We start from the raw sequence: 57,671 nt of genomic DNA on the forward strand, positions 1-57,671 counted from the left end.
AGGCGGGCAACGCCGCTTCCACAGGCATGGCCACGTTGCAACAAATGTGGGAGCGGGCTTGCCCCGCGAAGCGCCGCGCGGGCGGCGCTCGATCTCACAGGCAACAAAAATGCCACGACGAAAACCATCGGTGTAACACCAGAAACCGAGTTGTGCGAAGTTGTAACAACCCATCCCGCCTTACTGAACACTCGTTTAGTATCTCCCTCATCAAGCCCTCTCAAAATCATCACAACAACACCGAGGCCCCCCATGACCACCCCGTCATCGTCACTGTTGAGCAAGGTCGAAGCCGGCGTTGCCTGGATCACCCTCAACCGCCCCGAGCAGCGCAACGCGCTGGACATTCCCACCCTCAGGCAGTTGCACGCCTTACTCGACAACCACAACGGCGACCCGGCCGTACGCGTGGTGGTGCTGACCGGCAGTGGCCGCAGCTTTTGCGCCGGTGCCGACCTGGCCGAGTGGGCCGCCGCCGAAGCCGCAGGCACCCTGGAAACCTACGGCTGGACCGAAACCGCCCACGCCCTGATGCTGCGCCTGCACAGCCTGGACAAACCGACCATCGCCGCCATCAACGGCACCGCCGTGGGCGGTGGCATGGACCTCAGCTTGTGCTGCGACCTGCGCATCGCCGCCGCCTCGGCGCGCTTCAAGGCTGGTTACACCAGCATGGGCTACAGCCCCGATGCCGGCGCCAGCTGGCACTTGCCGCGGCTGATCGGCAGCGAACAGGCCAAGCGCCTGTTGTTCCTCGATGAACTGTGGGGCGCCGAACGCGCCCTGGCAGCCGGGCTGGTCAGCGAAGTGTGCCCTGACGAACAACTGCCGGCTGTAACCGCCGAGCTGGCCGGGCGCCTCGCCAACGGCCCGACCTTCGCCTACGCGCAAACCAAGCGGTTGATCCGCGACGGCGCCCGGCGCGAGCTGGCCGAACAGCTGGAGGCCGAACGCCACGCCGGCCTGCTGTGCGGCCGCAGCCAGGATGGCGCCGAGGCGCTGCAAGCCTCGGTTGAGCGCCGCGCCCCCCGTTTCACCGGCCAGTAACCCGATACCGACCCTGACCAGGACCTTCGCAGATGAATTTCCAACTGACCCAAGAACAAGAAATGTTGGTGGAAGCGGTACGCAGCTTTGTTGCCAGGGAGCTGCTGCCCCATGAAGAAGCGGTGGACCGCGCTGATGCCGTGTCGCCCGAGCTTGCCGCGCAGATCCGCGGCAAGGCCATCGCCGCCGGGTTCTACGCCTTCAACATGCCCGAGGAAGTCGGCGGTGGTGGCCTGGACTACCTGTCCCAGGCGCTGATCGAACGCGAGCTGTCCAAGGTGTCCTGGGCGCTGCACGTGTTCGTTGCCCGGCCTTCGAAAATTCTCATGGCCTGCAAGGATGAGCAGATCAACGACTACCTGCTGCCCTGCGTGCAGGGTGAGAAAACCGACTGCTTCGCCCTGACCGAGCCGGGCGCCGGCTCTGATGCCAATGCCATCAAGACACGCGCCGTGCGCCAGGGCGACGACTTTGTCATCAACGGCAGCAAGCACTTCATCAGCCATGCCGGGCATGCCGACTTCGCCATCGTCTTCGCCGTCACCGACACCTACGAGCACAACGGGCGCAAGCGCAACGCCGTCACAGCCTTCCTGGTGGACCGTGGCACGCCGGGCATGACCATCCGCCGTGGCCCCAAGTGCGTGAGCAACCGCGGCTACCACACCTACGAACTGTTCTTCGACGACTGCCGGGTGCCGGCCTGCAAGGTGCTGGGTGAAGTCGACAAAGGTTGGGAGGTGGCCAACGCCTGGCTCACCGCCGGCCGGGTGATGGTCGCCGCCAACTGCGTGGGCCAGGCCCAGCGCGCCCTCGACCTGTCGCTGCAATGGGCCGCTGACCGCAAGCAGTTTGGCCAGGCAATCGGCAGCTACCAGGGTGTGTCGTTCAAGCTGGCCGACATGGCCACGCAGATTCGTGCCGCTGAAATGCTCACCCTGCACACCGCCTGGAAGATGGACCAGGGCAGCATGACCGATGGCGAGGCCGGCATGGCCAAGCTGTTTGCCAGCGAAACGCTGGGCAAGGTCGCCGACGAAGCCGTACAGATTTTTGGCGGCATGGGCCTGATGGACGAAGGCCCGGTGGAGCGCATCTGGCGTAACGCGCGCATTGAGCGCATCTGGGAAGGCACCTCGGAAATCCAGCGGCACATCATCGCCCGCGAACTGCTGCGCCCGCTGCTGCGTTAAGCGCCAGGAGAACACCCATGTCGCATTCGATTCGTGACAACCTCAAGCGCCTGCTGGCGCCCCGGCACCTGGCCTTCGTTGGCGGGCGCAGCATGGCGCGGGCGCTCAGGCGCTGCGCCGAAGGGGGCTTTGGCGGCGAGCTGTGGCTGGTCAACCCGCAGCATGAAAGCCTCGAAGGCATCCCCTGTGTGGCGCAGGTAGCGGACTTGCCTTATGCACCGGACGCGGTGTTCATCGCCACCAACCGTGAGCTGACCTTGCAGTGTGTGGCCGAGTTGGCCGCACGTGGTGCCGGTGGTGCCATCTGCTATGCCTCCGGCTTTGCCGAAAGCGGTGAGGAGGGCCGACAGTTGCAGCAGCGCCTGCTTGAAGCTGCTGGCGACATGGCCTTGCTCGGCCCCAACTGCTACGGCCTGCTCGATTACCTGCATGGCGCCGCCCTGTGGCCAGTGGCCCATGGCGGTAAACAGGTGGAGAAGGGCGTGGCAATCCTCACCCAGAGCGGCAACTTCGCCTACAACCTGTCCATGAGCGACCGCTCGCTGCCGGTGGCCTACATGGCCTCTGTCGGCAACCAGGCGCAACTGGGCGTGGCCGAACTGATGGACGTTCTGCTCGACGATCCTCGGGTCACGGCCATCGGCCTGCACCTGGAAGGCCTGAAGAACGTGCCGGGCTTTGCCCGCGCCGCCTACAAGGCGCTGCAGCAGGGCACGCCGATCATTGCCCTGAAGACAGGCGTGTCGCAGATCGGTGCGGAACTGGCGCTTAGCCACACCAGCTCGTTGTCCGGTTCCGATGCCTTGTACGACAGCCTGTTCCAGCGCCTGGGGGTGATCCGCGTCAGTGGTCCGGTGAGCTTTGTCGAAACGCTCAAGGCCGCCGCTTGCGGGCGCTTGCCGGCCGACGGCGAGCTGATTGCATTGGCCTGTTCAGGGGGGGATGCCGGCCTGATTGCCGACTATGCCGAGCGCAACCAGTTGAACCTGCCCAAGCTGGAACAGGCGCAGGTGGCGCAATTGGCCGACGTGCTGCCGGCCTATGCCAACCTGGTCAACCCGCTGGATTTCACCACCGCCATCTGGGGCGATGAAGCCGCGCTGCAACGCATGCTCGACAGCACGCTCAGCGGCGCTGCCGACGCGGCCATGCTGGTGCTCGACTACCCGGCGCAATTTACTGGCGAACGCAAGGAGTGCGACCTGCTGCTGGCGCTGTACTGCGATGCGCTGGAGCGCCACGGCAAAATCGGCTTCGTGACCTCGGCCTTCCCGGAACTGTTACCCGCCAGCGCACGTGAGCGCCTGCATTCACGCGGCATTGCTGCTTTGCAGGGCGTCGAGGACGGCCTGGCGGCCTGGGGCCGAATCGTCGCCTACCAACGTAACCGGCAAAGGTTGTTGGGGCAGGGCGAGGCCGCAAGGGTACCGCTGTGCCCGCAGGCCCTTGGCGGCGAGAGCCGGCTGCTGGACGAATGGCAATCCAAGCAGGCCCTGCGCGCGTTTGGCCTGCCGGTCCCGGCAGGGGTGCTGAGCACGCCCGAGCGCGCCGTGGCAGACGCCGCTCGCGTGGGTTACCCGCTGGTGCTCAAGGCCGTCAGCGCACAGCTGCCGCACAAGACCGAAGCGGGCGCGGTGGCGCTGAACCTGGGCGATGCCGCCGCCCTGGAAGTTGCACTGGTGCAGATGCGCCAGCGCATCGCGGCCTACGCCCCGCAAGTAGCGTTCGAACAGGTGCTGCTCGAACCCATGGCTGAGCCGCCGCTGGCTGAACTGATCGTCGGCATCAAGCGTGAACAGGACTTCGCCCTGGCCCTGGTGATTGGCGCCGGTGGCGTGCTGGTGGAACTGCTCAAGGACAGCGTCAGCCTGTTGCTGCCCACCACCGACAGCGCCATTCGTGCTGCATTGCTGAACCTGCGCAGTGCCAGCCTGCTGCAGGGCTTCCGCGGCCGCCCGGCCGCCGACCTCGACGCCTTGGTCGCAGCCATCCGCGCAGTGGCCGACTATGCCTGTGAAAACGCCGCGCAACTGCTGGAGCTGGATGTGAACCCATTGATGGTCGGTGCCCACGGCACCACTGCGGTCGATGCGCTGATCCGCCTCGGCCAGGCGCAAGGAGAACGACATGAATGACCTGACCCTGACTGCCGGCCAGGCGCTGGTGCGCCTGTTGGCCAACTATGGCGTAGAGACGGTGTTCGGTATCCCCGGGGTGCACACCCTGGAGCTGTACCGCGGCCTGCCGGGCAGTGGTATTCGCCATGTGCTGACCCGGCACGAGCAGGGCGCCGGCTTCATGGCCGATGGCTATGCCCGGGTCAGCGGCAAGCCCGGGGTGTGCTTCGTCATCACCGGCCCCGGGGTGACCAACGCCGCCACCGCCATCGGCCAGGCCTATGCCGACTCGGTGCCGATGCTGGTGATTTCCAGCGTCAACCACACCGCCAGCCTGGGCAAGGGCTGGGGTTGCCTGCACGAAACCCAGGACCAACGCGCCATGACTGCGCCGATCACGGCGTTTTCTGCGGTGGCCCTGCGCGGCGAAGACCTGCCCCAGCTGGTTGCCCGCGCCTGGGCCGTGTTCGACAGCGAACGGCCGCGCCCGGTGCATATCTCGGTACCACTGGACGTGCTGGCCGCGCCGGTGAGCCGCGACTGGAGCGATGACGTGGTGCGCCGCCCCGGGCGTGGCCAGCCGTGCCGCGAAACCCTCGACCAGGCGGCCCTCAAGCTGGCAGCAGCCAAGCGACCGATGATCATTGCCGGAGGTGGGGCGCTGCATGCGGCCGAGCAACTGGCCCGCTTGAGCACCCGGCTGGCGGCACCGCTGTTCACCAGCGTGGCTGGCAAGGGCCTGCTGCCGCCGGACGCGCCACTGAATGCCGGTTCAAGCCTGTGCGTGGAACCTGGCTGGCAGCTGATCAGCCAGGCCGATGTGGTGCTGGCCGTGGGCACCGAAATGGCCGACACCGACTTCTGGCGCGAGCGCCTGCCGATCACTGGCGAGCTGTTGCGCGTGGACATCGACCCGCGCAAGTTCAACGACTTCTACCCTTGTGCCATTGCCCTGCACGGCGATGCCCGGCAAACCGTGGCCGGCTTGCTCGATCACTTGCCGGAGCTCGACCGCGACCCGGCCCAGGCCAGTGAAGCGGTGGCCAAGCTGCGTCAGGCCATCCGCAATGGGCACGCGCCCTTGCAGGCCACGCACCAGGCCATTCTTGACCGCATTGCCGCCGTGCTGCCCGACGATGCGTTCATCAGCAGCGACATGACCCAGCTGGCCTACACCGGCAACTATGCCTTCGCCAGCCGGGCGCCGCGCAGCTGGCTGCACCCCACCGGCTACGGCACCCTCGGCTACGGCTTGCCGGCCGGCATTGGCGGCATGCTCGCCACCGACCACCGCCCCGGCCTGGTACTGGTGGGCGACGGAGGTTTCCTTTATACCGCTCAGGAACTCGCCACGGCCGTAGAAGAGCTGGACCGGCCTTTGGTGGTGCTGCTGTGGAACAACGACGCCCTCGGCCAGATCCGTGACGACATGCTCGACCTGGACATCGAGCCGGTCGGCGTGCTGCCGCGCAACCCGGACTTCATCGGCCTGGCCCGTGCCTTTGGTTGCGCAGTGCGCCAGCCGCGTGATCTGGACGCCTTGCAGGCCGACCTGGCCAACGGTTTTGCCACACCCGGCGTGACCTTTATCGAACTCAAACACACCTGCGTCTGTTAAAGCGCGCACAACGACAAGAACAAGAGAAACCAACATGCCATTTCGCCGTACACTTCTGGCCGCATCCCTGGCCCTGCTGATCACCGGTCAAGCCCCGCTGTATGCCGCGCCGCCACTGTCGATGGACAACGGCACCAACGCCCTGACCGCGCAAAACAGCAACGCCTGGGTCGAAGTCAGCGCCAGCGCGCTGCAACACAACATCCGTACCTTGCAGGCCGAACTGGCCGGCAAGTCCAGGCTGTGCGCGGTGCTCAAGGCCGATGCCTATGGCCACGGCATTGGCCTGGTAATGCCGTCGATCATCGCCCAGGGCGTGCCTTGCGTGGCGGTGGCCAGCAACGAGGAGGCTAGAGTGGTTCGTGCCAGCGGCTTTACCGGGCAACTGGTGCGGGTACGCCTAGCCAGCCTGAGCGAGCTGGAAGATGCCTTGCAGTACGACATGGAAGAGCTGGTCGGCAGCGCCGACTTCGCCCGCCAGGTTGATGCCATTGCCGCACGCCATGGCAAGACCTTGCGGATCCATATGGCGCTCAACTCCAGCGGCATGAGCCGCAACGGGGTTGAAATGGCCACCTGGTCCGGCCGTGGCGAAGCGTTGCAGATCACTGACCTGAAGCACCTCAAGCTGGTCGCGCTGATGACTCACTTCGCCGTGGAAGACAAGGACGATGTACGCAAGGGCCTGGCGGCATTCAACGAACAGACCGACTGGCTGATCAAGCACGCCAAGCTCGACCGCAGCAAGCTCACCCTGCATGCCGCCAACTCGTTCGCCACCCTGGAGGTGCCGGAGGCACGCCTGGACATGGTGCGCACCGGTGGCGCGCTGTTTGGTGACACTGTGCCGGAGCGCACCGAGTACAAACGTGCCATGCAGTTCAAATCGCACGTGGCGGCGGTGCACAGCTACCCGGCCGGCAACACCGTCGGCTATGACCGCACCTTCACCCTGGCCCGTGATTCGCGCCTGGCCAATATCACGGTCGGCTATTCCGACGGCTATCGCCGGGTGTTCACCAACAAGGGCCATGTGTTGATCAACGGCCACCGCGTGCCGGTGGTGGGCAAGGTGTCGATGAACACGCTGATGGTGGATGTCACCGACTTCCCTGACGTGAAGGGTGGCAACGAAGTGGTGCTGTTCGGCATGCAGGCCGGGGCCGAAATCACCCAGGCCGAGATGGAAGACATCAACGGCGCGTTGCTCGCCGACTTGTACACCGTGTGGGGCAGTTCCAACCCGAAGATCCTCGTCGACTGAAACCGCCATTGAAGGGAGATTGCCATGCGCTACGCCAAGCTCACCCAACGCATCGCCGGCGACGGGGCTGCGGCCTGGGACATCCACTACCGCGCCCTGGCGCTGCAGGCCGAGGGCAAGGACATCCTGTTGCTGTCGGTAGGTGACCCGGATTTCGACACGCCTGCGCCGATCGTCGAGGCGGCCATCGACAGCCTGCGCGCGGGCCACACCCATTACGCCGATGTGCGCGGCAAGCTGGCCCTGCGCCAGGCCATTGCCAACCGCCACCGCCAGCGCAGTGGTCAGGCCGTCACCGCCGACCAGGTGACGGTGCTGGCTGGCGCCCAGTGTGCGCTGTACTGCGTCGCCCAGTGTGTGCTGGACCCCGGTGACGAGGTGCTCGTTGCCGAGCCCATGTACGTGACCTATGAGGCGGTGTTCGGTGCCTGTGGTGCCAAGGTGGTGCCGGTGCCGGTCAAGCCGGGAAACGGCTTCCGTGTGTGCCCGCGTGATGTAGCGGCGCGCATTACCCCGCGTACCCGCGCCCTGGCCTTGAACAGCCCGCACAACCCCTCTGGGGCGAGCCTGCCTCGCGCCACCTGGGAGGCCTTGGCCGAACTGTGCATTGCCCATGACCTGTGGCTGATCTCGGATGAGGTGTACAGCGAGTTGCTGTACGAAGGCGAACATGTAAGCCCCGCCAGCCTGCCGGGCATGGCCGAGCGCACGGCCACCCTCAACAGCCTGTCGAAGTCGCACGCCATGACCGGCTGGCGGATGGGCTGGGTGGTCGGCTCGGCGGAGTTGGCAACCCACCTGGAAAACCTTGCCCTGTGCATGCTGTACGGCTCGCCGGACTTCATCCAGGACGCTGCCGTGGTGGCGCTGGAGCAGCAGTTGCCTGAACTGGATGCCATGCGCGAGGCCTACCGCCAGCGCCGTGACCTGGTGTGCGAGCAGCTGGCCGGCTGCCCGGGCCTCAAGGCGCTGAAACCCGATGGTGGCATGTTCGTGATGGTCGATATCCGCGAAACCGGCCTTAGCGCCCAGGCCTTCGCCGACCGCCTGCTGGAAAGCCAGGGCGTCTCGGTACTCGCCGGCGAAGCCTTTGGCCCCAGCGCCGCCGGGCATATCCGCCTGGGCCTGGTGCTGGGCCACGATGCGCTGGTCGATGCCTGCCAGCGCATCGCCTGCTGTGCCGGCGAATTGATGCAAGGCTAGGCCACAGCGGCTCAACAACCTGTTTAGTGCAAGGAGAACACGAGTGAATGTACTGATCGTCCACGCTCACCCCGAGCCACAATCGTTTACCGCCGCGCTGCGCGACCAGGCTGTGGAAACCTTCCGCGCCCAGGGCCACCAGGTGCAGGTGAGCGACCTGTACGCCATGGGCTGGAACCCGGTGGCCAGTGCTGAAGACTTCACCCAGCGTGAAAACCCGCAGTACCTGGTGTATGCGCTGGAGCAACGCCAAGGGGTAAAGCGCGGTGCCATTGCCGGGGACATCCAGCAGGAGCTGGACAAGCTGCTGTGGGCTGACCTGCTGGTGCTTAACTTCCCGATCTTCTGGTTCTCGGCACCGGCCATGCTCAAGGGCTGGATCGACCGGGTGCTGGTGTCGGGGGTGTGCTATGGCGGCAAGCGCTTCTACGACCAGGGCGGCCTGGCGGGCAAGCGGGCGTTGGTGACCGTGACCCTGGGCGGGCGCGAGCACATGTTTGGCGAGGGGGCGATTCATGGGCCGCTGGAGGATATGTTGCGGCCGATCTTGCGTGGCACCCTGGCCTATGTCGGCTTTGACGTACTGGCGCCGTTCGTGGCCTGGCATGTGCCATATATCAGCGATGAGGCGCGGCAGGGCTTCCTGCAGCAGTACCGGCAGCGGCTGGAGCAGCTCAGCGATGACCAGCCATTGGTGTTTCCAAAGCTGGCGCAGTTCGATGAGGCGCTTTACCCACTCCCCTGAGCCGAACAACTGATGCTGGGCGCTCCGCGTACCCTGTGGGAGCGGGCGTGCCCGCGAAGAATCCAACGCGGTGCATGGCACCGGCTGCGCCGGTGTTCGCGGGCATGCCCGCTCCCACAGGGTCCTCGCTGAATCAGTAAGTTATGCGCAGTTCTATGGGACCGCGTGGTCCTTGAAAACATGCAGACAGTGTCTGAAAACGACCACCCACACATTCGGGGTATGTCCGCCCTCGGCAAATCCCCCGATAGTGAACCCATCGGCTCGAACCGGAGCATTCACACGATGGAGTTGCCATGCGCAAGGTACTGAAGGTGATGGGTGGCCTGCTGCTGGCGTCGGGCGTAAGCCTGGCCCAGGCGGCAGAGGTGGACAGCGGTAATACGCTGCGGTTGTACAACTGGACCGACTACATCGGCGAAACCACCTTGGCCGACTTCGAGAAGGCCACCGGCATCAAGGTCATCTACGACACCTTCGATGGCTACGAAACGGTGCAGACCAAACTGCTCACTGGCCGCTCCGGCTACGACCTGGTCATGCTCAACGCATCCTTGGTGCCGCCGCTGATCAGCGCCGGGGTGTTCCAGGCGCTGGACAAGCAGCAACTGCCCAGCTGGCACAACCTCGACCAGCAAGTCGTCGACAACCTGCAAGGCTACGACCCAGGCCTGAAGTACTCGGCGCCCTACACCTGGGGTAGCTCGGGGGTCACCTACAACGTCGACAAGATCACCGCACGCATGCCCGACGCCCCCATCGGTTCGTTGGCCATGCTGTTCGACCCCAAGATCGTCTCGCGCTTTGCCGATTGCGGCGTCACCCTGATGGACGCCCCCACCGAGGTCATCCCGCTGGCCCTGCAGTACCTGGGCAAAGACCCGCGCAGCGCCTCCGCAGCCGACCTCAAGGCCGCCGAAAAACTGCTGCTGGGCATCCGCCCCTACATTCGCAAGTTCGACTCGGTCAACTACCTCACCAGCCTGCCCAACGGCGATGTCTGCCTGGCCCTGACCTGGTCCGGCGACTACGCCACCGCCCAGGCCCGTGCAGTGGAGGCGAAGAAGGACATCGAGCTGTCGTTCTTCATCCCCCAGGAAGGTTCGCTGATCTGGTTCGACAACCTGTACATCCCCAGGGATGCTCCGCACGCGGCCAACGCCCATCGCTTCATCGAGTTCCTGCTGCAGCCGCCGACCATGGCCAAGGTCACCGACTACATCCACTACGCCAACAGCAACGCCGCCGCCACCGCCCTGGTGAGTGACGACATCCGCCAGGACCCGGCCATCTACCCCGACGCAAAAACCCGTGAGCGCCTGTTCGCGCAGAAAACCCAGAGCCCGAAAGACATGCGCGCCATTACCCGGGTCTGGAGCACGGTCAAGACCGGTTTCTAAACACTGCCCAACGATTCCCGCCAAGGAGCTGCCCATGGCTACCCCAAGCAAAGCATTCGCCACTGCCCACGACCCACTGGTGGAAGCCGACAAGGCCCACTACATGCACGGTTACCATGTGTTCGACGAGCACCGCGAGCAAGGTGCGCTGAACATTGTCGCCGGCGAAGGCGCTTATATCCGTGACACCCACGGCAACCGCTTTCTCGATGCCGTCGGCGGCATGTGGTGCACCAACATCGGCCTGGGCCGCGAGGAGATGGCCCTGGCCATTGCCGACCAGGTAAGGCAGCTGGCGTATTCCAACCCGTTCTCCGACATGGCCAACGACGTGGCCATCGAGCTGTGCCAGAAGCTTGCGCAGCTGGCTCCGGGCGACCTGGACCATGTGTTCCTCACCACCGGCGGCTCGACCGCTGTCGACACCGCCTACCGGCTGATCCAGTACTATCAGAACTGCCGCGGCAAGCCGCACAAGAAACACATCATCGCCCGCTACAACGCCTATCACGGCTCCACCACGCTGACCATGTCGATTGGCAACAAGGCCGCCGACCGGGTGCCGGAGTTCGACTACCACCACGACCTGATCCACCACGTCTCCAACCCCAACCCGTACCGCGCCCCGCATGACATGGACGAGGCCGAGTTCCTCGACTTTCTGGTGGCCGAGTTCGAGGACAAGATCCTGTCGCTGGGCGCCGACAACGTGGCGGCGTTCTTCGCCGAGCCGATCATGGGTTCGGGCGGGGTGATCATTCCGCCCAAGGGCTACTTCCAGCGCATGTGGCAGCTGTGCCAGACCTACGACATCCTGTTCGTCGCCGATGAAGTGGTGACCTCGTTCGGGCGCCTTGGCACGTTCTTCGCCAGCGAGGAACTGTTTGGCGTTACCCCCGACATCATCACCACCGCCAAGGGCCTGACCTCGGCCTACCTGCCGCTGGGGGCGTGCATCTTCTCCGAGCGTATCTGGCAGGTGATTGCCGAGCCGGGCAAGGGCCGCTGCTTTACCCATGGTTTTACCTACAGCGGCCACCCGGTGTGCTGCACGGCGGCGCTGAAGAACATCGAAATCATCGAGCGCGAGCGCTTGCTGGATCACGTAAAGGACGTTGGCGGCTACCTGGAGCAGCGCCTGCAAAGCCTGCGCGAGCTGCCGCTGGTGGGGGATGTGCGCTGCATGAAGCTGATGGCCTGTGTCGAGTTTGTGGCCGACAAGGCCAGCAAGGCACTGTTCCCGGACGAGGTGAACATTGGCGAACGCATCCACAGCAAGGCCCAGGCAAAAGGGCTGCTGGTGCGCCCGATCATGCACCTGAACGTAATGTCGCCGCCGTTGATCGTTACCCATGCGCAGGTGGACGAGATCGTCGAGACCCTGCGCCAGTGCATCATCGAAACCGCGCGGGAACTGACCGCGCTTGGCCTGTACCAGGGCCGATGAACCTGGCGCAAAGGGCTGTGCGAGGGCATGCCCGGCAGGCTAGACTGCCGGGCATGACCCAGGCCACTTCCGATACTCCGCTTACCCTCACCATGGGCGCGCTGCAGCAATGGCATGCAGCGTTGCAGCGTGCACTGGCCAATAGCGAAACCCCCGAAGCGCTGGCGTATGTTGCCGCTGCCATCGGCCAGCTGGTGCAGGTGGAATCGATGATGATCAGCCTGGAGTGCCAGGGGCGGGCGCCGCAGCTGCTATACCAGCAAGGCATTCCCGAACTGCACCGGGCCGCCGTGCTGGAACGCTACTTCAGCGCAGGCTACCTGCTCGACCCGTTCTGCCTGGCTGTGCAAGGCGGCCTGGCCGAGGGCTTTTACCACCTTCAGGAAATCGCCCCCGACAACTTCTTCGACAGTGACTACTACAAGGCTTACTACCTGGCTACCGGTTGCAGCGAAGACAGCTACTACATCGTCGACCTCAGTGCGGGCCGCAAGTTGTCGTTGAGCCTGTTCCAGGGTTGCAGTGGCACTTCGCTGAACGCCGGGCAGGTCGACCTGCTGCGGGCGCTGGAGCCGATGGTGCGTGAACTGCTGGGGCGCTATGCCCGGCACAACCTGGAGCCCGGCACTGCAACGGCCGAGCGCGGCGGCCTGCAAGCGGCGTTCGACAGCTTTGGCTGCCAGGTGCTGACCGACCGTGAGCGCGAGGTGGCACACATGATCCTGCGCGGGCACTCGGTGAAGTCCACTGCGCTGGAGCTGGGTATCTCGCCGGAGACGGTGCGCATGCACCGCAAGAACCTGTACCTGAAGCTGGAGATCAACTCGCAGTCGGAGTTGTTTGCGCGGTTTATCGACTGGTTGCGGGGTGATCAGCTGAAAATCTAGAAGTTATCGCGGTCCCTGTGGGAGCGGGCGTGCCCGCGAACACGGGCGTAGCCCGTGCCATCCATCGCGGTGCCTGTTTCGCGGGCATGCCCGCTCCCACAGGGATCGCGTCAAGTCTGAAATTCCGGGTAGGTCACGAAGCGGCCAGGCGAGCCTCCAGTGCGGCGATGTGCGCCTGCAGCCGCTCGTGTTCCTGGCGCTCGGCACTGATGTCTTCGAACACGCTGATCAGGTGCTCCGGCTCACCATTGTCGTGGCGCTGCAGCGATGTGCGCGCGCGCACCCAGATGTACTGGCCATTCTTGTGGCGCACGCGCTTTTCCACTTCGTAACGTTCGGTTTCGCCGGCCAGCATGCGTTGCAGCAGCTGCATGTTCAACGGCAGGTCGTCGGGGTGGGTGATGTGCTGGAAGGTCGTGGCATAGAGCTCTTCGGCGCAGTAGCCCAGCATGTCGCACAGGCTGCTGTTGACCCGTTGCCAGGTGCCGTTCGGGTCGATGTAGGCGAGGGCGCCCCAGGCCAGCTCGAAAATCGCCCGAAAGCGCTCTTCGCTTTGCCTCAGCGCCTGCTGCGCCACCTGGCGTTCGGTGTTGTCCATGCTGATGCCGACCATTTTCACCGAGCGCCCGGCACTGTCGCGTACCACCGTGGCGCGGGACGAAATCCAGCACAACGTACCGTCAGGGCGGGTGAGGCGAAAATCACATTCGCAACTGGTGCCGCTTTGCACCGTCTCGGCATACATCGCCTGCATGCGCGCCACATCTTCGGCCGGCAGGTGCTTCCAGAAGTCTTCGTTGTGGTGAACCGGCCAGCCGTACACCTGCTCGACGTTGGGCGAATAGGTGACTTCGTCGCTGATCAGGTTCCATTCCCAGGTGACGATGCGTGCGCCTTCCTGGGCCAGCTTCATGCGCGTTTCGCTTTCCATGATCTCGGCGGTCAGGCGCCGGCGCAGGTCGGTCATCGGCAGCTCGACCACCTGCGGTTGCTGGATGTTCTGCAACGCCTCGTCGCCATAGCGCAGCCAGATCCAGTTGACCTTGAGAAAGTCGGCCAGCTTGCGCAGGTTGTCGTAGTCGATCTCGCCGCCACGGGTCCACTTGTGCACGGCGGTGCGCGAAATGCCCAGGGCCGTGCCCACGGCTTGCAGGGTCAGCTTGTGATGCTCGAGCAGTTCCTTGAGGCGGAAGGCAAAGCTGTTTTCCAACATCGGCAGGGTGTCCTGATCTGGGCCAAGAACCTGCCAGTATACGCAACTTGTCAACTTTGGGTTGACGTTAGGGGTGAGGGGCGCAATACCTGTGGGAGCGGGCTTGCCCGCGAAGCAGGCGCCGCGGTGGATGGCACGGGCTTCGCCCGTGTTCGCGGGCACGCCCGCTCCCACAGAAGCCCGTGCACACCTTCAATACTTACAGGTCCAGCACCAGCCGCGCGGTGCGGGCGCGGGAGACGCACAGCATGATGCTCTGTTGCGCCGCCTTTTCTTCATCGCTCAGGTACTGGTCGTAATGCTCGGCTTCGCCCTCAAGAATGGCCGTCTCGCACGTACCGCAAACCCCTTCGCGGCACAGGCACTCGACCTTGGCGGCCTTGGATTTCTCGATGGCCTGCAGGATGGTCATGCCTTCTTCCACCTGCAACTCCACACCTGACTGCGCCAGCACAACGGTAAAGGCACTGCCGGTGACCGGCGTGGCGGCAAACTGTTCCCAATGCACGCGGTGCTCGGCAATGCCGGCCTTGGCGGCGCAGGCGATGACCGCATCGATCAGCGGCTTGGGGCCGCACACGTACAGGTGTGCTTGCTCATCCAGCCCGGCGCACAAGGCGGCGAGGTCTAGCTTGCGGTCGAGGCTGTCGATGTAGAAACGGGTATTGGCGGAATGCGGGCCGTTGGCCAACTGGTCCTGGAACGCGCCGTGCTCCGGTGCGCGGAAGGCATAGTGCAGCTCGTAGTCGGTGCTGCCACCTTCCAGTTCATGTAGTTGCGCCAGGAACGGGGTAATGCCGATACCGCCGGCAATCAGCACATGGCGGCCGGCCGCAGGGTCCAGGGCAAACAGGTTGTTGGGCGAAGAAATGGTCAGGCGCGTGCCCACCTGCACCTGCTGGTGCATGAATGCCGAGCCGCCCTTGGATTGCTCTTCCAGGCGCACGCCAATCTGGTAGCTGCGGGTGTCGCGCGGGTCGCTCATCAGCGAGTAGGCGTTGCTGTACTGGCTGCCGTCGGCGCTTTGCATCTGCACGATGACGTGGCTGCCACCGGTGAAGGCAGGCATCGCCTCACCGTCTTCGCGGGCCAGGGTAAAGCGCTTGATCAGCGGCGTGGCGTGTTCCACGTCGGTTACGCGGACGCTGAACATTTCATAAGTGTTGGCCATGGTTCACCTCGACTGCCTGGGCGCGCGGCAGGCCCTGCCGCGCACCTTTACGTGCACATTAACGTGGAGCGGTTGCCATCAATCGTCGAGGTGGGCCACGGCGATCAGGTTATGGAAGTGGGCAATGCCGTGCTCGCTCATGCCGCTGCGCTCGCGGTCGGCCATGATGCGGCCCTGGCCACGGTAGCCACGGGATTTCAAGCCCTTCTGCACGCTTTCGACCAGGCGCAGGTCTTCTGGGCGGAACACTTCGCGGTACCAGTCGATCAGCTTCTGCTGCTCTTCGGTGATGTCCTTGTTGAGGAAGTAGATGTCGTAGTGCTGCAGGGTGGTTTCGGCATCGACCGGGAACTCGTAGATCACGGTCATGAAGTTGGCCCCTGGCGGCACGTTGAACATGGTGCACGGCCAGGCCCAGAAGCCGGCGAACGACGGGTCTTTCACGCTTTCATCGAACTTGAACGACTGCTCCGATGGCTTGGCCAGGCCGTATTGCAGGGTCCAGTTGCCGTGCATGCTGTGGCTGTACTGGCCAACGTCCACCGAGTCCGAGAAGCCTGGGTGGGCAGGTGCGCAGTGGTAGCACTCCAGGTAGTTGTCGACGATCGACTTCCAGTTGGCCGGGGTGTCGCTGACGAAGCGTGCCGCCAGGTGCAGGTCGTCGATTACCGCGCAGGCTTCACGCATGCGTGCCTGCATGCCAGGCAGCTGGTCTTCGACGGAGCCGGCGTCCATGTCCATGTTGATGAAGATGAAACCGGCGTATTCCTCGACGCGCAGCTGCACCAGGGTGGAGTTTTCCTTGTCGAAGTTGACCACGTTATCGCAGTTGCGGGCGTGGGCCAGCTCGCCGTCGAGCTTGAAGGTCCAGGCGTGGTACGGGCAGGTGATGACGTTCTTGGCCTTGCCGCTGCCGCTAAGCAGCTGGTGGCCACGGTGCGGGCAGACGTTGTAGAAGGCGCGCAGCACGCTGTCACGGCTGCGCACGACGATGATGCTTTCGCCAATCACTTCGCGGGTGATGTAGGCGTTGTTGTCTGCCACTTCGCTGCGGTGGCCCACGCAGATCCAGCTGCGGGCGAAGATGGCTTCTTTCTCATGTTCGAACACCGAGACCTGGGTGTAGAAGTTGGCGGGGATGGTGAAGGCCTCTTCGGCATTCGCGCAGAAATCGGCGGGCAGGCGTTTGAAGTCGTTCATGACAGGTCTCTCACAAGCTCGGTTTATAGTTGTTGGTTAACGCGTATCTACTGGTTAACAGGTCAGGCAAAAAAATTTGCAGCCTTTCAAAGGGGCCGCAGTGCGGCCCGTTTGACTTGATCAATGCACGGCAGCGGCGCTGCGAGGTGCATGCTCGGCGGGTTCTTCGCCGGCCATGCGTGCAGCCTCTTCCTCGATGATGTGGGCCGGTACCTGGCCGTAGTCAGCGATCATCCACTTGATGAAGCCGTAGATCTTCACCAGCAGGATCACCATGAACGGGATCGCGGTCAGCACCACGGCCGTTTTCATGGTCGACAGCGAGGCCTTGGCGAACAGCATGGCCAGCGGCACCAAGGTCAGCACCACGCACCAGAACAGGCGGTGGGTTGGCGTCGGGTCGTCGCCTTCACGCAGGTTGCGGGTGCTGGTGGCCGCCACCGCGTAGGCGGCGGCATCCATGTGCGAAGCGCAGAAGATGGCCATGATGAACAGGTACACACCCAGGAACACCTGGCCCCACGGCAATGCCAGCAGCAGGTGTGTCACGGCCGATTCGCCGCCTTGTTCGGCGAGCATTTTCGGCACATCCACCGCACCGGTGATGAACTGGTGCATGCTGTAGCTTTCCAGCGCACCAAAGAAGAACCAGCAACCGAAACTGCCACCCAGCAGCAGGGCCAGGACCACTTCCTTGATCTGCCGGCCACGTGAAACGCGGGTCACGAACATGGCCACGCCCGGTGCGTACGACACCCACCACAGCCAGTAGAACACCGTCCAGTTGCGGGTAAAGGCACCGTCGCCGGCCGGGTCGGTGAACAGGCTCATGTGCACGTAGTTCTGCATCATCAGGCCAATCGAGTTGGCAGTGTTGTTGATGGTGAACTGGGTAGGGCCGATCAGCAGCACCACGGCGGCAAACACCAGCGCGCCGATGCATACCATCTTGCTCAGGCGCTGCAGGCCGCCATCGATGGTTGTTAACCGTTGATTAACAAATATCTAATGGTTAACAGATTTTGCATACAATCCACGCCGCTCGCAAGAGGCAAGGGGCCGATTGTCAGACAGTTCTGACAATCGGCCCCTGTGCATCAGGCTTCGACCAGCGCAGTGATGGCCTTGCCCACCTGCTGGGTGGACTGCTGCCCGCCCATGTCGCGGGTCACCTCGCCGGCGGCGATGACCTGCTCGATCGCTTTGAGGATGTCGTCATGGGCGGCGCGGTAACGTGGGTCGGCGCCGTCGTTGCCGAGGAAGTCGAGCATCAGTGCACCCGACCAGATCATCGCGATCGGGTTGGCGATGTTCTTGCCGTAGATGTCTGGCGCCGATCCGTGTACGGGTTCGAACAGCGACGGGAACTTGCGCTCGGGGTTGAGGTTGGCCGATGGCGCAATGCCGATGGTGCCGGCGCAGGCCGGGCCGAGGTCGGACAGGATGTCGCCGAACAGGTTCGAGGCCACCACCACGTCGAAGCGGTCTGGCTGCAGCACGAAGCGGGCGCAGAGGATATCAATGTGCTGCTTGTCCCAGTTGATTTCCGGATAATTGGCAGCCATGGCTGCGGTGCGCTCGTCCCAGTACGGCATGCTCACGGCCATGCCGTTGGACTTGGTGGCCGAGGTGACGTGCTTGCGCTTGCGGGTCTGGGCCACTTCGAAGGCGTACTTCAGAATGCGGTCGACGCCACGGCGGGTGAACACCGATTCCTGCAGCACGAACTCGTTCTCCGTGCCTTCGAACATGCGCCCGCCCAGCGACGAGTACTCGCCCTCGGTGTTTTCGCGGATCACCACGAAGTCGATGTCGCCGGGTTCACGGCCGGCCAGCGGGCACGGTACGCCAGGGAACAGGCGCACCGGACGAATGTTCACGTACTGGTCGAAATCGCGGCGGAACTTGAGCAGCGAACCCCACAGCGAGATGTGGTCCGGCACCTTGTCTGGCCAGCCCACGGCACCAAAGTACAGGGCGTCAAAGTCCTTGAGCTGTTCGAACCAGTCGTCCGGCATCATCTTGCCGTGGGCCAGGTAGTAGTCGCAGCTGGCCCACTCGAAGAACTCGAAGCTGATGTCCAGGCCATGCTTGCGCGCAGCGGCCTCGACCACGCGGATGCCTTCTGGCAGCACTTCGTTGCCGATGCCGTCGCCTGGGATTGCCGCGATTCTGAACGTCTTGCTCATGGGGGTGCACTCGTTGTCTAGGGAACAGGTGCTAGCCATGCTATAAGGGCTTGGACTGGAGATAATCTGGCCAATCATGGATTCTTGGAACACGCTACGTGAATAATCTGCCCAGCCTCGACGACCTCAATATCTTCCTGCAAGTGGCCAAGCGCGCCAGCTTCGCGGCCGTGGCCGACGAGTTGGGCATGTCGGCGGCGTACATCAGCAAGCGCATTCGCATGCTTGAGCAAACCCTCGAGGTGCGCCTGCTGCACCGCACCACCCGGCGGGTGACGGTGAGCGAGGAGGGCGAGCGGGTGTATCAGTGGGCCTTGCAGATTTTCGATGCGGTGCAGCGCATGGGCGATGACATCAGCGCCCAGCACCGCGAACCTGCCGGCCAGCTGCGCATCGCCAGCAGCCTGGGCCTGGGCCGGCGCTTCGTGGCGCCGGCGTTGTCCGAGCTGGCCGAGCGCTACCCGCGGCTGGACATTCGCCTGGATGTGCACGACCGCCTGGTGGACCTGATTGCCGAGGGCGTGGACCTGGACATTCGCGTGGGCAACGCCATCGCCCCCAACCTGATCGCCAAGCCGCTGGCGCGCAACCGCCGTGTGTTGTGCGCGGCCCCGGCGTATCTGGCCCGACGCGGCACGCCCAAGGTGCTGGGCGACCTGGCCAGCCATGATTGCCTGGTGATCAAGGAGCGCGACCACCCGTTTGGTGTGTGGCAGTTGATGGGGCCTGACGGTGAAGAGAGCGTGCGCGTGACCGGTGGCCTGTCGACCAACCATGGCGAAGTGGCGCACCAGTGGTGCCTGGACGGGCGCGGGATTTTGTTGCGTTCGTGGTGGGATGTGCACGACAGCCTGCAAGACGGGCGCCTGGTGCAGGTGCTGGAGGCCTATCACCAGCCGGCGGATATCTGGGCGGTGTACACCTCGCCGCTGGCCAGCTCGGCCAAGGTGCGGGTGGCGGTGGACTTTTTCCGGCAGTACTTTGCTGAGCGTTACAGCTTGCCGGGGTAGGTCGGGCCTAAATCATGCGCGGTCTGCTTTTGATTTTGTGTGGGAGCGGCCTTGTGTCGCGAAAGGGCTGCGAAGCAGCCCCAGCAATATCGGCTGCAGGCTGAAATCCTGGGGCCGCTTCGCGACCCTTTCGCGACACAAGGCCGCTCCCACAAAAGTCAAAAGCTGACCGAGTAAAACTTCAGGCCACAGGTATCCGCGACACCGCCTTCACCTCGCGCAACGCCAGGCTCGACTGGATCGAGGCGATCCCGGGCTGCCTGCGCAACACCTCTTCGACAAACCGCCCATAACTCTCCAGGTCAGTCGCCAGCACCGTCAGCACATAGTCAGCCTCACCGGTCACCTTGTGGCAGGACAGCACCTGCGGCAGCTTCAGGATCACCTGCTCGAACTCATCCGGCGCCTCGGCCGAGTGGTTGCCAAAGCGCACCTGGGCAAACGCCATCACGTCGTACCCCAGCTTGCGGCGGTCGAGGTTGGCCTGGTAGTCCTTTATGATGCCCAGCTCTTCCAGCCGTTTACGCCTGCGCCAGCACGGCGTCACGGTCATCGACAGGCGCTCGCCCAGCGCAGCGCTCGACAGGGTGCCGTCCCCCTGCAAAAGGCGCAGCAGTTCGCGGTCGGTGTCGTCCAGTTCTTCGATAGCAAAAGCTTTGCTCATGGCTGGCCAATCCTGTGATTGTTTTGCTCAAGCTTCCGGTTTGACCGAGCATAAAGCAAAGCATTTTCACCGTTCTCTCGCGAAAATTGGTTATCCGGTAACCCCTTGAAAAAGGACATTCGCGTGCTGACAGTCTTTAGCAACAACCACCGCTTGCACCATGGCTCGGAACTCAAGGATGGCGCTATCACGCCATCGTTCGAAAACCCCCGGCGCGCCGACACCGTGCTGGCCCGTGTACGCAGCACCGGCCTGGGCGATGTCATCGCCGAGCAGGCGTTCGACCGCGCCTGCTACGTGGCGGCGCACAGTGAGCGCTACGTCACCTTCCTGGAAAACGCCTGGTCGCAATGGGCCGCCACCGGCAAGACCCACGACGCACTGCCACTGGTGTGGCCAGTGCGCGACCTGGCCATCGACCGGGAACCCGGCTTCATCGACGGCAAGCTGGGGTTCTACGCCATGGACGCCGGCGCGCCGATTACTGCTGGCACCTGGGAAGCCGTGCGCAGCAGCGCCAACGTTGCCCTCACCGGCATGCAGCGCATCATCGACGGTGCCAACAGTGCCTTCGCCCTGTGCCGCCCGCCGGGGCACCATGCCGCCCGCGAATACATGGGCGGCTATTGCTACCTGAACAACGCCGCCATCGCTGCCGAGCGCTGCCTGAGCCAGGGCGCCAGGCGCGTGGCCGTGCTGGATGTGGACTTCCACCACGGCAACGGCACGCAGAACATCTTCTACGACCGGCCCGATGTGTTCTTCGCCTCGCTGCATGGCGACCCTCACGTGTCCTACCCGTACTTTTCCGGCTATGCCCATGAGCAGGGCGCAGGCGCGGGCGAGGGTTTCAACGCCAACTACCCGATGGGCAAGGGCACACGCTGGGCCGAGTACCAGCTGGCCTTGCACGACGCGCTCAAGCGCATCGTCGCGCACAAGCCCGAGTTCCTGGTGGTGTCGCTTGGCGTGGACACCTTCGAAGATGACCCGATCAGCCACTTCAAGCTCACCAGCGAAGACTTCCTGCGCATGGGCGCCGAGATCGCCAGCGCCGGCATCCCCACCCTGTTCGTGATGGAAGGCGGCTACATGGTCGACGAGATCGGTATCAATGCGGTGAACACGCTGCAAGGCTTCGAAAGTGCGCGCTGACCCGCGCAACCCGCAGTGGCGAGGCCTGTAGCAGGCCTTGCCACCGCGCTGCAACACGTGACAGACCAACAATAACAAGAGGTCGCCATGCAAGACACGCCCGCAAGCCTTGAGCAAGGCAAACACGTAACGCCCGCCCGTGACGGGCACCTGCAACGCACGCTGGAAAACCGCCACATCCAGCTGATTTCCATTGGCGGCGCCATCGGCACGGGCCTGTTCATGGGCTCGGGCAAGGTGATTGCGCTGTCCGGCACCTCGATCCTTCTGGTGTACGCCATCCTCGGGTTCTTCGTGTTCGTCGTCATGCGCGCCATGGGCGAGCTGTTGTTGTCAGACCTGCGCTTCAAGTCGTTTGCCGACATCGTCGCCCATTACCTGGGCCCGCGTGCAGGCTTTGTGCTGAGCTGGTCGTACTGGCTGAGCTGGAGCGTGGCGGTGGTCGGCGACGTGGTCGTGGTGGCCGGGTTCTTTCAGTACTGGTACCCGGACACACCAGCCTGGGTGCCGGCGTTCTTCACCCTGTTCGCGCTGTTGGGGCTGAACATGCTGGCGGTGCGGATATTTGGCGAGGTGGAGTTCTGGTTCGGCATCATCAAGATCGTGGCCATCGTGCTGTTGATCATTACGGCGGCGGTGATGATCGCCACGTCCTATACCTCGCCCAATGGCGTGGTCGCCTCGCTGGCCCACGTGGTCGCGCCGGGTGCGGTGCTGCCACATGGCATCAGTGGTTTCTTTGCCGGGTTCCAGATTGCCGTGTTCTCGTTTGCCGGTACCGAGCTGATCGGCACCACCGCAGCGGAAGCGAAAAACCCGCATCGCTCGCTGCCCAAGGCGATCAATACCATCCCGCTGCGCATCCTGCTGTTCTACATCCTGGCGCTGGTGTGCATCATCAGCGTGGTGTCATGGGCCGAGGTGCCGGCCAACCGCAGCCCCTTTGTCGAACTGTTCTTGCTGGCGGGCTTTCCGGCAGCGGCCGGCATGATCAACTTCGTGGTGCTGACGTCGGCTGCGTCTTCTGCCAACAGTGGCGTTTATTCGGGCTGCCGGATGCTGTTCGGCCTGGCTGAGCGGCGCAATGCACCGGCCCTGTTTGCCAGGCTTTCGGCACTCAGCGTGCCGGTGCACAGCCTGCTGTTTTCCGGGGTATGCATGGTGGTCGGGTTGAGCCTGCTGTTCATCATTCCCGAGGTGATGGCGGTATTCACGCTGATCTCGACGGTGTCGGCGATCCTGGTGATCTTTACCTGGTCGATGATTCTTGCTGCGTACCTGGCCTACCGCAAGCGCAACCCGGGTGCTCACCAGGCCTCGCAGTTCAAGTTGCCGGGTGGGGTGGTGATGGCCGTCACAACCCTGGGCTTCCTCGGCTTTGTGCTGGTGCTGCTGGCGCTGCAACCGGATACCCGGCTGGCGCTGTGTGTGATGCCGTTGTGGTTCGTGTTCCTGCTGCTGGCCTACCGCCGGCGCACTAAAGCACACTCCTGAGCCGATCACATACCTTGTGGGAGCGGGCTCGTCGAGGCGTCGAACCGCCGCGAACACCGGCGCAGCCGGTGTCATGTACCGAGTCGCCTGCTTCGCGGGCATGCCCGCTCCCACAGGGGCTGTGTCAGGCTGACAACCTTATATACCTCCCGGTATATGGACAGCCCATCACCTTGCCGCATAGCTTAACCCCTCGACGGGGCGCGCCTTGCATACGCCATAACAACAACGATGCCCCCGTGACCTTTCAGTCCTGCCAACCCCACAACTCTAAAAATGAGGCGGCAAATGGAAAGCATCGGTACCTATGTCATCTACGTCATCATGGTGTGCGCGGTACTGGGTGCCGTGGCATCCATCTACAACCCCGAGGGCGAACTGGGCCAGGAGTTCATCGCCGGCCTGCACAGCATCGGCCCCATCTTCATCCCTGTGGCCGGCATCATGGCGGCAATCCCGTATATCTCTGCGGGCATCAGCCACGTGATTGCCCCGCTGTTCCAGGCCATCGGCGCCGACCCGGGCATCGCCGGCCCCATCTTCATCGCCTCGGACATGGGCGGCTACCAGCTGGCAAAGGCCCTGGCGCAAAGCCCCGAAGGCTGGATCCTCGGCCTGATCACCGGCTTTCAATGCGGCGCCACAATCATCTTTGTCATCCCGGTGGGGCTGGCCATGTTGCGCAAGGTCGACCACAAGTACATGGCCCTGGGGATCATGGCCGGGCTGCTGACCATCCCGGTCAGCATCATGATCATCGCCATGGCCATGCAGGCCCTGGGCCTGAACGTGCGCCCCGACATCGCCACCACCGGCGCGGCAACCCAGGCACTGAACTTCACCTGGGCGATGTTGCTGCGCAACCTGATGCCGCTGATCCTGTTCTGCATCGCCCTGGCGGCGGCATTGCGCTACTTCCCCACGCTGATGGTGTACCTGTTCCTCAAGCTCGGCCAGTTCATGTACATCGCCGTGGTGCTGGTACTGGTGGCGTCGATCGTGCAGTACTTCACCGGCCTGTTCAGCCACTTGTTCGGCAGTTGGGGCTTCGCGCCGATCATTGCCGATGCCGATGACCAGTTCCGCGCCCTGGAAATTGCCGGCTACATCGGCCTGATGCTGTGCGGAGCGTTCCCCATGGTGCACTTGCTCAAGCGCTTCCTGGCGCGGCCCATCGAGCGGGTGGCCTCGCGTTTTGGCATGTCCGGTGTGGGCGCTGCCGGGGTGCTGGCAGCCTCGGCGAACATCCTGGCCATGTTCAGGCTGGTCAGCGAAATGCCGCCCAAGGACAAGGTGCTGGTGATTGCCTTCTCGGTGTGCGCCGCCTTCACCTTTGGCGACCACATGGCTTTCTCGGCCAACTTCCAGCCCTCGCTGATCCTGCCGCTGATGATCGGCAAACTCAGTGGTGGCCTGATCGCCATGCTGCTGGCCAGTTGCCTGGCGGTGCCCAAGGCGCAGGAAATGGGGCGCCAGGATGACGCCGCAGGCGCCTTCAAGGTAGTGCCCGAAGCGTCCTGAGCCAAAAACGCCATGCACATGATCCGGAGCGTCCAGGGCGCCCCGGATTTTGTGTTTTTTGCCAATCAAGCCGGTATGGTCGCACAAGCACTTGCGTGCACGAGAGCGTGGTGAACAATGACAAGAGATGAGGCAAATGGGCTGGCGGCGGTGATCGAGGCGATCGGCAGCGAACAGTTGGGGCCGGCGCTGGATGCGTTGCTGCGCAGCAAGCTGGCGTTCGAGATGAGTTGCGCTTACCTGTTCCGTTTCAACCAGCCGGCATTGCTGGTGCACAACGGCTACAACCATTCGGTAACCCAGCGCACCCTGAATGCCTACGTGCGGGGCGGGTACCTGCTTGACCCTTTTTACGTTGCCTGCGTCAACGAACACCCGGCCGGGCTATGGCGCATGAGCGAACTGGCACCGGACTGCTTCTTCTCTTCAGGCTTTGCCATTTCCAGGGACATCCACCCTTGCGTGTCGTCCGACTATGGCACGGCGGTGGAGGAGGTGGGCTTCATCATCCCCTTGCAGCCGCAGGTGGCGATCGTTTATTCGCTGATGCGTAACCACAGCAGTGGTGATTTTTGTGCTGCGCACATGGACCTGCTGGCGGGCATGGCGCCTTTGCTGGCTTCGGTGTTCGGCCAGCATTGCCGGTTGCGCTATGCCGACTGCCTGCGTGCGGCGCCGGAGGGGGCGGTGTTGGAGGATGCGTTTGTCGAGATCCTGCAAGGGCAGTTGACCGAGACCCAGCGCCTGATCGCCAAGTTGCTGTTGCAGGGGCACAGCAATGCGTCGATTGCGCGGCAGCTGAATATTTCCGATGGGACGGTGAAGGTGCACAAGCACAACATCTACCAGCGCCTGGAAATTTCCACCAACGCCGAGTTGTTTCGGCTGTTTATCGACTACCTGGCCAAGGCCTGATGAAGCAGGGGCCGCTGTGCGGCCCAATCGCCGGCAAGCCAGCTCCCACACCGACCGCGCTGACCTCAAGCCTTGCGCTGTTCCTGTGGGAGCTGGCTTGCCAGCGATTGGGCTGCACAGCAGCCCCAAGGATGTGAGGGCTGCAGGCTATTTGAACAACGGGCTCAGGTGCTCACTGAGGTAGATCCCCTGCGGATCCAGCTGCCGGCGCAGCTTGCGGAAGTCCTCGGCCCGCGGGTAGATGGCACTCACATCCTCCCCGGTCAGGAAGTGCAGCTTGCCCCAGTGCGGCCTGGCGCCATACGAACGCAAAATCTGATCCACCGCCCGCAGGTAGTCCCAGTAATCGGTCCCCGGTTGGCCAGACACCGAAATGGTCACGCTGTCCTGCTCGAAGAACGGGCTCATCCAAGCCCCGTCACCGGCAGTGAAGCGGTATTCGATGGGGTAGATCGCCTCGGGGAAGTCTTCCAGCATCAGCTTGCGTACTGCGCGCAGCGCTTCCTTGCTGTGGCGCACCGGCACTGCGTATTCCAGTTCGTGGAAGTTGGGCAGGTACTCGATCGGGTACACATCCGAGCTGTACGCCACCTTCTCGAATTCGCTTTCCCAGGCCGGGCGGTCGGTGATGTCCATGACCTTTACTTCGCACACGTCGGTGGTGCGCCCGCTGGTGGAGGTGGCGGCGGTATCGGGCAGGCAATAGCAATGCCGGCTCTGCTCGTAGGGGCACCAGAAGAAGCTGAAGTGGCGGTGCTTGCGCGCCAGTTCGTCGTGCTTTTCCATCACGCTTTCGAAGTCTTCCCGCCAGATCCGCTCGTGCAGGTTGAAGCTGTCCGTCACCTGCAAGGTCAGTTCGGAAACGATGCCCAGTACACCCAGCGACACTCGGCTGGCCTGCAACAGGTCGGGGGTGCTTTCGTCCACCACCAGGATTTCGCCATTGGGCTGCACCAGCTTCATGCCCACGATCGACGAAGCCAGGTTGCCCAAGGTCAGGCCGGTGCCGTGGGTTCCGGTGGTCAGGGCACCGGCAATCGACTGGCTGTCGATGTCGCCCTGGTTGACCATCGACAAGCCGGCCGCACGCAAGACCTTGCCGAAGGCGTTGATGGTGGTGCCGGCGGCGGCGGTGACGCGTTTTTTCTCATGGTCGATATGGCGCACGCCACTCATGTTGGCCAGGGTCAGGTGCAGGCCGTTGGTCAGCGCCACCGGGGTAAAGGAATGCCCGGAACCGGCCACGCGCACGTTCATGCCATTGCTGCTGGCCTGGTTTACCATCGAGCACAGTTCGTCTTCGCTGGCCGGTGCCCCGCGAGCTGCACGAATGCAGGACTGGTTGCCGGCCCAGTTGCGCCAGTGCGCGTGTTCCAGGCCGAATTCGTTGATGTGCATGTTGTTGGAAGAGGTGGTCACGTAGATCTCTCCTGCTTGTTGTTCTTTTTGTCAGATGGCCGTGTAGCCGTTGTCGGCAAACAGGTGTGCGCCGTTGACGAAGCTGGCGTCGTCACTGGCCAGGAACAAGGCTACGCTGGCAACTTCCGAGGGCTCGCACAAGCGCCCTTGGGCAGCAGCGATGGCTGCTTCACTCACGTCCACGCCATGCCTGCGCAGCATGTCGATCTCGCGCAGGCCGTGGGCGGTGGCGATAAAACCCGGGCAAATGGCGTTGGCGCGGATGCCCCGGTCGCGAAACTCCACCGCAATGGCCCGGGCGAACATGTGCGTAGCGCCCTTGCTGGTGCAGTACAGCACCTCCATCGGTGTACCCACCACGGCCGAGATGGACGAGGTGCAGACGATGCTGCCGCCACCGGCTGCCAACATGCCGGGCAGTACGGCGCGGGTGACCAGGAACATGCTCTTCACGTTCACCGCCATGACCCGGTCCCACTCTTCTTCGCTGGTGTCCAGGAAGGGCAGGGCTGCCAGGATGCCGGCGTGGTTCATCAGCACGGTAATGTGCCCGAAGGCTTGCTCTACGGCCGCCACCGCGGCCTTTACTTGCTGTGCATCTGACACATCGGCCGCGGCAAAAACAACCTCGTGGCCTTTATCGCGCAGTTCCCGGGCCACCTCGGCACCCTTGCTGCCAGGCAGGTCGACAATGCCGACCCGTGCCCCTTCTGCTGCGAACAGCTGCGACGCGGCCAGCCCGCAGCCACCCGCGCCGCCAGTAATCAGCGCTACCTTGCCGTTGAGACGTCCCGCCATGTTCGACTCCCGATGTCTTTTATTGGATTGTTTGCAGCCCGGGCGTTTCGCGATTCGCGTGGCGGAGCATGAAACAGATCAACGGGAACATCCATATACCGATGGGTATACAGGGCAGGGATAGCTGTGGAGCAGGCGTACTGGGCCCTTGTGGGAGCGGGCACGCCCGCGAAGCAGGCAACTCGGTGGCTGGCACGGGCTTCGCCCGTGTTCGCGGGCCCGCCCGCTCCCACAGGGTGCGTGGCTTACCTACAGTGCCTGCTGTTCGATCAACGTCAGGCAGCGCTGCACGACCGGGCTCATGTCACCCTTGCGGCGGCTGAGGATGATCGGGCTGACCGCGCCGCTATCCAGCAAGCCGACATACTCGATATCAGTACGGTGCTGCTGCTGCACCGACGCCGGTACCAGGGTAACCCCCACGCCAACCGCCACCAGGCCAATGGCCGTCTGCAGCTCGTTGGCCCACTGGCTGACCTGGATGCTCATGCCGTGCTGGGCGAACAACGCCAGCACGTGGTCGGCATAACTGGGCCGGGGGTTGGCCGGGTACAGAATGAATGCCTCGCCTGCCAGCTGGGCAAGGCTGAGCGGGCTGCCCGCCAGCGGGTGGCCCTTGGGCAGCACGGCCACCAGCGGGTCTTCGCGCAGCACCTGCTGGTGAATGGCTGAGTCGTCGATGCGAATGCGCCCGAAAGCGATGTCAATGCGCCCGCTCTTCAACGCTTCCACCTGTTGCAGCGTGGTCATCTCGCTCAAGCCAAGCTCCAGTTCGCTGTCCTGGCGCAGTTCGCGGATCAGCTCTGGCAGCACGTTGTACAAGGTCGAGGGGGCAAAGCCGATGCCCAGCCACTGGCGCTGGCCCTGGCCGATGCGGCGGGTATTGTCGCTGATGTTTTGCAGCTGCTGCAGCACGGTGCAGGTCTGCTCGTAAAAGAACCGCCCGGCCTCGGTCAGCCGCAGCGGGCGTTCGCGCAGCACCAGCAGGGTGCCGAGCTGGTCCTCCAGCTGGCTGATCTGCCGGCTCAGCGGTGGCTGGGCAATGTGCAGCAGTTCGGCGGCGCGGGTGAAATTCAGGGTTTCGGCCAGGACCTTGAAGTAACGCAGGTGGCGCAGCTCCACAAGACCTCCAGGGTATGGTGGGAGATTCATTTGATATTGGACGCTTATCAGAGTCTCGCGCAATCTTCGAACAATCAAGTAAATGCACCATTTGGGCCTGCAACTGGCAGCCCGACCTGACGGGACCTGGCAACAATGACAAGCGCGCTGATTGAACGCATAGAAGCAATTATCGTCGACCTGCCGACCATCCGCCCGCACAAGCTGGCGATGCACACCATGCAGCAGCAGACCCTGGTGGTATTGCGCGTGCGCTGCAGCGATGGTGTGGAAGGCATCGGCGAGGCCACCACCATCGGTGGCCTGGCCTATGGCTATGAAAGCCCCGAGGGCATCAAGGCCAATATCGACGCGCACCTGGCGCCTGCGCTGATCGGCCTGGCGGCGGACAACATCAACGCTGCCATGCTCAAGCTGGACAAGCTGGCCAAGGGCAACACCTTTGCCAAGTCAGGTATCGAAAGCGCCTTGCTCGACGCCCAGGGCAAGCGCCTGGGCCTGCCGGTCAGCGAACTGCTGGGCGGCCGTGTGCGCGACAGCCTGGAAGTGGCCTGGACCCTGGCCAGTGGCGACACTGCCCGTGACATCGCCGAAGCCCAACACATGCTGGAGATTCGTCGTCACCGGGTGTTCAAGCTGAAGATCGGCGCCAACCCAGTGGAGCAGGACCTCAAGCACGTGGTGGCAATCAAGCGCGAGCTGGGCGACAGCGCCAGCGTGCGCGTCGACGTCAACCAGTACTGGGACGAATCCCAGGCCATTCGCGCCTGCCAGGTACTGGGCGACAACGGCATCGACCTGATCGAACAACCGATTTCGCGCATCAACCGGGGTGGCCAGGTGCGCCTGAACCAGCGCAGCCCGGCACCGATCATGGCCGACGAGTCGATCGAAAGCGTCGAGGACGCCTTCAGCCTGGCCGCCGACGGTGCGGCCAGCATCTTTGCCCTTAAAATTGCCAAGAACGGCGGCCCGCGCGCCGTGCTGCGCACCGCACAAATCGCCGAAGCCGCCGGCATCGCCCTGTACGGTGGCACCATGCTTGAAGGCTCGATTGGCACGCTGGCCTCGGCCCATGCCTTCCTTACCCTGCGCCAACTCACCTGGGGCACCGAGCTGTTCGGCCCGCTGCTGTTGACCGAAGAAATCGTCAACGAGCCGCCGCAGTACCACGACTTCCAGTTGCACATTCCCCGTACCCCAGGCCTGGGCCTGACCCTGGACGAACAGCGCCTGGCGCGCTTCGCCCGTCGCTGATCCGCAAGCAAGGAGATAATCATGCTGTTCCACGTGAAGATGACCGTGAAACTGCCGGTCGACATGGACCCGACCAAGGCTGCCAGGCTCAAGGCCGATGAAAAGGAACTGGCTCAGCGCCTGCAGCGCGAGGGCACCTGGCGCCACCTGTGGCGCATCGCCGGCCACTACGCCAACTACAGCGTGTTCGATGTGCCCAGCGTCGAGGCCTTGCACGATACCCTGATGCAGCTGCCGCTGTTCCCGTACATGGATATCGAGGTGAACGGCCTGTGCCGGCACCCTTCGTCGATCCACAGCGACGACCGCTGATTCGCACGTGACTACCCGACAAGAACAATACGAGGTAAGCAAGATGACCGTGAAAATTTCCCACACTGCCGATGTTCAAGCGTTCTTCAAGAAGGTGGCTGGCCTGGACCATGCCGAAGGCAACCCGCGCTTCAAGCAGATCATCCTGCGGGTACTGCAGGACACTGCGCGCCTGGTAGAAGACCTGGAAATCAGCGAAGACGAATTCTGGCACGCCATTGATTACCTCAACCGCCTGGGCGGCCGTAACGAGGCTGGCCTGTTGGCCGCAGGCCTGGGTATCGAGCACTTCCTCGACCTGCTGCAAGACGCCAAGGACGCCGAAGCCGGCCTGGCTGGCGGTACCCCGCGTACTATCGAAGGTCCGCTGTACGTTGCCGGAGCTCCGTTGGCGCAAGGTGAAGCGCGCATGGACGACGGCACCGACCCAGGCGTGGTGATGTTCCTCCAGGGCCAGGTATTCGATGGCGAAGGCAAGCCGCTGGCCGGTGCCACCGTTGACCTCTGGCACGCCAACACCCAGGGTACTTACTCGTACTTCGACTCGACCCAGTCGGAATACAACTTGCGCCGCCGCATCATCACCGATGCCGAGGGCCGCTACCGTGCGCGCTCCATCGTGCCATCGGGGTATGGCTGCGACCCACAGGGCCCCACCCAGGAGTGCCTGGACCTGCTCGGCCGCCATGGCCAGCGCCCGGCGCACGTGCACTTCTTCATCTCGGCACCCGGGCACCGCCACCTGACCACGCAGATCAACTTCGAGGGTGACAAATACCTGTGGGACGATTTTGCCTATGCCACCCGTGACGGGCTGATTGGCGAGTTGCGCTTTGTCGAGGATGCTGCTGCGGCGCGTGACCGTGGCGTACAAGGCGAGCGTTTTGCCGAGTTGGCGTTCGACTTCCACCTGCAGGCGGCTGCAGCGCCGCAAGCCGAAGCGCGTAGCCATCGGCCGCGGGCGTTGCAGGCAGGCTGAGTTCGCGCCGGAATTCACCGTGTTTTGGCCTGGGCCTTTCCGTGCGGGGAGGGCCTGGGCTTTTTGCTGTCAGCCGCTTGTCATCTAGAATCGGCCTTTTCCCCGAGCCCGCACCATGCTCCCGATCGCACTGTTACCGACTACCGCCGACCAAGCCCCGCTGATTCGCAACCTTTACCAGTTCTATTCCTATGAATCCTCCGACTGGGAGCAGGAAGACGTCGAAGTGGACGGCCGCTTCTATGTCCACGACGAGCACCTGCAACGTTACTGGCAGGATGACGGCTGGGGCGCCTACCTGGTGCTGGCGGATGGCTTCATCGCTGGTTTTGTGCTGGTCGAGCGCAGTGAGCTGCCGGGCATCGACGCGCTGGAACTGGCCGACCTGTTCATTCTTAAAAAGTATCGCCGCCAGGGTATTGGCCAGGCGGTAGCGTTGCAGTTGCTGGGCGGCGAGGGCGACTGGCTGCTGCGTTGCTATTCACAAGACCCGCCCGCTGTGGCGTTCTGCAGCGCCGTGCTGGCGAACCTGCCGCGCCCGGCGCAGGCCATTGCCCTGCCTGATGAGCCCGATTTGCTCAACTTCCTGGTGACAGGTGCTCGTCATTGAGGGCAGGCCGGCTTGGGCTCGTTCCTTGAGGGCATGACGGCATTTTTGTGAAGCACTTCACAAAAAATTCATCGAAGGCATAATGCCACTAATCCAGTTCATTACCCGGCCCCGTCATGCCGGAGCCCTTTTCACGCCCTTCGAAGGTTCAGGTAAAGTTCATGTCGCTAGTCGCAAGCCCCGACATCATGTACCGGCTGTTGATTCAGAGTGTGGTGGACTATGCCATTTACATGCTCACTCCCGAAGGTATCGTCGCCAACTGGAACCCTGGCGCCCAGCGTGCCAAGGGCTATCATGCCGAGGAAATCGTCGGCCAGCATTACTCGTTGTTCTATTCCGAGGCCGAGCGTGCTGCTGGCCTGCCCACATTCAACCTGGAGCAGGCGCGCAGCACCGGGCGCTTCGAAGAGGTCGGCTCACGCTTGCGCAAGGATGGCTCGGCCTTCCACGCCCATGTGGTGATCGATGCGGTGTACGACGATGCTGGCCAGCTGGTGGGGTTCGCCAAGGTCACCCGCGACATTTCCGAGCGCCATCGGCAGGAGGAGGAACTGCTGCAGGCCAAGGAGCTGGCCGAGCAGTACAGCCAGGAAATGGCCAACCTGTCGCAGTTCCTTGATTCGGTCATTGCCAACATCCCCGCCAGCGTCATCGTCCAGGACCTGGAAAGCCAGCGCATCCTGTTGGCCAACCAGCAGGCCGAGCGCCTGTTCGGCGGGCCGGGGCGCAGCATGATCGGTCAGTTGCCGGGCGATTGCCTAAGCCCGGCGGCGGCAGACTACCTGGAGCAGCAATTGGCGCGTGGTGCCCGCAGCAGCAAGGGCCATGCCGCGGAAACCTGCGTTGACACCGCCCGCGGTCCGCGCACCCTGCGCAGCCGTACCCTGCTTAGCCAGAACCGTGAGGGCCAGGCCGACTATGTGCTGTTCGTGGCTGAAGATGCCACCGAAGAGCTGGCCGCCCATGCGCAGATCCACCACATGGCTCACCATGACGCGCTCACCGGGCTGCCCAACCGAACGCTGTTCAACGAACGGCTGCGTCAGGCGCTTGTGCGTGGCGACGAAAACGCCAAGTTGACCGCCGCCCTTTGCCTGGACCTGGACAACTTCAAGAACATCAACGACTCACTGGGCCATGCCTTTGGCGACAAGCTGCTGCGCGAGTTGGGCAAACGCCTGCGTCGCGAGCTGCGTGAGCACGACACCCTGGCCCGCCTGGGCGGTGACGAGTTTGCCGTGGTGCTGACGGGGCTGGATGGGCGGGATGCGGCGTGCAACACCGCACAGCGGCTGATCAATGCCATTTGCCCGCCATTCCAGATCGAAGGCCATCAGTTCACGGTAGGGGTGAGCATCGGCATTGCCATCGCCCCGGATGACAACGACCAGGCCGAGCAGTTGCTCGGTTATGCCGACATGGCGCTGTACGAGGCCAAGCGTAATGGCCGCAACCGCTTCGAGTGCTTCGACGTCGAGCTGGATGTCGCCGCCCGCCAGCGCCGCCTGGTGGAGACCGACTTGCGTACCGCGCTGCACCTGGGCCAGCTGCAGTTGCATTACCAGCCAGTGGTCGACCAGCAAACCAGCAGCGTGACCGGTTACGAAGCGCTGCTGCGCTGGGAGCACCCGACCCGTGGCATGGTCATGCCCATGGACTTCATCCCCATTGCCGAAGAAACCGGGCTTATCCACGAACTGGGTATCCGGGCGCTGAACCTGGCCTGCCAGGAGGCAGCCAGCTGGGGCAGCGACCAGACGGTATCGGTCAACCTGTCGGCGGTGCAGTTCAAGAATGCCAACCTGGTGCATACCGTGGCCCTGGCGCTAGCCGACTCGGGCCTGCCGGCGCAGCGGCTGGAGCTGGAAATCACCGAATCGGTGCTGCTGGGCAACAGCGAAGAAAACGTGCGCACCTTGCGTGCGCTGAAGGACCTGGGTGTGTCCATCTCGCTGGACGATTTCGGCACGGGGTATTCATCGCTGGGTTACCTGCGCTCGTTCCCGTTCGACCGGATCAAGATCGACAAGTCGTTTGTGCATGACATGTGCGACAGCCGCGAGGCAATGTCGATCATCCGCGCCATTACCGACCTGTCCAACAGCCTGATGATCAAGACCACGGCCGAAGGGGTGGAATCGGAAGAGCAGATGCGCCGGTTGGCGGCGGAGGGGTGTTCGCACTTCCAGGGTTACCTGTATGGGCGGCCGGCGCCGGCGAGCGAGCGCTTGAAGCAGGTGATTACGCTACGCTAGAGCCCCTTGGTGGGCGCAACTGTCTTGTGCAAGATCTAGAAGCCTGCGCCATCTCTGTGGGAGCGGGCATGCCCGCGAACACCGGCGCAGCCGGTGCCAGTCACCGAGTTGGCTTCTTCGCGGGCACGCCCGCTCCCACAAGGTCCGTGTCGCGCTTACGAATCAGCTATTCCAGTCCGGCGCAAACGCCGGGCTCACCACCCGCTGGTCCTTTGGCAAGCCGGCAATTGCCGCGCGGTCTTCATCATCCAGCTGCACTTGCAGCGCGGCCAGGTTGGCCAGCTGGTTCTCGCGGCTGCTGGCCTTGGGAATGGCTGCTACACCGTCCTGTTCCAGCAACCACTTCAATGCCACCTGGCTCGGCAGCACAGCATGTTTGCGGGCAATCGCCTGGATCACCGGCTGCGCGGCCGCCTGTCCACGGGCCAGCGGGGTGTAGGCTGTGAGCAACAGGTCACGCTGACGGGCGTAGTCCAGCAGCGGCTGCTGGCCGAGCAGCACGTGGTACTCCACCTGAATGGCTGACAATGGCGCGCCCAGGGTTTCCACCACCTGGCGCAGCAACCCCAGCGGGAAGTTGGCCACGCCGATGTGGCGCGTCTTGCCTTCGTCACGCAGCGCTACCAGGGTTTCGATGCTGCGGGCCAGGTCCCAGTCCTGGCCAGGCCAGTGGATGTGAAACAGGTCGACCTGTTCGGTGCCCAGGGCGCGCAGGCTGTCTTCCAGCGACTGGCGCATGGCTTTGGGCTCCAGGCGGTCCCACCACACTTTAGTGGTCAGGTGAATCTGTTCGCGCGGCACGTCGCTGTCGCGCAGGGCCTGGCCGACGGCTGCTTCATTGTCGTAGGCAGTAGCGGTGTCGATGTGCCGGTAACCCACGTCCAGCGCCTGGCGCACGGCCTGGGTGCATTCGTTGCCAGTCATCGGCCAGGTGCCCAGGCCGATTGCGGGCAGGGCCAGGCCGTTACGGGTGGTGAGCCTTTGCATGTAAATTCCTTGTAGGTTTTGCAGGGTTCACCTCGATGGTCGACGATCAGCACGGCACGGGCCATGCGTGCAAGGCACAAAGTGGTCGATCAGCGAACGGAAATTGCACTCATCCTGCACAAGCGGCAATTGAACTTCCTTATGCTGCGCCATCTCTTCTAGAATCCGAACTGTTGCACCCGCCGGGCCATGCCTGTGCGGCCTTCCCTGGGCGCTGGCTGCAGCCGCGCCGTCATCGAGAGAGCCATGAGTTCCAGCACACCGCTGTCCGGCGTCAACCAACCCTTGCGCGGCATTGCGCTGGTCGTGGTGGCAACGTTCCTGTTTGCCAGCCACGATGCCCTGTCCAAATTCCTTGGCGGCCTGTACCCGATCATCATGGTGGTGTGGGCGCGTTACGTGGTGCATACGCTGTTGATGGCCGGCATCTTCCTGCCCAAGTCCGGCTTGAACGTGCTGCGTACCCGTCGGCCGTTGCTGCAGACATTACGTGCCCTGAGCCTGCTCAGTACCAGCCTGCTGTTTACCACCGGCCTGCAATACCTGCCGCTGGCCGAGGCCACGGCGGTCAACTTCCTGGCCCCGGTGCTGGTCACCGCGCTGTCGGCGCCATTGCTCAAGGAGCGGGTGACGGTAGGGCAGTGGGTGGCGGTGGTGCTGGGCTTTATCGGTGTGCTGGTGGTGGTGCACCCGGGCGGGGCGATGTTCACCCCGGCCATTCTGTACCCGTTCGGTTCGGCACTGGGCTTCTGCTTCTATCAACTGCTCACGCGCATTCTGGCGGCCCATGACAGCCCGACCACCAGCAACTTCTATGCGGGGTTGTGCAACACGCTGGCGATGAGTGCGCTGGTGCCGTTCTTCTGGGAGGTGCCGCGCTGGGACCATGCGCTGTTGATGCTGGCGCTGGGGGGCTTTGGCATGACGGCGCACCTGCTGCTGACCCAGGCCTTCCGCCATGCAGCACCGGCGCTACTGGCACCCTTCAGCTATTGCCAGATCGTGTTTGCCGGGTTGCTCGGGTTGGTGATCTACAGCCAGGTGCCGGATACCCTGAGCCTGGTGGGTATTTCGGTGATCTGCCTCAGTGGGCTGGGGGCGGCGTGGATGCAGCGGCGCAAGTGAGGATTTTTTGCAGTGGCGACAGTGTTGGGGCTGGTAGGTGATTGCCTTGAGGTTTTTGGCGCCTGTGAGATCGAGCGCCGCGCGGGCGGCCCTCGATCTCACAGGCGCCAAACTTCTTGAGGCGAACACCTACCGAGCCATGAATTGCAGGATGCGTTCGCGCAGCCAGCGCTCGGCCGGGTCGTTGTCCTGGGCGCCGCTCCACACCATCGACAGCTCGGCCTCGGTGATATCGAATGGCGCCGGGTCGGCGCGCAGGCTGCCGTCGTCGGCCAGGGCGCAGGCGGCATAGTCCGGCACTGTGGCGATCATCTCGGTGTTGCGCAGCAGGGCGCGCAGGCTGCCGAACTGCGGCACCGCCAGCACCACTTTGCGGCAACGGCCGATGCGTGCCAGGTCCAGGTCGATGTTGCCGCTCATGTCGCCGGAGAATGACACCATTACATGCGGGCGGGCGCAGTATTCGTCGAGGGTCAACGGGCCTGGGCGGTCGTCGGCGCGCAGCACCCGCACGCCAATATTGCGCAGCTTGCGACGCTTGGCGGTGGCCGGCAGGTCGGTGGTGTAGCTCACGCCTACCGAGATCTCGCCGCTGGCCAGCAAACCGGGCATCAGCAGGAAGTTGGCCCGGCGTACCACCACACTGATGTCCGGGGCCTCTTCTTGCAGGGCCTGCAGCAGGGCCGGGAACAGGCCGAACTCGGCATCGTCCGACAGGCCCAGGCGGAACACGTTGCAACTGCTGGCCGGGTCGAATTCGCGGGCGCGGCTGATGGCGGCGGAAATCACGTCCATGGCCGGGCCCAGCTCGGCAAAGATCTGCATGGCCCTGGGGGTGGGCTCCATGGCCCGGCCATTGCGGATCAGCAGCGGGTCGTCGAATAGCTCGCGCAGGCGGGCGAGGGCGGCGCTGACGGTGGACTGGGTGATGAACAGCTTTTCACCGACCCGGGTCAGGTTGCGTTCGATCATCAGGGCTTCGAACAGCACCAGCAGGTTCATGTCGACGCGGCGCAGGTCGTTGCGGTTCATTGGGCTCAGGTTCCGGGGGTAGAGGGCTTGGCGGTGTATTGAAGCATGTGGGCGGCCTGCTTGCCTTGTATGGATGTGCCGGCCTCTTCGCGGGCACGCCCGCTCCCACAGGGACCGCACAGTTTTCAGGGGCTGTGCAGAACCTGTGGGAGCGGGCGCGCCCGCGAAGAGGCCAGTACAGGAAAGCGCTGACAGAGCCAGCCTATCACCCCCTAACAGCCACTCTATTAGAACTCTGCCCAAGCTCGGCTAGTCTTTCCCCTGGCCCCGCGAATTGCGCGAGTGGGCGGCGTGGCAGCACCTGTGTGCAAGACCGCGCCAACCTGCCGTGACAGCTTCGCAAGCCCCGTGTAGACCTGATGAGGGGTAGCACGAGCGCACACGCTCGGCTGAAAGAACACCTGGCATAGACCGGAAATCTGGATAACCGACCCAAAGGTACCCGCAGATGTCGAACGAATCGAAATGCCCGTTCCATCAAACCGCAGGTGGCGGCACCACCAACCGTGACTGGTGGCCTGACCAGCTCAACCTGAGAATTCTTCACCAGCATTCGTCCAAGTCCAGCCCCGACCCGGACTTCGACTATGCCAAGGCGTTCAAGAGCCTGGACTTCCAGGCCTTGAAGAAAGACCTGACCGCCTTGATGACCGACTCGCAGGACTGGTGGCCCGCCGACTTCGGCCACTACGGCCCATTGTTCATCCGCATGGCCTGGCACAGCGCCGGTACCTACCGCATTGGCGATGGCCGGGGCGGCGCGGGCTCTGGCCAGCAGCGTTTCGCCCCGCTCAACAGCTGGCCGGACAACGTCAGCCTGGACAAGGCCCGGCGCCTGCTGTGGCCGATCAAGCAGAAGTACGGCAACAAGATTTCCTGGGCCGACCTGATCGTGCTCACCGGTAACGTTGCCCTCGAATCCATGGGCTTCAAGACCTTCGGCTTTTCGGGCGGGCGCGCCGATGTGTGGGAGCCGGACGAAGATGTGTACTGGGGCTCGGAAAAGGTCTGGCTGGGCGGCGATACCCGCTACGGCAAGGACCAGGTCAAGGCCCAGCCGCCAGGCCAGGGTGACCTGGTAGCCGAGCCGGCCAAGCATGGGGAGGAACAGAACCGCGACCTGTCGGCCGAGCGCAACCTGGAGAACCCTCTGGCTGCTGTGCAGATGGGCCTGATCTACGTGAACCCGGAAGGGCCGGAAGGCGAACCTGACCCGGTGAAATCCGGCAAGGATATTCGCGAAACCTTCGGCCGCATGGCCATGAACGACGAAGAAACCGTGGCCCTGATTGCGGGCGGCCACGCCTTCGGCAAGACCCACGGCGCAGGCCCGGCCGACAACGTCGGCCCTGAACCGGAAGCGGCCGGCCTGGAGTTGCAAGGCCTGGGCTGGGCCAACAAGTTCGGCAGCGGTAAGGGCGGGGACGCCATCACCAGCGGCCTGGAAGTGATCTGGACCTCCACGCCCACCCAATGGAGCAACGAGTACCTCAACAACCTGTTCAACTTTGAGTGGGAGCTGACCAAGAGCCCGGCAGGCGCGCACCAATGGCGGCCGAAAGAGGGCAAAGGCGCCGGAACGGTGCCGGATGCGCACGACCCGGGTAAAAAGCATGCGCCCTCCATGTTGACCTCCGACCTGGCGCTGCGCTTCGACCCGATCTACGAGCCGATCGCCCGCCGCTTCAAGGAGAACCCCGACCAGCTGGCGGATGCGTTTGCCCGCGCCTGGTACAAGCTGATCCACCGCGACATGGGCCCGCTGGCACGTTACCTGGGCCCGGAAATGCCAAACGAGGAGCTGCTGTGGCAAGACCCGTTGCCCAAAGCCGATCCATCCACGCTCAGCGAGCAGGACATCGCGGCCCTCAAGGCCAAGGTGCTGGGGGCGGGCCTGAGCGTGGGCGAGCTGGTTGCCACCGCCTGGGCATCGGCCTCGACCTTCCGTGGCTCTGACAAGCGCGGTGGTGCCAACGGCGCCCGCTTGCGCCTGGCGCCGCAGAACGGCTGGGCTGCCAACCAGGGTGTAGACAAGGTGCTGGCGGCGCTGGAAAAGATTCAGGCCGAGTTCAACAACGGCGGCAAGAAGGTCTCGCTGGCCGACCTGATCGTGCTGGCTGGTACCGCAGCCGTTGAAAAGGCCGCCAGGGATGCCGGCTACAGTGGCAACGTGGGCTTCCGACCGGGCCGCGTCGATGCGTCCCAGGCGCAGACCGACGTTGAGTCGTTCGCGGTGCTGGAGCCGTTGGCCGATGGATTCCGCAACTTCACCAAGGCCCGCTATAGCGTCAAGGCCGAGAAGCTGTTGCTGGACAAGGCCCAGTTGCTGACCCTGACTGCGCCGGAGTTGACCGTGCTGATCGGTGGCCTGCGCGTGCTGGGCGCCAACCATGGCGGCAGCAAGCAGGGTGTGTTCACCGACAAGGTCGGCACCTTGAGCAATGACTTCTTCCGCAACCTGCTGGACATGGGCGTGGAATGGAAGGCGACGTCGGCGGACAACGAAAGCTTCGAAGGCCGTGACCGCAAGACCGGGCAGGTGAAGTGGACCGGTAGCCGGGTTGACCTGGTGTTCGGTTCGCATGCCCAGTTGCGGGCATTGAGTGAGGTGTATGGCAGCAGTGATGGCGGTGACAAGTTTGTGCGGGACTTTGTTGCTGCCTGGCAGAAGGTCATGGAGCTGGATCGCTTTGACCTGAAGTAGCAGTGTTATCGGTGGGACGCTTGGCGTCCCATTCGCGGGCTTGCCCGCTCCCACAGGTACCGCGCTGCCTTTCAGGGTGCTGAAAACCTGTGGGAGCGGGCAAGCCCGCGAATGGGCTGCAAAGCAGCCCCGACGCCAGTGGCGATAACGCCAATTTGAGGTCGGATAGATACAAAAGCGTCCTCGTCGGTTCTGTTGCAATGCTTCTCAGGCGGCAAGCCTGAACAGCGTGCTCACAACGACAAGGAACCCCGACCATGCAAATGCCCAAGACCCTGAACATCCGCAACGGCGACAAGGTGCAGCCAACCTTCTCGGCACAGGAATACGCGGCCCGTCACGCTCGCCTGCGGGCCTACATGGCCGATCAGGACATCGAGGCAGCCATCTTCACGTCGTACCACAACGTCAACTACTACAGCGATTTCCTCTACTGCTCGTTCGGCCGCCCCTATGCGCTGGTGGTCACCCAGGACAAGGTTGTCTCGATCAGCGCCAACATCGACGGTGGCCAACCCTGGCGGCGCACGGTCGGCACAGACAACATCGTCTACACCGACTGGCAACGCGACAACTACTTCGTTGCCATCCAGCAGGCGCTACCGCTGGCCTCGCGCATTGGCGTGGAACACGACCACCTCAACCTGCAGAACCACGCCAAGCTCGCCGCCTGCTACCCCAAGGCCGAACTGGTGGACATCGGCGCCCCGTGCATGCGCATGCGCATGATCAAGTCGGCCGAGGAGCAGGCGCTGATCCGCCATGGCGCGCAGGTGGCCGACATTGGCGGTGCGGCGGTGGTGGAGGCGCTGCGTGATCAGGTGCCGGAGTACGAAGTGGCGCTGCATGCCACCCAGGCGATGGTGCGTGAAATCGCCAGGCGCTTCCCCGATGCAGAGCTGATGGACACCTGGACCTGGTTCCAGTCCGGGCTCAACACCGATGGCGCGCACAACCCGGTCACCAGCCGTCGCGTTGGCAAAGGTGAGATCCTCAGCCTCAATTGCTTCCCGATGATCGCCGGCTACTACACCGCGCTGGAGCGCACACTGTTCCTTGATCACTGCCCGGACGAGTACCTGAGCCTGTGGCAGGCCAACGTCGAGGTGCACGAGGCCGGGTTGAAACTGGTACGCCCGGGCATGCGCTGCAGCGACATCGCCCGTGAACTGAACGAGATCTTCCTGCGTCACGACCTGCTGCAGTACCGCACCTTCGGCTATGGCCATTCGTTCGGCACCTTGAGCCACTACTACGGGCGTGAAGCGGGGCTGGAGCTGCGCGAAGACATCGACACGGTGCTGGAGCCGGGCATGGTGGTGTCGATTGAACCGATGATCATGCTGCCTGAAGGGCGACCGGGGGCGGGCGGGTACCGCGAGCATGACATCCTGATCGTCAATGATCACGGGGCTGAGAACATCACCAAATTCCCGTATGGGCCGGAGCACAACATCATTCGCAAATAAGCATCGGCGTCGCCTGCTTCGCGGGCACGCCCGCTCCCACAGGGGCCTCACACATCCTGAAGGAGCGGGCCTGCCCGCGAAGAGGCCAGCCTGGACAATAAAAAAATCACTGTATGACCACCAGACCCTGCCTCCAATTAAAAGAACCAGAGGGTACCCGTCATGTCCAGCACCACCCTGAATGCACCCACCCTCGACGGCGCCGCCCCCAGCGCCGAACGCCAGGCCCTGCGCAAGGCCGCCCGGGCCAGTTTCATGGGCAACTTCGTCGAGTGGTTCGACTATGCCGCCTACGGCTACCTGGCCACCATCATCGCCGCCACCTTCTTCCCGCAAACCGACAAAACCACCGGCCTGTTGGCAACCTTCGCCGTGTTTGCCCTGTCGTTCCTGGTACGCCCGCTGGGCGGCATCGTCTGGGGGCACTTTGGCGACCGCCATGGCCGGCGCAATGCACTGTCGTGGTCAATCCTGATCATGTCGGTCTCCACCTTCTGCATCGGCCTGTTGCCCGGTTATGCGCAAATCGGCCTGTGGGCGCCGGCCCTGTTGCTGTTGATCCGCCTGGTGCAGGGCTTTTCCGCCTCGGGCGAGTACGCCGGTGCTGCGGCGTTCCTGGCCGAGTACGCGCCACCCGGCCGGCGTGGCCTGTACACCAGCATCGTGCCGGCCAGCACGGCGGCCGGGTTGCTGTTCGGTGCGGCGTTCGTGGCGGTGCTGCACGAACTGCTCAGCAGCGAAGCCCTGCATGAATGGGGCTGGCGCCTGCCGTTCCTGCTGGCGGCGCCGTTCGGGCTGGTTGGGCGCTATATCCGCATGAGCCTGCAGGACACGCCCAAGTTCCTGGAGATGGAGCAACGCCTGGAGCACAAGGCTGGCATGGCGCCAATGCCGCTGCGCGAGCTGCTGGGCCAGCACCGCCGCAGCCTGGCCATCGGCATTGGCGTTACCTGCCTGAACGCCGTGGCGTTCTACCTGCTGCTCAGCTATATGCCAACCTACCTGTCAACTGAAATGGGCATGAGCGAGCGGGATTCGTTCATTGCCTCGACGGTGTCGCTGGCCACCTACATCGGCTTGATCTTCCTGATGGGGCGGTTGTCCGACCAGTTTGGCCGCAAGACCATGCTGGTGGTGGCTTCGCTGTTGTTCCTGGGGCTGACCGTGCCGTTGTTCCGCCTGCTCGATGGGCAGCCGCTGGTGGTGATCCTGGCTATCCAGATTTGCTTCGGGGCGATACTGGCGATGAATGACGGCACTTTACCGTGCCTGCTGGCGGAAATTTTCCCGACCCGTGTGCGCTTCAGCGGCTTTGCCCTGAGCTTCAACCTGGCCAACGCACTGTTTGGCGGGACTGCGCCGTTCATTGCCACCTGGCTGATACAGATGACGGGCAGCAAGTTGGCACCGGCGGGGTATTTGCTGGCGGCGGCGCTGGTGGCGCTGGTGGCCATGCTGATGTGTCGGGAAACTGCGCACTCTGCCCTGGAGGATTGATCAGCCTGTACCGGCCTCTTCGCGGGCACGCCCGCTCCCACAAGGCAGCGCAGATCCTGTGGGAGCGGGCGTGCCCGCGAAGAGGCCGGTACAGGCCGGAGCAAATCATGAATCAATGCAAAGAGGCCTGCCGCCGCTCCCCCAGTGGCGACAACCCAAAGAACCGGCTGTAACTCTTGGAAAAATGTGCCGGCGAACTGAACCCGCACGCCAACGCCACCTCACGCACCTGTACATCACTGCGCAGCAGCAGCTCCCGCGCCCGCGACAGGCGCAGCTCCAGGTAATACTGGCTGGGCGTGCGCTGCAGGTACTTGTGGAACAACCGCTCCAGCTGGCGCACGGTCACCTCGTTGAGGCTGGCCAGCTCTTCCAGCCCCAGCGGTTCTTCCAGGTTGGCCTCCATGATTGCCACCACCTGGCTCAACTTGGGTTGGCCGCTGCCGAGCAGGGTGCGCAGCGGCACCCGCTGGCGCTCGCGCTCGCCACGCACCCGGTCGCACAGCAGCAGCTCGGCCGCCTTGGCCGCGATGTCCTGGCCACCCGGTTCGCGAGCGATCAGTTGCAGCATCATGTCCATGGCCGCCACACCGCCCGAGCAGGTGTAGCGGTCCCGGTCCAGTTCAAACAGCTGGCTGGAGATGACGATGCCGGGAAAATGCGCCTGCAATGTCGGCAGGTCTTCCCAATGGATGGTGCAACGGTAGCCCTTGAGCAATTCGGCCTTGGCCAACAGGTAGCTGCCTGTGCAGATACCGCCCAATGGCAAGTGCTGGCGTGCCAGCTGGCGCAACCAGTCGATCAGCGGGCGGTTGCCACGGCCACGGTCAATCGGGTTGGCACCGACCACCAGTAGCGCATCCAGCGCGGGGGCGTTGGCAATGCTGTAGTCGGGCAGTACGCGCATGCCGTTGCTGGCGGCCACCGGTGCATCGCCTGCGGCAATCAGTACGCTGCGAAACAGGGGCTTGCGCGCGGCCAGGTTGGCCATGCGCAGGGTCTCCACCGCCGAGGCCAGGCCGATGGTGGTGAAATTGGGCAAGATCAGAAAGCCGAAGGTCTTTACGGAACAACTCTTTACAATAGGTGGCGATGGGGGTGCTGAAGCGGGGTGGACCATTGCGCTGTTCCTGTGCAAGCTGAGGCATAGTTCGTCAGGGGCAGTGAGAAAATACGGCCTCGCGTGGGTCTTGTTGTTATGGGTCGTTGCCGGGTCGATAGTACACCCCGGGCGCAGCGGCCAGGAATGGCCCTGCCGGCTGGCAGGGCCGACAGTGATTGCACAGAGAAGGTGATCGTTCGTGAACCCCGAATCCATGCTGGCGGCATTGCCAGGCTACGCCATGTCGCCCGAGTCGATCCAGGTGCTGCCTGATGCCAAGGCCTACCGCACCTGCCTGCTCGAACGCATCCGCGCCGCGACCCGGCGCATTGTCATTGTTGCGTTGTACCTGCAGGAAGACGAGGCCGGCCAGGAAGTGCTGGATGCCCTGTACCAGGCCAAGGCCGAGCGGCCAGGGCTTGAAATCACCATCGTGGTCGACTGGTTCCGTGCCCGCCGGGGCTTGCTCGGGGCCGGGCGCCAGCCGGGTAACGCGGCCTGGTACCAGGCCCAGCGCCAGCTGCGTGGGCTGGACATCGCCATTCACGGGGTGCCGGTGCAAACCCGCGAGCTGTTTGGCGTGCTGCACCTGAAGGGCAGCATCATCGACGATTGCGTGATCTACACCGGCGCCAGCGTGAACAACGTCTACCTGCACCGCTTCGACCGCTATCGCCTGGACCGCTACCACCTGTTCCAGTCGCCAGCCCTGGCCGACGCCATGGCGGGCCTGGTGCAGCGCCTGCTGCACCACACCGCCACGCCGCGCCTCGACTTGCCGGCGCCCCCCACTACCCGCAGCCTGCGCGGCGACATCCGGCGCTTGCGTGCACGCTTGCGGCGCATGGCTTATGAGGCTCCGGCCAGCGTGGCGGGGCAGGGGTTGCGGGTGATTCCGCTGTTGGGCGTGGGCCGTGGCAACCCGTTGAACCGGGCGCTGTGCGCCATGCTGGCGGCGGCGCGCACCCAGCTCGTCATCAGCACGCCGTATTTCAACCCGCCGCGGGTCGTGATGCGCGAACTTGACCATGCGCTGGAGCGCGGTGTGCAAGTGGAGTTGATTGTCGGTGACCGTACGGCCAACGACTTCTATATAGCGCCTGGCGAGCCGTTCAGTGCCAGTGGCGCGTTGCCTTATCTGTACGAAGACAACCTGCGGGCCTTCGCCCGGCGCCGCCATGGCGCAATTGCCAGCGGCCAGCTGCAAGTGCGCATCTGGAACGACCCCGGGCACACCTTCCACGCCAAGGGCGTGTGGGTAGACCAGCGCTATTCGCTGTTGACCGGCAATAACCTGAACCCGCGCGGCTTCAACCTGGACCTGGAGAACGGCCTGCTGATCGACGACCCGCAAGGGCAGTGGCTGGTGCCACGGGAGGCGGAGCTGACCGAACTGCGCCGGTTTGCGCCGAAAATCGGTTCGGCAGAGGCGTTGGGGGTCAAGGCCGAACACCCCAAGGAAGTGCGCAAGTTCCTGCGCAGGTTGCGTTACAGCCGGCTGGAGCCGTTGATCAAGCGGGTACTGTGACGCCGCCTGGTGCGTTTTTTGTAGGAGCGGCCTTGCGTCGCGATCGGGCCGCAAAGCGGCCCCTCGATTTCAGTGTCACCGCCGCTATTGTTGGGGCTGCTTTGCAGCCCTTTCGCGACACAAGGCCGCTCCTACAGGGACCGCGCCAGGCTGTGTACCCTTCGGCTTGAGCTGCGACACGGCAAGCAGCACCACCGCCAGCCCGACGATCTGATAGAGCGAAATCTCTTCACTCAAGATCGCCCACGACGCCAGCACCGTCAGCACCGGCCCCAGGTTGCCTACCGCCGCGGTGTGGGTAGGCCCCAACCGCTGAATCGCCAGCGCCACCCAGTAGATCGGCAACACCGTGGAAAATACCGCCATCAACCCGGCATTGGCCCACACCGCGCCGGGCAATTGCCACAGCTGCCCGACCGGCGCCACCAGCAGGTAATGCGCCAGCACCATCAGCGAGGAAGCAGTACCACACAGGCCGGCCAGGCGCATCGAGCCCATGCGTTTGAGCATCATCCCGGTACCGGCGTAGTAAAGTGCGTAGGTTACCGCACTGGCAAACACCCACAGCGAGCCCAGCACCACCTGCTGGCCTGCCCCGGCGACACTGATGTCATGGACAAAGGCGATGCCCAGCCCCAGGTAGCACAGGCCCATGGCCGACAAGGTGCGCAGGCTTGGCCTTTCACGCAGGGCGATGGCCTGGAACACCAGCACCAGCGTCGGGTAGGTGAACAGAATCAGCCGTTCCAGCCCGGCACTGATGTACTGCAAGCCATAGAAATCGAACAGGCTGGCCAGGTAATACCCCAGCAGCCCAAGCAACGCCACACGCAAACCGTCGCCCAGGTTGAGGGGGGCGCTGCCTTGGCTGCGGCTAGCCCATACCAGCCAGGCGAACAGCGGCAGCGCCAAGCCCATGCGCATGGCCAGAAGGCTGATGGCGTCCACCGGCCCTGCCGCATAGGCGAGCTTGACGAAAATGGCCTTGAAGCTGAAGCCAAGGGCGGCCAGCACGGCGTACAAGGCGCCGCTCTGCAACTGGCGTTGGATCAGGCTGCGTAGTGCATTCATGGAGTACCTGCGGCAGAAAAGGGCATGGCTTATTCTGAACAGAAGGCTGTCGCGCTAGAATCGCTTTTTAGCGAACAGGGTCTTCTGTTTTGGAGAAAGGTATGCGATTCGACCTGACAGACCTGCGCCTGCTGCTGGCCATTGCCGCTACAGGTAGCCTGAGCAAGGCCGCTGCGACCTTCCCGGTGGCCGTATCGGCTGCCAGTAATCGCCTGAGACTGCTCGAAGAGCGCTGGGGCCTGGCGTTGTTCTTGCGCAAGGCCGATGGCATGCAGCTGACGCCTTCCGGACGCCTGGTGCTGGAGGGGGCGCGCAATGTGCTCGGCGAAGCGCAAAAACTGCAAGAGACCTTGCAGCAAATGGCTGGCGAGCAGCGCATCACGTTGCGCCTGGCGGCTTCGACGGTGGCCAACAGCACATTGTTGCCGGCGATACTTGGGCCGTTTCTGGCGGACTACCCGGAAGTCGACCTGCAACTGATGGAACACAAGAGCGTGGACGTGCTGCGGGTGGTACTGGCCAACGAGTGCGAGATTGGTGTGTACGACGGCATTCTGCCCAGCGGGGGTGTGGTATCGCTGCCGTTTCGCACCGAGCGGTTGGTGATGCTGGTGCCTGCGGACCATCAGCTGGCCGGGCGCGAGCAGCTGCGTCTGGTGGATGCGCTGGGCTATGCGTTCATCTGCCTGCCGGCCGGGCGGCCGATGCAGCGCTTTGTCGAGGAGCTGGCGATGAACCTGGCCATGCCGCTGAAGGTGCGTGTGCGCGCCCCCAGCTTCGAGGCCATCGCGCAACTGGTTGCACAGCGTGCGGGCGTGGCCATGCTGCCTGAAACCGCCGCCGTGCGTGCCGAGCAGGAGCTGCCGGTGCGCCGGGTGGCCCTGGCGGAAAGCTGGGCCACCCTTGAACTGCGCCTGTGTTTCCGTGACTGGGAGCGCCTGAGCTCACACGGGCGGCAGCTGGTGAGCTTCCTGTCGGGGCGGCAATTGACTGCCCCAGCTTCGGGTGAGCCCTATGAAGGGTGACTGATCGTCAGGTCAGCTACCCAGTAAGCGATGATATCAATATGATATCTATTCTCCCGAGGCAGCCTTGAAGGTGAGCCATATTTTACAGGCTCCTGACCAAGGTCCCTCTGAAAAGTCATCACAAGCGCATACAATTGCGCCTTTTCCTCGTTAACCAGATAGGCCAAAGCGTATATGGCGCTAGATCCACCCACGATGCTGACCATTTCGGTCGCCCTGGCAGCCGCGGCTGCCCTGTACCTGGCGATTGAATGGCGCAGTGTCCGCGAGTCCTCGTTGCTGTTCTGGAGCGCAGGTTTCGCCACCATTACTGTTGGTTGCATCCTGGCGTTGTTGCGCGGGATCGGTTTTCTGTTTATCGGCATCTGGTTCGCCAATGGCTTGCTGGTGGTGGCGCACGCGTTCTTCCTGATGGGCGTGCTGCGCTTTACCCAAGAGCGCTTGTCGCGTGCCTGGCTGATGATCGTGGTGGTCTGGTTCGCCTTGCTGCTGTTGCCCGCGGGGCCGCAGTGGTCGAAGGTGATGTTGATGGCCAACTCGTTGCTGGTGGCTGCGCTGACGCTGAAGGCCAGCTTCCTGCTGCGGCCCCACGGCAAGTCGCTGAGTGTTGGCGCCGTGCAGTTGCGCTATGTGCTGCTGATCCATGGCCTGTTCTATGTGGTCAAGGCAATCATCGCCATTACACCGGGTACGGTGATCGACCTGGCCACTTTTGGCGGGCTGATCATTCAGATTTCCCTGGTCGAGGGGGCGATGGCGATCATGCTGATTGCCTTGTCGATGACGGGCACCGTGCGCTATCGGCGCGAGGAGCGGATTGCCCGGCTGGCCGCGCGTGATCCGTTGACCGCGCTGTACAACCGGCGTGCCCTGGAGGTCAGGGCCGGGCATTTCTTCAAGCAAGTAAACCCGGCCCAGCCTGGGGCGTTGCTGCTGATCGACATCGACAATTTCAAGCTGGTCAACGACCTGCACGGGCATGTTGCGGGTGACCGCTTGCTGATTGCCTTGAGCGAGATCATTCGCACGGTGCTGCCCGAGCGCTCGCTGGCGGCGCGGTTGGGCGGCGATGAATTCGTTATCTTGCTGTGCGGGGCCAGCAACGAGCGGGTCATGGAGCTGGGCGGGCTGCTGCGTGAGCAGTTCCAGCAATATGCCAGCAAGACCGTGCCTACGCCGCAGGCGGTCACCCTGAGCATTGGTGCCAACCTGTTCGACCAGCCACCCGCGAGCCTGGCGGCGTTGATCGAGCAGGGGGATGTGGCGTTGTACCAGTCCAAGCGCAGCGGGCGGGACAGTATCCGCTTTGTCGAACGGTCGATGGCCGATATCAGCCAGTAAGCTACCGGGGCCGCGAAGCGGCCCTGATGGCTTGAAGGCAGGGGGTCAGGTCGCCACCTGGTAGCACGGCACATACGCAGCGCCGCCGGGCAGCTTCATGCGGTGCTGGTCGACGAAGGCCTGCAGCAGCCGGCCCAGCGGGTCGAGCACGGCGCTGTCACCGTGGATCTGATACGGCCCGTGCTCTTCGATCAGGCGGATGCCCTTGTCCTTCACGTTGCCCGCCACAATGCCGGAGAACGCCCGGCGCAGGTTGGCCGCCAACTCATGCGGTGGCAGATCACGGCGCAGGTCCAGCTCGGCCATGGCCTGGTGGGTCGGGTCGAACGGGCGCTGGAAGCTCTCCTCGATCTTCAGCAGCCAGTTGAAGTGGAAGGCGTCGTTGCGCTCACGGCGGAACTGCTTGACCGCCTTGAGCCCTTCGACCATGTGCCGGGCAACTTCTGCCGGGTCGTCGATGATGATTTCGTACAAGCGGTGCGCCGCCTCGCCCAGGGTGGCGCCGACGAAGGCATGCAACTGTTGCAGGTAAGGCTCGGCGCTGCGCGGGCCGGTGAGCACCACCGGGAACGGCAGGTCGTGGTTGTCCGGGTGCATGAGGATGCCCAGCAGGTACAGGAACTCCTCGGCTGTGCCGGCGCCGCCCGGGAAGATGATGATGCCGTGGCCGACACGCACGAAGGCCTCCAGGCGCTTCTCGATGTCTGGCAGGATCACCAGTTCGTTGACGATAGGGTTGGGGGCTTCGGCAGCGATGATGCCTGGCTCGGTCAGGCCCAGGTAGCGGCTGCCGTGCATGCGCTGCTTGGCATGGGCAATAGTGGCGCCCTTCATCGGGCCTTTCATCACGCCTGGGCCGCAGCCGGTGCATACGTCCAGCTTGCGCAGGCCAAGCTCGTGGCCGACCTTTTTGGTGTACTGGTATTCCTCGGTGCTGATCGAGTGACCGCCCCAGCACACCACCATTTTCGGCTCCACGCCCGGGCGCAGGGTGCGGGCATTGCGCAGCAGGTGGAAGACGTAGTCGGTGATGCCCTGGGAGCTTTCCAGGTCGATACGCTGGCTGGCCAGTTCGCTCTCGGTGTAGACGATGTCACGCAGGGCGCTGAACAGCATTTCACGGGTGCTGGCGATCATCTCGCCATCGACGAAGGCGTCGGCCGGGGCATTCAACAGCTCCAGGCGAACACCGCGGTCCTGCTGGTGGATTTTTACCTCGAAGTCCTTGTAGGCCTCAAGGATGGTCTTGGCATTGTCGACATGGGCGCCGGTGTTGAGGATAGCCAGGGCGCACTGGCGGAACAGGGTGTAGAGGCTACCGGTACCGACTTCACTCAGTTGCTGCACTTCACGTTGTGACAGCGTTTCCAGGCTGCCTTTGGGGCTGACGGATGCATTGATGACATGGCGTTGAGGCATCTAAGTCTTTCCTGTGCGGGTAAAACATCCTTCTTTGACAACACCATACCGAGAAATGTGGGCGGCAACGAGGGGGGGCTGTGAAAAAGCTTGAGACCGGCTTGGCTGCTTCGCGGGCTTGCCCGCTCCCACAGGGACCGCGCTGCCCTGAAGGTTTGCGCTGTACCTGTGGGAGCGGGCAAGCCCGCGAAGCAGCCAACCCGGTCTCAAGTCAACCCAACAGTTTCTGCACACCAAGGGTAATCGCCAGCCCTCCACCCACCAGCCACAGGTTGAGAATCGCCCCGGTAGCCAGCGCCTTCGGCCCGGCCTGGCGGATCTGGCTGAAGCGGGTCTCCATCCCCAGCGCAGTCATGGCCATGGTCAGGGCAAAAGTGTCCAGGCTGTTCACCGCCTGGGTCACACTGCCAGGCAGCACCTGCAGCGAGTTCACCAGCACCAGTGCGAGGAAGCCAAAGGCAAACCAGGGCATCGCAATGCGCCCATTGCCTTGTGCCTGGCCGGCTTTGCGCGAGCGGCTGATCCACAGGCCCACCACCAACAGTACCGGCACCAGCAGCATTACCCGGGTCATCTTGACGATGGTTGCGACATGGGTGGCTTCGGGGCTTACGTTACTGGCTGCACCAACAACCTGCGCCACTTCGTGAATTGTACCGCCAAGGAAAAGCCCGGCGCCCAAGGTGTCCAGGTGCAACCAGCCGGCGTTGATGGCCAGCGGGTACAGGAACATCGACAAGGTGCCGAACAGCACCACGCTGCCGACTGCCATCGCGCTTTTATGCGGGGCACTGCGCAGCGCCGATTCGAAGGCCAGCACCGCAGCGGCGCCGCAGATGGCACTGCCGGCGGCGGTCAGCAGGGCGGTGTCACGGTCCAGCTTGAACAGCTTCATGCCGCACCACAGGCCGATCAGCAAGGTGCTGGACACCACCAGTAACGACACGATCAGCCCCGACCAGCCGACTTCGGCAATTTCCTGCAGGCTGACGCGCAGGCCAAAGAAGGCCACGGCAATGCGCAGCAGGCCGCGGGCCGAGAAGTTGATGCCGGCAGCCCAGCTGGCCGGTACGCCGTCACGCAGTGCGTTGCCATACAGCGCCCCGGCGACGATGCCGACGATCAGCGGGCTGATGCCGAGGTTGGCGATGGCCGGCATGGCCGCCAGTTGCGTGACTGCCAGGGCGAACAGGGCAACGAACAGGATGCCGTTGAGCCGCCCTTTGGTGGAAAGGGTAGGGGCAAAAGCAGGGTTGGACGGAACCGTGGCCATGTGAGTCCTCCGGAAAAGGTGTTTCGACAAGGCTTACGTTAATCTGGTTATAAGCTTATAAAAAATCGTAATTTAGAATGGCAAATATCCGAATAGCTGATATTTTTAAAAAATGACCCCAGAACAGCTGATAACGTTTGCCACCGTTGCCGAGCATGGCAACATCAGCCATGCGGCCCAGGCCCTGCACCTGTCGCAACCGGCAGTGTCCGGCCAGCTCAAGCTGCTGCAGGAGACGTTTGGCGAACCCCTTTACCAACGTGCCGGCCGTGGCGTGCGGCTGACGGCGGCTGGCGAGCAGTTGCTGGCACATGCCGAGCGCCTGCGCGAAACCTTCCGTCAGGCGCAGGCGCTGCGCGAGGCCATGCACGGCCTGGAGCGCGGCACCTTGCGCATCGGTGCCAGTACCACGCCGGCCAGTTACCTGCTGCCTTACCTGATTGCCGATTTTCATGGGCGTTATCCGGATGTGCTGGTGACCACTTCGCATGGCAACACGGCGGAGATCGTCGCTGCACTGGACAGTGTCGATATCGCCCTGATCGAGGGCCCGCCCGGGCAGGAGCTGCCTTTGGGGACCGAAGTGACGGCGTGGCGTGAGGACGAGATCGTGGCGATTGTGCCGCGTGGGCATCCGCTGGCGGACAATGATCAGCATGCGCTAGCGTCGCTGGGCGCCTACCCGCTGGTCCTGCGCGAGAGCGGTTCGGGCGTGCGGCAGATTGTCGAGCGGGCGTTTGCCCGGGATGGCGTGGCGATGCGCGTGGCGTTGGAGATTGCCGGGGTGGAGGGGGTGAAGGAAGCCGTGCGGGCGGGGATGGGGGTTGGCTTTGTGTCGGCAATGTCCATCCGCCATGAAGACGGGGCACTGCACCGGTTGCAGGTGGCGCCGCAGCCACTGGTGCGGCGGTTTTCCATTCTGGTGCCGCATGCGGCTACGCCGTCGCGGGCCGCCTCGCGGTTTCTTGAGTTGTGCGTTGGTATGCAAGAGGTGGGTTGATTGTACCGGCCTCTTCGCGGGCACGCCCGCTCCCACAGGTACAGCGCTGCTTTCAGGTGGGTACGCCATCCCTGTGGGAGCGGGCGTGCCCGCGAACAGGCCCGCACAGACGCCATCAACTCAACTGGAATACATGCTTCATATAGGCCACAAAATTCTCATCCCGGCACTGCGTCTTGCCCGGGCTGTCAGAAATCTTGGCCACGGGCGCCCCGTTGCAACCGGTCATCTTGATCACGATGTTCATCGGCTCCACCCCCGCAATATCGCAAGTCAGCCGGGTACCAATGCCAAAACTCACATTGATCCGTTCATGCAACGCCCGGTACAGGCCCAGCGCTTTAGTGAAATCCAGCCCGTCGGAAAAGATCAGTGTCTTGCTCCTGGGGTCGATCCCCAGCCGCTCATAGTGGGCAATGGCCTTTTCCGCCCAAACCAGCGGGTCACCCGAGTCGTGCCGTAGCCCATCGAACAGTTTGGCAAAGTACAGGTCGAAGTCACCCAGGAATGCGTCCATGGTGATGCAGTCGGTCAAGGCGATGCCCAGCAGCCCGCGGTACTCGCGCACCCAGCATTCCAGCGCAGCGGCCTGGCTGTCGACCAGGCGCGGGCCAAGCTGCTGGTGGGCCATGAACCATTCGTGGGCCATGGTGCCCAGCGGCTTGAGTTCGAACTCGCGGGCCAGGTGCACATTGCTGGTGCCCACGAAGCGCCCCGGGAAGTCGTGCTTGAGGATGTGCACCACTTCTTCCTGCACCCGGTAAGAGAAGCGTCGGCGGGTGCCAAAATCCGCCAGCTGGAAGCCGGCCAGCTCGTCAGCACTGGCCGCGGCCTTGAGCCAGTCCAGTTTCTGGTACAGGCGTTCGCCCACTTGCTCGATGACCACGTCGCGATAGCGATACCGATTGCGTACCTCGCTGATGATTGCCAGCAACGGGATTTCATAAAGGATGACATGCAACCACGGCCCGCGCACACGGATCGCCAGTTGCCCAGCACCGTCAAGGCCGACCTGGACATAGCGCAGGTTGAAGCGGAACAGGCTGAGAAAACGGATGAAGTCGGGCTTGAGGAAAGGGATTTTCTCCAGATAGGCCAGCTGGTCGTGGGTAACCGTCACCTCCGCCAGTTGCTCTACCTGGTAGCGGATCTCGGCCAGGTAGGGGGAAAGGTCTTCACCATTGCGGCAGCGGAACTCCCACTCCACTTCGGCATTGGGGTAGTTGTGCAGCACCGCCTGCATCATGGTGATCTTGTAGAAGTCGGTGTCCAGCAGGTTCTGGATGATGCGCGGGCCGAAAACACTGTCGCTCATGGGCGGTCTTCCTTGATCTGGGCAAGCTGATAGTCCAGCGCGGCCTCGTCGCCGCACAGGATCACGCCTTCGGCAGCCAAGGCGCCGCAGGCCTCGATGGCACCTGCCTGGGTGAGGGCGCGGCAGGCTGGCAGGTAGAGCAGTACCTTGAAGCCGGCCTGGCGCAGCTGGCGGGCGGTGGTCTTGACGCAGTAATCCAGGGCCAGCCCGCCGACGATAACCGTGTCAACCTGTTGCACCGTGAGGTACTCGATCACCCCGGTGGAACGGCGCTCGGCCAGGTCGTGGTAACAGGCGCCGTAAGGGTGCAGGTCGGGTTCCACACCTTTCCAAACGAAATAGTCGTAGTCGATGGGGGCGGGCAGGCCGGCCAATAACTCGAAACCCGGCGTGCCTGGCACGCAGTGGCTGACCCAGGTCAGGTCTGCGTTATCCAGTTGCAGGGGTTGCAGCATGTGCGCAGGGTCGCTGACCACCCAGGCGGCGTTGGCCGGGTGGGCATCCTTGCTGCCCAGGCGCAGGTCGGCGCGTAGCGCCATGGCATTCAGATCAGCCGCGATTTCGTCGCCTTCGGGGACGGGCAGTTCATGCGGGGCGTTGGCCGTGAAGCCGTTTTGCGCGTCGACATCGAAACTGGCGATCTTCATGGCGGTTCTCCTTGCTGGAATGCCTATATAATTCACCTGGTGTACTAAGTGTGTCAAGTGACAGCATTCAAAAGGTTAAGGATTGCCTTATTTAGATGCTCTGGTGGATTATTGTGTTACTGAACAAGGAGCTGCATGGTGAGTACAGTCGAAGTCCTGGCCAGTGTCGATATCGTCGCCCTGCGCATGGCCCCTGATGCCCAGCATCTGCAAGTGTTGTTGCACCGTCGTGAGCGCGAGCCGCATGCCGGCCAATGGGCCTTGCCCGGGGTTATCGTAAATGGCCGAACCCCGGACACCAGCCTGGAAGACGCCGCCAGCCGGGCCCTGCGCGAGAAGGCCCGGGTTGTGCCGTGCTACATGGAGCAGGTGGGTACTGAAGGCAATGCATTCCGCGACCCACGAGGTTGGTCGTTGAGCACCTTTTACCTGGCGTTGCTTGACCCGGCGCAGGCTGTGGAGGGCGAGCAACTGGCGTTTTTCGACCTGGACAGCGTGGTGGGGCGCAAAGTGCTGTTGCCGTTCGACCACAACCTGTTGGTGGAGCGCGCCCGTGAGCGACTGGCGGCAAAGACGGTGTATAGCAGCCTGCCGCTTTCTCTGGTGCCGCAGAAGTTCACTGTGCTGGATGCCCTCGGTGCGGTGCAGGCGTGCCTGGGGCAGGCGGTGAACGGCACGTCTCTACGCAAACGTCTGGAGCGTTTGCGCGAACTGGGGTGGGTAAGGGATACCGGGGAGAAGCACCAGCCCAAGCTTGGCAGGCCACAACAGTTGTACCAGTACACGCCGCAAGGGGCGCGGGCATTCATGTTTGATCGCAGTGTGTTACCTGAAGGCGGATAGCTCGACGGCCAATTGACCTGGTAGAACTGCCAGTGTGGACCGTGCCATGTACCGTGTACTGTAAAGAACCCTCTGCCAGGTGTGGCCTTGAAATGAGCACGATTGATAAGAAGGACCCCGGTGTGCGCCTGTTCTACGCCGATAACAGACTGGTTTGCCAAGTTGGCCCGGAAACTACGCGGTTGATGCGGGCTGGTGGCACGGCGCTAGCTCAGCTACAGGCATTGGCCAGTTTATTGCAAAGCGACGGGGCCAATACGGTGCTGGCAGCCCACGCTCATGGCCAGAGCGCTTGCCAGGCTTATTCAGCTTATGGTTTTTCGCCTGCCCAAACGAAACTGGCAATGATCGGTTTCACTGGCGAATGGCGTGATGAGCGGACAGGCTGTTATCCGTTGGGGAAAGGACATCGACTGTTCAGCCCTTTACTCTGTCGATTGGCTGCGCCTGACGTATTGAGCCCGTTTGACAGAGGCGGGCTAAATGCATACGCCTATTGTGCAGGAGATCCGGTCAATTACTCAGACCCTTCAGGCCAGCTCAGAGTTAGTTTTTCTGGGATGGCTAAAGCCTTTGGTGCGATGAAGAAAACCGGTGCTACTGCTCTGCTGCGGGAGAATAAAGCGCCAATGAGTCTTAAGCCTTTCATCCGACATTTGGCTCAAGAGCCGGACGGTGTTACAGCTTTACTGGCCGTACCCATTGGAAATGGTTTGGCAGTTACAAAACTGACGAAGCTTGAAGGAAAATTGCACTTAGGGCGTCCAGATAATAGTTTTGTTGAAAACTTTGTTGACGTCGCAGCGGTGCAGAAAGACGGGCATATCTTCGCAGTGGACAGAGGGCGGCTTCCCACCGGTGTCAAGGGATATGAATACCTATCCTCTTCTGACAATACCCCTCACTTCACTTTTCGGCGCACTAATCGTTCGGACAATCATCCTCTGCCATCCTATGAAGACCTCCTTCCGCCAGCCTATGGTGAGCATCCGCCATCCTATGCTTATGCGACTACACAAGCCTCTGCTATCAGGAAAGCAAGCAGCTAATCCATTTGTCTCCAAGGGTGCGTGCTGGGAAAAATTGATATGCCTGGCCCTGTTCAACAGCATAGGGCCAGGCTAGTCATCAATGTGCGCAGCGGCTGGTATCCCCTTGCGCCGCCGGTGCCTTGCGCGCCGCAGCCAGAATGGTCGCCAGCACAATCAAGGCAGCCCCCGCCGCCATGCGCAGGCTTGGCTGGTCACCAAACAACCACCACGCACCGATGATTGCGTACACCGGCTCCAGCGCGATGATCATGCCGGCGGTGCGGGCCTCCAGGCCTTCCAGGCTCTTGACGAACAGGAACTGCGACAGCCCGGTGCAGAACACCCCCAGCAACGCCAGGTTGACCCAGTCACTGCCTGCCAGGCTGGTGCTGCCCAGGTGGGTGAAGGCAAATGGCGCCACCAGCGCGGCCACTACCACGTTCTGCCAGAACGCTACCTGCATGGCGTTCATGCTCGAACCGTTGCGACGGTTGGCCACGGTCAGCAGGGCGAACGCCAGGCCCGAGCCCAGGCCCCACAGCAGGCCGATGGTGCCTTTGTCGAGCAGGTCAAAAGTGGGTACTACCAACACCAGGCCGGCCGTGACCATCAGCAACAGCAACGCTTGCACGGCACCGATTCGCTGGCCGAACACGCCGCGTTCGATCATGGCGATGAACGCCGGGAAGCTGGCAAAGCCCAAGGTGGCCACGGCCACGCCGCCCACTTTCACCGCAATGAAGAAGGTGACCCAGTGGGTCGCCAGCAAAGCGCCGGTCAGGCCCAGCACCGGCAGGTTGCGCAAGGTAAGCGCGTCGAGCAGGCGTGTACCCTTGAGCCCGGCGACAAAGCCCAGGGCAATGAAGGCGAAGGTGGCGCGGCCGAAGGTGATGATGCTGGCGTCGGCCTCGATCAGGTGCCCGAGGATACCGGTCAGGCCGAACAGCACAGCCGCAATATGAGCAACGCACAGGGCGTTACGGTGGCCGGTGGCAGCACCGGCTACGGGGACTGAAGTCGCGATCATGGCAGTCAAGTCTTCACAATGTGG

At 63.3% G+C, this 57,671-nt stretch carries 48 protein-coding genes; 30 read left to right on the top strand and 18 right to left on the bottom strand.

Features of this window, described 5'->3' with window-relative positions; all coding sequences use genetic code 11:
- Positions 1-252 precede the first annotated feature (252 nt).
- The 10 genes from ACIQUI_RS07685 to ACIQUI_RS07730 all read left to right on the top strand — a co-directional run bounded on the left by ACIQUI_RS07685 (position 253) and on the right by ACIQUI_RS07730 (position 12,921).
- On the top strand, positions 253-1,047 hold the full coding sequence (locus ACIQUI_RS07685; RefSeq protein ID WP_403196698.1) for an enoyl-CoA hydratase/isomerase family protein: 795 nt from the start codon (positions 253-255) through the stop codon (positions 1,045-1,047).
- Between the two features lie 32 nt (positions 1,048-1,079).
- Positions 1,080-2,240: an acyl-CoA dehydrogenase family protein gene (locus ACIQUI_RS07690; RefSeq protein ID WP_403196701.1), complete on the top strand. Its 1,161-nt coding sequence runs from the start codon at positions 1,080-1,082 to the stop codon at positions 2,238-2,240.
- 17 nt (positions 2,241-2,257) lie between these two features.
- The gene (locus ACIQUI_RS07695; RefSeq protein WP_403196704.1) at positions 2,258-4,375 is read left to right on the top strand and encodes an acetate--CoA ligase family protein; all 2,118 of its coding nucleotides are present in this window, start codon (positions 2,258-2,260) and stop codon (positions 4,373-4,375) included.
- The gene (locus tag ACIQUI_RS07700; RefSeq protein WP_403196707.1) at positions 4,368-5,975 is read left to right on the top strand and encodes a 5-guanidino-2-oxopentanoate decarboxylase; all 1,608 of its coding nucleotides are present in this window, start codon (positions 4,368-4,370) and stop codon (positions 5,973-5,975) included. The genes ACIQUI_RS07695 and ACIQUI_RS07700 overlap by 8 nt, the downstream gene beginning before the upstream one ends.
- Before the next feature lie 34 nt (positions 5,976-6,009).
- Positions 6,010-7,239 carry an alanine racemase gene (gene alr / locus ACIQUI_RS07705; protein WP_403196710.1) on the top strand — a complete coding sequence of 410 codons (1,230 nt, stop codon included), beginning with the start codon at positions 6,010-6,012 and terminating at the stop codon, positions 7,237-7,239.
- Between the two features lie 24 nt (positions 7,240-7,263).
- Positions 7,264-8,442 (top strand): pyridoxal phosphate-dependent aminotransferase, encoded by a 1,179-nt coding sequence (locus ACIQUI_RS07710; RefSeq protein WP_403196713.1) that lies wholly within the window; start codon positions 7,264-7,266, stop codon positions 8,440-8,442.
- Between the two features lie 43 nt (positions 8,443-8,485).
- Complete coding sequence (locus tag ACIQUI_RS07715) at positions 8,486-9,187, top strand: NAD(P)H-dependent oxidoreductase (RefSeq protein ID WP_403196716.1); 702 nt, start codon at positions 8,486-8,488, stop codon at positions 9,185-9,187.
- 296 nt (positions 9,188-9,483) lie between these two features.
- A complete protein-coding gene (locus ACIQUI_RS07720) occupies positions 9,484-10,587 on the top strand; it encodes a polyamine ABC transporter substrate-binding protein (protein ID WP_403196719.1) in 1,104 nt (367 codons plus the stop codon).
- A 34-nt stretch (positions 10,588-10,621) separates the two neighbouring features.
- Entirely contained in the window at positions 10,622-12,034 is a 1,413-nt protein-coding gene (locus ACIQUI_RS07725) for an aminotransferase (protein WP_403196721.1), read from the top strand.
- Between the two features lie 53 nt (positions 12,035-12,087).
- On the top strand, positions 12,088-12,921 hold the full coding sequence (locus ACIQUI_RS07730; protein ID WP_403196724.1) for a helix-turn-helix transcriptional regulator: 834 nt from the start codon (positions 12,088-12,090) through the stop codon (positions 12,919-12,921).
- A 133-nt stretch (positions 12,922-13,054) separates the two neighbouring features.
- On the opposite strand, the gene ACIQUI_RS07735 is transcribed toward ACIQUI_RS07730, so the two are convergent.
- The 5 genes from ACIQUI_RS07735 to ACIQUI_RS07755 form a co-directional block, all read right to left on the bottom strand.
- A complete protein-coding gene (locus ACIQUI_RS07735) occupies positions 13,055-14,134 on the bottom strand; it encodes a PAS domain-containing protein (RefSeq protein WP_403196726.1) in 1,080 nt (359 codons plus the stop codon).
- Positions 14,135-14,333: 199 nt separating this feature from the next.
- Complete coding sequence (locus ACIQUI_RS07740; protein WP_403196728.1) at positions 14,334-15,305, bottom strand: PDR/VanB family oxidoreductase; 972 nt, start codon at positions 15,303-15,305, stop codon at positions 14,334-14,336.
- 78 nt (positions 15,306-15,383) lie between these two features.
- Positions 15,384-16,505: an aromatic ring-hydroxylating dioxygenase subunit alpha gene (locus ACIQUI_RS07745; RefSeq protein ID WP_403196731.1), complete on the bottom strand. Its 1,122-nt coding sequence runs from the start codon at positions 16,503-16,505 to the stop codon at positions 15,384-15,386.
- 120 nt (positions 16,506-16,625) lie between these two features.
- Positions 16,626-17,510, bottom strand: coding sequence for a BCCT family transporter (locus ACIQUI_RS07750; RefSeq protein WP_403197134.1), 885 nt, complete (start codon positions 17,508-17,510; stop codon positions 16,626-16,628).
- A gap of 92 nt (positions 17,511-17,602) precedes the next feature.
- Positions 17,603-18,694, bottom strand: a complete 1,092-nt coding sequence (locus ACIQUI_RS07755; RefSeq protein ID WP_403196733.1) for a tartrate dehydrogenase — start codon at positions 18,692-18,694, stop codon at positions 17,603-17,605.
- A gap of 98 nt (positions 18,695-18,792) precedes the next feature.
- Between ACIQUI_RS07755 and ACIQUI_RS07760 the strand changes: the two genes are divergently transcribed.
- Positions 18,793-19,704 (top strand): LysR substrate-binding domain-containing protein, encoded by a 912-nt coding sequence (locus ACIQUI_RS07760; protein WP_403196736.1) that lies wholly within the window; start codon positions 18,793-18,795, stop codon positions 19,702-19,704.
- Positions 19,705-19,885: 181 nt separating this feature from the next.
- On the opposite strand, the gene ACIQUI_RS07765 is transcribed toward ACIQUI_RS07760, so the two are convergent.
- A complete protein-coding gene (locus ACIQUI_RS07765; RefSeq protein ID WP_403196739.1) occupies positions 19,886-20,368 on the bottom strand; it encodes an Lrp/AsnC family transcriptional regulator in 483 nt (160 codons plus the stop codon).
- Between the two features lie 123 nt (positions 20,369-20,491).
- Between ACIQUI_RS07765 and ACIQUI_RS07770 the strand changes: the two genes are divergently transcribed.
- The 4 genes from ACIQUI_RS07770 to ACIQUI_RS07785 all read left to right on the top strand — a co-directional run bounded on the left by ACIQUI_RS07770 (position 20,492) and on the right by ACIQUI_RS07785 (position 25,453).
- Positions 20,492-21,523, top strand: a complete 1,032-nt coding sequence (locus ACIQUI_RS07770) for a histone deacetylase family protein (protein WP_403196742.1) — start codon at positions 20,492-20,494, stop codon at positions 21,521-21,523.
- 87 nt (positions 21,524-21,610) lie between these two features.
- On the top strand, positions 21,611-23,017 hold the full coding sequence (locus ACIQUI_RS07775; protein ID WP_403196745.1) for an amino acid permease: 1,407 nt from the start codon (positions 21,611-21,613) through the stop codon (positions 23,015-23,017).
- Positions 23,018-23,305: 288 nt separating this feature from the next.
- Positions 23,306-24,538, top strand: coding sequence for an ethanolamine utilization protein EutH (gene eutH, locus ACIQUI_RS07780; protein ID WP_403196748.1), 1,233 nt, complete (start codon positions 23,306-23,308; stop codon positions 24,536-24,538).
- Between the two features lie 117 nt (positions 24,539-24,655).
- Entirely contained in the window at positions 24,656-25,453 is a 798-nt protein-coding gene (locus tag ACIQUI_RS07785; RefSeq protein WP_403196750.1) for a helix-turn-helix transcriptional regulator, read from the top strand.
- Between the two features lie 147 nt (positions 25,454-25,600).
- On the opposite strand, the gene ACIQUI_RS07790 is transcribed toward ACIQUI_RS07785, so the two are convergent.
- From ACIQUI_RS07790 to catR, 3 genes are all read right to left on the bottom strand, one after another.
- The gene (locus ACIQUI_RS07790) at positions 25,601-26,872 is read right to left on the bottom strand and encodes a D-arabinono-1,4-lactone oxidase (protein WP_403196753.1); all 1,272 of its coding nucleotides are present in this window, start codon (positions 26,870-26,872) and stop codon (positions 25,601-25,603) included.
- Positions 26,873-26,902: 30 nt separating this feature from the next.
- Positions 26,903-27,670 carry an SDR family NAD(P)-dependent oxidoreductase gene (locus ACIQUI_RS07795; RefSeq protein ID WP_403196756.1) on the bottom strand — a complete coding sequence of 256 codons (768 nt, stop codon included), beginning with the start codon at positions 27,668-27,670 and terminating at the stop codon, positions 26,903-26,905.
- Between the two features lie 249 nt (positions 27,671-27,919).
- Entirely contained in the window at positions 27,920-28,792 is an 873-nt protein-coding gene (gene catR, locus ACIQUI_RS07800) for an HTH-type transcriptional regulator CatR (RefSeq protein ID WP_403196759.1), read from the bottom strand.
- A gap of 135 nt (positions 28,793-28,927) precedes the next feature.
- Here catR and ACIQUI_RS07805 point away from each other — a divergent pair, with 135 nt between their 5' ends.
- The 5 genes from ACIQUI_RS07805 (at position 28,928) to ACIQUI_RS07825 (ending at position 34,208) form a co-directional block, all read left to right on the top strand.
- Positions 28,928-30,049: a muconate/chloromuconate family cycloisomerase gene (locus ACIQUI_RS07805; RefSeq protein WP_391129712.1), complete on the top strand. Its 1,122-nt coding sequence runs from the start codon at positions 28,928-28,930 to the stop codon at positions 30,047-30,049.
- Between the two features lie 21 nt (positions 30,050-30,070).
- A complete protein-coding gene (catC, locus tag ACIQUI_RS07810; protein WP_403196763.1) occupies positions 30,071-30,361 on the top strand; it encodes a muconolactone Delta-isomerase in 291 nt (96 codons plus the stop codon).
- A gap of 43 nt (positions 30,362-30,404) precedes the next feature.
- The gene (gene catA, locus ACIQUI_RS07815; protein ID WP_403196766.1) at positions 30,405-31,340 is read left to right on the top strand and encodes a catechol 1,2-dioxygenase; all 936 of its coding nucleotides are present in this window, start codon (positions 30,405-30,407) and stop codon (positions 31,338-31,340) included.
- Between the two features lie 115 nt (positions 31,341-31,455).
- On the top strand, positions 31,456-31,950 hold the full coding sequence (locus tag ACIQUI_RS07820) for a GNAT family N-acetyltransferase (RefSeq protein WP_403196769.1): 495 nt from the start codon (positions 31,456-31,458) through the stop codon (positions 31,948-31,950).
- A 161-nt stretch (positions 31,951-32,111) separates the two neighbouring features.
- Positions 32,112-34,208 (top strand): putative bifunctional diguanylate cyclase/phosphodiesterase, encoded by a 2,097-nt coding sequence (locus ACIQUI_RS07825; protein ID WP_403196771.1) that lies wholly within the window; start codon positions 32,112-32,114, stop codon positions 34,206-34,208.
- A 162-nt stretch (positions 34,209-34,370) separates the two neighbouring features.
- Here ACIQUI_RS07825 and ACIQUI_RS07830 read toward each other — a convergent pair whose 3' ends face one another.
- A complete protein-coding gene (locus ACIQUI_RS07830; protein ID WP_403196774.1) occupies positions 34,371-35,195 on the bottom strand; it encodes an aldo/keto reductase in 825 nt (274 codons plus the stop codon).
- Positions 35,196-35,441: 246 nt separating this feature from the next.
- Between ACIQUI_RS07830 and ACIQUI_RS07835 the strand changes: the two genes are divergently transcribed.
- The gene (locus tag ACIQUI_RS07835; protein WP_403196777.1) at positions 35,442-36,320 is read left to right on the top strand and encodes a DMT family transporter; all 879 of its coding nucleotides are present in this window, start codon (positions 35,442-35,444) and stop codon (positions 36,318-36,320) included.
- 129 nt (positions 36,321-36,449) lie between these two features.
- Here the strand turns inward: ACIQUI_RS07835 and ACIQUI_RS07840 are convergent, their stop codons facing one another.
- The gene (locus ACIQUI_RS07840; RefSeq protein WP_403196779.1) at positions 36,450-37,352 is read right to left on the bottom strand and encodes a LysR substrate-binding domain-containing protein; all 903 of its coding nucleotides are present in this window, start codon (positions 37,350-37,352) and stop codon (positions 36,450-36,452) included.
- 448 nt (positions 37,353-37,800) lie between these two features.
- On the opposite strand from ACIQUI_RS07840, the gene katG reads away from it, so the two are divergent.
- The 3 genes from katG (at position 37,801) to ACIQUI_RS07855 (ending at position 43,022) form a co-directional block, all read left to right on the top strand.
- Positions 37,801-40,056, top strand: coding sequence for a catalase/peroxidase HPI (gene katG / locus ACIQUI_RS07845; RefSeq protein ID WP_403196781.1), 2,256 nt, complete (start codon positions 37,801-37,803; stop codon positions 40,054-40,056).
- Between the two features lie 257 nt (positions 40,057-40,313).
- Positions 40,314-41,525, top strand: coding sequence for a M24 family metallopeptidase (locus tag ACIQUI_RS07850; RefSeq protein WP_403196782.1), 1,212 nt, complete (start codon positions 40,314-40,316; stop codon positions 41,523-41,525).
- 162 nt (positions 41,526-41,687) lie between these two features.
- Positions 41,688-43,022: an MFS transporter gene (locus tag ACIQUI_RS07855; protein ID WP_403196784.1), complete on the top strand. Its 1,335-nt coding sequence runs from the start codon at positions 41,688-41,690 to the stop codon at positions 43,020-43,022.
- Positions 43,023-43,134: 112 nt separating this feature from the next.
- On the opposite strand, the gene ACIQUI_RS07860 is transcribed toward ACIQUI_RS07855, so the two are convergent.
- Entirely contained in the window at positions 43,135-44,142 is a 1,008-nt protein-coding gene (locus ACIQUI_RS07860; protein WP_403196787.1) for a GlxA family transcriptional regulator, read from the bottom strand.
- A gap of 181 nt (positions 44,143-44,323) precedes the next feature.
- Here ACIQUI_RS07860 and pssA point away from each other — a divergent pair, with 181 nt between their 5' ends.
- Positions 44,324-45,652: a CDP-diacylglycerol--serine O-phosphatidyltransferase gene (gene pssA, locus ACIQUI_RS07865; protein WP_403196790.1), complete on the top strand. Its 1,329-nt coding sequence runs from the start codon at positions 44,324-44,326 to the stop codon at positions 45,650-45,652.
- Positions 45,653-45,736: 84 nt separating this feature from the next.
- Here pssA and ACIQUI_RS07870 read toward each other — a convergent pair whose 3' ends face one another.
- Positions 45,737-46,723, bottom strand: a complete 987-nt coding sequence (locus ACIQUI_RS07870; protein ID WP_403196793.1) for a DMT family transporter — start codon at positions 46,721-46,723, stop codon at positions 45,737-45,739.
- Positions 46,724-46,824: 101 nt separating this feature from the next.
- Here ACIQUI_RS07870 and ACIQUI_RS07875 point away from each other — a divergent pair, with 101 nt between their 5' ends.
- Together ACIQUI_RS07875 and ACIQUI_RS07880 are read left to right on the top strand one after the other, a co-directional pair.
- Complete coding sequence (locus ACIQUI_RS07875; RefSeq protein ID WP_403196796.1) at positions 46,825-47,748, top strand: LysR substrate-binding domain-containing protein; 924 nt, start codon at positions 46,825-46,827, stop codon at positions 47,746-47,748.
- A gap of 198 nt (positions 47,749-47,946) precedes the next feature.
- A complete protein-coding gene (locus ACIQUI_RS07880) occupies positions 47,947-49,092 on the top strand; it encodes a GGDEF domain-containing protein (RefSeq protein WP_403196799.1) in 1,146 nt (381 codons plus the stop codon).
- Positions 49,093-49,137: 45 nt separating this feature from the next.
- On the opposite strand, the gene ppnN is transcribed toward ACIQUI_RS07880, so the two are convergent.
- Complete coding sequence (ppnN, locus tag ACIQUI_RS07885; RefSeq protein WP_403196802.1) at positions 49,138-50,511, bottom strand: nucleotide 5'-monophosphate nucleosidase PpnN; 1,374 nt, start codon at positions 50,509-50,511, stop codon at positions 49,138-49,140.
- A 211-nt stretch (positions 50,512-50,722) separates the two neighbouring features.
- Positions 50,723-51,784, bottom strand: a complete 1,062-nt coding sequence (locus tag ACIQUI_RS07890; RefSeq protein ID WP_403196805.1) for a YeiH family protein — start codon at positions 51,782-51,784, stop codon at positions 50,723-50,725.
- 112 nt (positions 51,785-51,896) lie between these two features.
- Here ACIQUI_RS07890 and ACIQUI_RS07895 point away from each other — a divergent pair, with 112 nt between their 5' ends.
- On the top strand, positions 51,897-52,784 hold the full coding sequence (locus ACIQUI_RS07895) for a LysR family transcriptional regulator (protein ID WP_403196807.1): 888 nt from the start codon (positions 51,897-51,899) through the stop codon (positions 52,782-52,784).
- Between the two features lie 115 nt (positions 52,785-52,899).
- On the opposite strand, the gene pncB is transcribed toward ACIQUI_RS07895, so the two are convergent.
- The gene (gene pncB / locus ACIQUI_RS07900; protein ID WP_403196810.1) at positions 52,900-54,099 is read right to left on the bottom strand and encodes a nicotinate phosphoribosyltransferase; all 1,200 of its coding nucleotides are present in this window, start codon (positions 54,097-54,099) and stop codon (positions 52,900-52,902) included.
- Positions 54,096-54,746 (bottom strand): isochorismatase family protein, encoded by a 651-nt coding sequence (locus ACIQUI_RS07905; RefSeq protein ID WP_403196812.1) that lies wholly within the window; start codon positions 54,744-54,746, stop codon positions 54,096-54,098. Before ACIQUI_RS07905 ends, pncB begins: the two co-directional genes overlap by 4 nt.
- Positions 54,747-54,884: 138 nt before the next feature.
- On the opposite strand from ACIQUI_RS07905, the gene ACIQUI_RS07910 reads away from it, so the two are divergent.
- Both ACIQUI_RS07910 and ACIQUI_RS07915 read left to right on the top strand, forming a co-directional pair.
- Positions 54,885-55,589 (top strand): NrtR DNA-binding winged helix domain-containing protein, encoded by a 705-nt coding sequence (locus tag ACIQUI_RS07910; RefSeq protein ID WP_403196815.1) that lies wholly within the window; start codon positions 54,885-54,887, stop codon positions 55,587-55,589.
- Between the two features lie 92 nt (positions 55,590-55,681).
- Positions 55,682-56,638 (top strand): RHS repeat-associated core domain-containing protein, encoded by a 957-nt coding sequence (locus tag ACIQUI_RS07915; RefSeq protein WP_403196817.1) that lies wholly within the window; start codon positions 55,682-55,684, stop codon positions 56,636-56,638.
- A gap of 79 nt (positions 56,639-56,717) precedes the next feature.
- Here ACIQUI_RS07915 and ACIQUI_RS07920 read toward each other — a convergent pair whose 3' ends face one another.
- Positions 56,718-57,647, bottom strand: a complete 930-nt coding sequence (locus tag ACIQUI_RS07920) for a DMT family transporter (protein WP_403196819.1) — start codon at positions 57,645-57,647, stop codon at positions 56,718-56,720.
- Positions 57,648-57,671 lie beyond the last annotated feature (24 nt).

The sequence above is a fragment of the Pseudomonas sp. NPDC090592 genome (genome assembly GCF_044769185.1).
Classification (GTDB): domain Bacteria; phylum Pseudomonadota; class Gammaproteobacteria; order Pseudomonadales; family Pseudomonadaceae; genus Aquipseudomonas.

Bases quoted from the DNA above. Each gene is read 5' to 3' on its own strand.
- ACIQUI_RS07690 (WP_403196701.1), top strand. From the start codon at position 1,080: ATGAATTTCCAACTGACCCAAGAACAAGAAATGTTGGTGGAAGCGGTA.
- catA (WP_403196766.1), top strand. From the start codon at position 30,405: ATGACCGTGAAAATTTCCCACACTGCCGATGTTCAAGCGTTCTTCAAG.
- ACIQUI_RS07730 (WP_403196724.1), top strand. From the start codon at position 12,088: ATGACCCAGGCCACTTCCGATACTCCGCTTACCCTCACCATGGGCGCG.
- ACIQUI_RS07765 (WP_403196739.1), bottom strand. From the start codon at position 20,368: ATGAGCAAAGCTTTTGCTATCGAAGAACTGGACGACACCGACCGCGAA.
- ACIQUI_RS07735 (WP_403196726.1), bottom strand. From the start codon at position 14,134: ATGTTGGAAAACAGCTTTGCCTTCCGCCTCAAGGAACTGCTCGAGCAT.
- ACIQUI_RS07890 (WP_403196805.1), bottom strand. From the start codon at position 51,784: ATGGCCACGGTTCCGTCCAACCCTGCTTTTGCCCCTACCCTTTCCACC.
- ACIQUI_RS07825 (WP_403196771.1), top strand. From the start codon at position 32,112: ATGTCGCTAGTCGCAAGCCCCGACATCATGTACCGGCTGTTGATTCAG.
- ACIQUI_RS07805 (WP_391129712.1), top strand. From the start codon at position 28,928: ATGACAAGCGCGCTGATTGAACGCATAGAAGCAATTATCGTCGACCTG.
- pncB (WP_403196810.1), bottom strand. From the start codon at position 54,099: ATGAGCGACAGTGTTTTCGGCCCGCGCATCATCCAGAACCTGCTGGAC.
- ACIQUI_RS07915 (WP_403196817.1), top strand. From the start codon at position 55,682: ATGAGCACGATTGATAAGAAGGACCCCGGTGTGCGCCTGTTCTACGCC.
- ACIQUI_RS07920 (WP_403196819.1), bottom strand. From the start codon at position 57,647: ATGATCGCGACTTCAGTCCCCGTAGCCGGTGCTGCCACCGGCCACCGT.
- ACIQUI_RS07850 (WP_403196782.1), top strand. From the start codon at position 40,314: ATGCAAATGCCCAAGACCCTGAACATCCGCAACGGCGACAAGGTGCAG.
- catC (WP_403196763.1), top strand. From the start codon at position 30,071: ATGCTGTTCCACGTGAAGATGACCGTGAAACTGCCGGTCGACATGGAC.
- ACIQUI_RS07860 (WP_403196787.1), bottom strand. From the start codon at position 44,142: ATGGTCCACCCCGCTTCAGCACCCCCATCGCCACCTATTGTAAAGAGT.
- ACIQUI_RS07820 (WP_403196769.1), top strand. From the start codon at position 31,456: ATGCTCCCGATCGCACTGTTACCGACTACCGCCGACCAAGCCCCGCTG.
- ppnN (WP_403196802.1), bottom strand. From the start codon at position 50,511: ATGCCTCAACGCCATGTCATCAATGCATCCGTCAGCCCCAAAGGCAGC.
- ACIQUI_RS07755 (WP_403196733.1), bottom strand. From the start codon at position 18,694: ATGAGCAAGACGTTCAGAATCGCGGCAATCCCAGGCGACGGCATCGGC.
- ACIQUI_RS07905 (WP_403196812.1), bottom strand. From the start codon at position 54,746: ATGAAGATCGCCAGTTTCGATGTCGACGCGCAAAACGGCTTCACGGCC.
- ACIQUI_RS07840 (WP_403196779.1), bottom strand. From the start codon at position 37,352: ATGAACCGCAACGACCTGCGCCGCGTCGACATGAACCTGCTGGTGCTG.
- ACIQUI_RS07725 (WP_403196721.1), top strand. From the start codon at position 10,622: ATGGCTACCCCAAGCAAAGCATTCGCCACTGCCCACGACCCACTGGTG.
- ACIQUI_RS07870 (WP_403196793.1), bottom strand. From the start codon at position 46,723: ATGAATGCACTACGCAGCCTGATCCAACGCCAGTTGCAGAGCGGCGCC.
- eutH (WP_403196748.1), top strand. From the start codon at position 23,306: ATGGAAAGCATCGGTACCTATGTCATCTACGTCATCATGGTGTGCGCG.
- ACIQUI_RS07785 (WP_403196750.1), top strand. From the start codon at position 24,656: ATGACAAGAGATGAGGCAAATGGGCTGGCGGCGGTGATCGAGGCGATC.
- alr (WP_403196710.1), top strand. From the start codon at position 6,010: ATGCCATTTCGCCGTACACTTCTGGCCGCATCCCTGGCCCTGCTGATC.
- ACIQUI_RS07880 (WP_403196799.1), top strand. From the start codon at position 47,947: ATGCTGACCATTTCGGTCGCCCTGGCAGCCGCGGCTGCCCTGTACCTG.
- ACIQUI_RS07895 (WP_403196807.1), top strand. From the start codon at position 51,897: ATGACCCCAGAACAGCTGATAACGTTTGCCACCGTTGCCGAGCATGGC.
- ACIQUI_RS07795 (WP_403196756.1), bottom strand. From the start codon at position 27,670: ATGGCGGGACGTCTCAACGGCAAGGTAGCGCTGATTACTGGCGGCGCG.
- ACIQUI_RS07710 (WP_403196713.1), top strand. From the start codon at position 7,264: ATGCGCTACGCCAAGCTCACCCAACGCATCGCCGGCGACGGGGCTGCG.
- ACIQUI_RS07830 (WP_403196774.1), bottom strand. From the start codon at position 35,195: ATGCAAAGGCTCACCACCCGTAACGGCCTGGCCCTGCCCGCAATCGGC.
- ACIQUI_RS07855 (WP_403196784.1), top strand. From the start codon at position 41,688: ATGTCCAGCACCACCCTGAATGCACCCACCCTCGACGGCGCCGCCCCC.
- ACIQUI_RS07745 (WP_403196731.1), bottom strand. From the start codon at position 16,505: ATGAACGACTTCAAACGCCTGCCCGCCGATTTCTGCGCGAATGCCGAA.
- ACIQUI_RS07835 (WP_403196777.1), top strand. From the start codon at position 35,442: ATGAGTTCCAGCACACCGCTGTCCGGCGTCAACCAACCCTTGCGCGGC.
- ACIQUI_RS07695 (WP_403196704.1), top strand. From the start codon at position 2,258: ATGTCGCATTCGATTCGTGACAACCTCAAGCGCCTGCTGGCGCCCCGG.
- ACIQUI_RS07685 (WP_403196698.1), top strand. From the start codon at position 253: ATGACCACCCCGTCATCGTCACTGTTGAGCAAGGTCGAAGCCGGCGTT.
- ACIQUI_RS07740 (WP_403196728.1), bottom strand. From the start codon at position 15,305: ATGGCCAACACTTATGAAATGTTCAGCGTCCGCGTAACCGACGTGGAA.
- ACIQUI_RS07700 (WP_403196707.1), top strand. From the start codon at position 4,368: ATGAATGACCTGACCCTGACTGCCGGCCAGGCGCTGGTGCGCCTGTTG.
- ACIQUI_RS07720 (WP_403196719.1), top strand. From the start codon at position 9,484: ATGCGCAAGGTACTGAAGGTGATGGGTGGCCTGCTGCTGGCGTCGGGC.
- ACIQUI_RS07775 (WP_403196745.1), top strand. From the start codon at position 21,611: ATGCAAGACACGCCCGCAAGCCTTGAGCAAGGCAAACACGTAACGCCC.
- ACIQUI_RS07875 (WP_403196796.1), top strand. From the start codon at position 46,825: ATGCGATTCGACCTGACAGACCTGCGCCTGCTGCTGGCCATTGCCGCT.
- katG (WP_403196781.1), top strand. From the start codon at position 37,801: ATGTCGAACGAATCGAAATGCCCGTTCCATCAAACCGCAGGTGGCGGC.